Annotated in this window: 52 protein-coding genes, 1 tRNA gene and 5 pseudogenes (2 of these 58 cut by a window edge); 30 read left to right on the top strand and 28 right to left on the bottom strand. The window is 66.9% G+C overall.

What is annotated here, in order from left to right:
• On the bottom strand, window positions 1-1,107 hold the 5' portion of the coding sequence (locus ACZK2V_RS20770; protein WP_071227868.1) for an NAD(P)/FAD-dependent oxidoreductase. Its footprint begins 174 nt before the window's first position; the window shows 1,107 of its 1,281 coding nt (coding positions 1-1,107); it begins with the start codon at window positions 1,105-1,107; its stop codon lies beyond the left edge, outside the window.
• A gap of 123 nt (window positions 1,108-1,230) precedes the next feature.
• On the opposite strand from ACZK2V_RS20770, the gene ACZK2V_RS20765 reads away from it, so the two are divergent.
• Window positions 1,231-2,160: an NYN domain-containing protein gene (locus tag ACZK2V_RS20765; protein ID WP_486322749.1), complete on the top strand. Its 930-nt coding sequence runs from the start codon at window positions 1,231-1,233 to the stop codon at window positions 2,158-2,160.
• Window positions 2,154-2,774: a glutathione S-transferase family protein gene (locus tag ACZK2V_RS20760; protein WP_107433218.1), complete on the top strand. Its 621-nt coding sequence runs from the start codon at window positions 2,154-2,156 to the stop codon at window positions 2,772-2,774. Before ACZK2V_RS20765 ends, ACZK2V_RS20760 begins: the two co-directional genes overlap by 7 nt.
• Window positions 2,775-2,968: 194 nt before the next feature.
• Here ACZK2V_RS20760 and ACZK2V_RS20755 read toward each other — a convergent pair whose 3' ends face one another.
• Window positions 2,969-5,146, bottom strand: coding sequence for a primosomal protein N' (locus ACZK2V_RS20755; RefSeq protein ID WP_189720105.1), 2,178 nt, complete (start codon window positions 5,144-5,146; stop codon window positions 2,969-2,971).
• 412 nt (window positions 5,147-5,558) lie between these two features.
• Between ACZK2V_RS20755 and ACZK2V_RS20750 the strand changes: the two genes are divergently transcribed.
• The 4 genes from ACZK2V_RS20750 to sppA all read left to right on the top strand — a co-directional run bounded on the left by ACZK2V_RS20750 (window position 5,559) and on the right by sppA (window position 10,774).
• Window positions 5,559-6,563: a hypothetical protein gene (locus ACZK2V_RS20750; RefSeq protein WP_032129681.1), complete on the top strand. Its 1,005-nt coding sequence runs from the start codon at window positions 5,559-5,561 to the stop codon at window positions 6,561-6,563.
• Window positions 6,556-7,134 carry a DUF3106 domain-containing protein gene (locus ACZK2V_RS20745; protein WP_107433221.1) on the top strand — a complete coding sequence of 193 codons (579 nt, stop codon included), beginning with the start codon at window positions 6,556-6,558 and terminating at the stop codon, window positions 7,132-7,134. The genes ACZK2V_RS20750 and ACZK2V_RS20745 overlap by 8 nt, the downstream gene beginning before the upstream one ends.
• A gap of 237 nt (window positions 7,135-7,371) precedes the next feature.
• Window positions 7,372-8,736 (top strand): MATE family efflux transporter, encoded by a 1,365-nt coding sequence (locus ACZK2V_RS20740; RefSeq protein WP_032129679.1) that lies wholly within the window; start codon window positions 7,372-7,374, stop codon window positions 8,734-8,736.
• Between the two features lie 115 nt (window positions 8,737-8,851).
• Window positions 8,852-10,774, top strand: a complete 1,923-nt coding sequence (gene sppA / locus ACZK2V_RS20735) for a signal peptide peptidase SppA (RefSeq protein WP_049400998.1) — start codon at window positions 8,852-8,854, stop codon at window positions 10,772-10,774.
• 73 nt (window positions 10,775-10,847) lie between these two features.
• Here the strand turns inward: sppA and ACZK2V_RS20730 are convergent, their stop codons facing one another.
• Window positions 10,848-11,060: a hypothetical protein gene (locus ACZK2V_RS20730; protein ID WP_049400999.1), complete on the bottom strand. Its 213-nt coding sequence runs from the start codon at window positions 11,058-11,060 to the stop codon at window positions 10,848-10,850.
• 111 nt (window positions 11,061-11,171) lie between these two features.
• Here ACZK2V_RS20730 and ACZK2V_RS20725 point away from each other — a divergent pair, with 111 nt between their 5' ends.
• Window positions 11,172-11,948: an SDR family oxidoreductase gene (locus ACZK2V_RS20725; protein WP_010481164.1), complete on the top strand. Its 777-nt coding sequence runs from the start codon at window positions 11,172-11,174 to the stop codon at window positions 11,946-11,948.
• A 93-nt stretch (window positions 11,949-12,041) separates the two neighbouring features.
• Here ACZK2V_RS20725 and ACZK2V_RS20720 read toward each other — a convergent pair whose 3' ends face one another.
• The 9 genes and pseudogenes from ACZK2V_RS20720 to ACZK2V_RS20680 form a co-directional block, all read right to left on the bottom strand.
• The gene (locus ACZK2V_RS20720) at window positions 12,042-12,788 is read right to left on the bottom strand and encodes a hypothetical protein (protein WP_486322748.1); all 747 of its coding nucleotides are present in this window, start codon (window positions 12,786-12,788) and stop codon (window positions 12,042-12,044) included.
• A 35-nt stretch (window positions 12,789-12,823) separates the two neighbouring features.
• Window positions 12,824-13,501 carry a DUF4124 domain-containing protein gene (locus ACZK2V_RS20715; protein WP_486322747.1) on the bottom strand — a complete coding sequence of 226 codons (678 nt, stop codon included), beginning with the start codon at window positions 13,499-13,501 and terminating at the stop codon, window positions 12,824-12,826.
• A 43-nt stretch (window positions 13,502-13,544) separates the two neighbouring features.
• Window positions 13,545-14,135, bottom strand: a complete 591-nt coding sequence (gene tsaC, locus ACZK2V_RS20710; RefSeq protein ID WP_019338925.1) for an L-threonylcarbamoyladenylate synthase type 1 TsaC — start codon at window positions 14,133-14,135, stop codon at window positions 13,545-13,547.
• Window positions 14,136-14,264: 129 nt separating this feature from the next.
• Window positions 14,265-16,762 (bottom strand): annotated as a pseudogene (locus ACZK2V_RS20705) (DNA topoisomerase I).
• A gap of 193 nt (window positions 16,763-16,955) precedes the next feature.
• Window positions 16,956-17,888 (bottom strand): RDD family protein, encoded by a 933-nt coding sequence (locus ACZK2V_RS20700; protein WP_486322746.1) that lies wholly within the window; start codon window positions 17,886-17,888, stop codon window positions 16,956-16,958.
• Window positions 17,889-17,937: 49 nt separating this feature from the next.
• The gene (locus ACZK2V_RS20695) at window positions 17,938-18,696 is read right to left on the bottom strand and encodes a pilin (protein WP_486322745.1); all 759 of its coding nucleotides are present in this window, start codon (window positions 18,694-18,696) and stop codon (window positions 17,938-17,940) included.
• A 39-nt stretch (window positions 18,697-18,735) separates the two neighbouring features.
• On the bottom strand, window positions 18,736-19,209 hold the full coding sequence (locus tag ACZK2V_RS20690; protein ID WP_005411195.1) for a DUF494 family protein: 474 nt from the start codon (window positions 19,207-19,209) through the stop codon (window positions 18,736-18,738).
• 43 nt (window positions 19,210-19,252) lie between these two features.
• Window positions 19,253-20,378, bottom strand: a pseudogene (gene dprA / locus ACZK2V_RS20685) (DNA-processing protein DprA).
• A gap of 130 nt (window positions 20,379-20,508) precedes the next feature.
• Window positions 20,509-21,642, bottom strand: a complete 1,134-nt coding sequence (locus ACZK2V_RS20680) for a LysM peptidoglycan-binding domain-containing protein (RefSeq protein WP_032128553.1) — start codon at window positions 21,640-21,642, stop codon at window positions 20,509-20,511.
• A 126-nt stretch (window positions 21,643-21,768) separates the two neighbouring features.
• Here ACZK2V_RS20680 and def point away from each other — a divergent pair, with 126 nt between their 5' ends.
• The 4 genes from def (at window position 21,769) to ACZK2V_RS20660 (ending at window position 26,406) form a co-directional block, all read left to right on the top strand.
• Window positions 21,769-22,281, top strand: coding sequence for a peptide deformylase (def, locus tag ACZK2V_RS20675; protein ID WP_107433226.1), 513 nt, complete (start codon window positions 21,769-21,771; stop codon window positions 22,279-22,281).
• Between the two features lie 121 nt (window positions 22,282-22,402).
• Window positions 22,403-23,326 carry a methionyl-tRNA formyltransferase gene (gene fmt, locus ACZK2V_RS20670; RefSeq protein WP_049423383.1) on the top strand — a complete coding sequence of 308 codons (924 nt, stop codon included), beginning with the start codon at window positions 22,403-22,405 and terminating at the stop codon, window positions 23,324-23,326.
• A gap of 3 nt (window positions 23,327-23,329) precedes the next feature.
• The gene (rsmB, locus tag ACZK2V_RS20665) at window positions 23,330-24,661 is read left to right on the top strand and encodes a 16S rRNA (cytosine(967)-C(5))-methyltransferase RsmB (protein ID WP_107433227.1); all 1,332 of its coding nucleotides are present in this window, start codon (window positions 23,330-23,332) and stop codon (window positions 24,659-24,661) included.
• Between the two features lie 23 nt (window positions 24,662-24,684).
• Window positions 24,685-26,406 carry an ArnT family glycosyltransferase gene (locus ACZK2V_RS20660; RefSeq protein ID WP_071227858.1) on the top strand — a complete coding sequence of 574 codons (1,722 nt, stop codon included), beginning with the start codon at window positions 24,685-24,687 and terminating at the stop codon, window positions 26,404-26,406.
• An 18-nt stretch (window positions 26,407-26,424) separates the two neighbouring features.
• Here the strand turns inward: ACZK2V_RS20660 and ACZK2V_RS20655 are convergent, their stop codons facing one another.
• From ACZK2V_RS20655 to ACZK2V_RS20645, 3 genes are read right to left on the bottom strand one after another with little or no spacing between them, the layout of a single operon-like run.
• Window positions 26,425-27,306, bottom strand: coding sequence for a glycosyltransferase family 4 protein (locus ACZK2V_RS20655; RefSeq protein WP_486322744.1), 882 nt, complete (start codon window positions 27,304-27,306; stop codon window positions 26,425-26,427).
• A complete protein-coding gene (locus tag ACZK2V_RS20650) occupies window positions 27,296-27,544 on the bottom strand; it encodes a hypothetical protein (RefSeq protein WP_486322743.1) in 249 nt (82 codons plus the stop codon). Before ACZK2V_RS20650 ends, ACZK2V_RS20655 begins: the two co-directional genes overlap by 11 nt.
• Before the next feature lie 43 nt (window positions 27,545-27,587).
• Complete coding sequence (locus ACZK2V_RS20645; protein ID WP_486322742.1) at window positions 27,588-28,406, bottom strand: glycosyltransferase family 2 protein; 819 nt, start codon at window positions 28,404-28,406, stop codon at window positions 27,588-27,590.
• Between ACZK2V_RS20645 and ACZK2V_RS20640 the strand changes: the two are divergent.
• Window positions 28,405-29,461, top strand: a pseudogene (locus ACZK2V_RS20640) (CDP-glycerol glycerophosphotransferase family protein). The gene ACZK2V_RS20645 and the pseudogene ACZK2V_RS20640 sit on opposite strands and share 2 nt — an antisense overlap.
• Before the next feature lie 97 nt (window positions 29,462-29,558).
• Here ACZK2V_RS20640 and ACZK2V_RS20635 read toward each other — a convergent pair.
• From ACZK2V_RS20635 to ACZK2V_RS20620, 4 genes and pseudogenes are all read right to left on the bottom strand, one after another.
• Window positions 29,559-31,101: pseudogene (locus tag ACZK2V_RS20635) on the bottom strand (PH domain-containing protein).
• Window positions 31,098-31,598 (bottom strand): PH domain-containing protein, encoded by a 501-nt coding sequence (locus ACZK2V_RS20630; protein WP_125892202.1) that lies wholly within the window; start codon window positions 31,596-31,598, stop codon window positions 31,098-31,100. Before ACZK2V_RS20630 ends, ACZK2V_RS20635 begins: the two are co-directional and overlap by 4 nt.
• A gap of 75 nt (window positions 31,599-31,673) precedes the next feature.
• Complete coding sequence (gene ribA / locus ACZK2V_RS20625) at window positions 31,674-32,810, bottom strand: GTP cyclohydrolase II RibA (RefSeq protein WP_201117433.1); 1,137 nt, start codon at window positions 32,808-32,810, stop codon at window positions 31,674-31,676.
• A gap of 87 nt (window positions 32,811-32,897) precedes the next feature.
• Window positions 32,898-33,818: a lauroyl acyltransferase gene (locus ACZK2V_RS20620; protein WP_486322741.1), complete on the bottom strand. Its 921-nt coding sequence runs from the start codon at window positions 33,816-33,818 to the stop codon at window positions 32,898-32,900.
• Between the two features lie 60 nt (window positions 33,819-33,878).
• Between ACZK2V_RS20620 and dtd the strand changes: the two genes are divergently transcribed.
• The 7 genes from dtd to ACZK2V_RS20585 all read left to right on the top strand — a co-directional run bounded on the left by dtd (window position 33,879) and on the right by ACZK2V_RS20585 (window position 40,619).
• Entirely contained in the window at window positions 33,879-34,319 is a 441-nt protein-coding gene (gene dtd / locus ACZK2V_RS20615; RefSeq protein WP_049401012.1) for a D-aminoacyl-tRNA deacylase, read from the top strand.
• A gap of 90 nt (window positions 34,320-34,409) precedes the next feature.
• Entirely contained in the window at window positions 34,410-36,263 is a 1,854-nt protein-coding gene (rpoD, locus tag ACZK2V_RS20610) for an RNA polymerase sigma factor RpoD (protein ID WP_486322740.1), read from the top strand.
• 258 nt (window positions 36,264-36,521) lie between these two features.
• The gene (yjjJ, locus tag ACZK2V_RS20605) at window positions 36,522-37,922 is read left to right on the top strand and encodes a type II toxin-antitoxin system HipA family toxin YjjJ (RefSeq protein ID WP_239509216.1); all 1,401 of its coding nucleotides are present in this window, start codon (window positions 36,522-36,524) and stop codon (window positions 37,920-37,922) included.
• 124 nt (window positions 37,923-38,046) lie between these two features.
• Window positions 38,047-38,122: transfer RNA gene (locus ACZK2V_RS20600), tRNA-Ile, on the top strand.
• 179 nt (window positions 38,123-38,301) lie between these two features.
• On the top strand, window positions 38,302-39,480 hold the full coding sequence (locus ACZK2V_RS20595) for a tyrosine-type recombinase/integrase (RefSeq protein ID WP_153854613.1): 1,179 nt from the start codon (window positions 38,302-38,304) through the stop codon (window positions 39,478-39,480).
• A gap of 14 nt (window positions 39,481-39,494) precedes the next feature.
• On the top strand, window positions 39,495-39,665 hold the full coding sequence (locus tag ACZK2V_RS20590) for a hypothetical protein (protein ID WP_153854612.1): 171 nt from the start codon (window positions 39,495-39,497) through the stop codon (window positions 39,663-39,665).
• Between the two features lie 183 nt (window positions 39,666-39,848).
• Window positions 39,849-40,619, top strand: coding sequence for a hypothetical protein (locus ACZK2V_RS20585; protein ID WP_153854611.1), 771 nt, complete (start codon window positions 39,849-39,851; stop codon window positions 40,617-40,619).
• 278 nt (window positions 40,620-40,897) lie between these two features.
• Here the strand turns inward: ACZK2V_RS20585 and ACZK2V_RS20580 are convergent, their stop codons facing one another.
• Genes ACZK2V_RS20580 through ACZK2V_RS20555 form a run of 6 tightly spaced genes read right to left on the bottom strand, consistent with a single transcriptional unit; the run spans window position 40,898 to window position 43,592 of the window.
• Entirely contained in the window at window positions 40,898-41,092 is a 195-nt protein-coding gene (locus tag ACZK2V_RS20580) for a hypothetical protein (RefSeq protein WP_198551474.1), read from the bottom strand.
• Window positions 41,093-41,120: 28 nt separating this feature from the next.
• Window positions 41,121-41,315, bottom strand: coding sequence for an isochorismatase family protein (locus tag ACZK2V_RS20575; RefSeq protein WP_052338391.1), 195 nt, complete (start codon window positions 41,313-41,315; stop codon window positions 41,121-41,123).
• Window positions 41,316-41,341: 26 nt separating this feature from the next.
• A complete protein-coding gene (locus ACZK2V_RS20570) occupies window positions 41,342-41,881 on the bottom strand; it encodes a protein tyrosine phosphatase family protein (RefSeq protein WP_100441027.1) in 540 nt (179 codons plus the stop codon).
• Between the two features lie 9 nt (window positions 41,882-41,890).
• Window positions 41,891-42,307 (bottom strand): DUF6691 family protein, encoded by a 417-nt coding sequence (locus tag ACZK2V_RS20565; protein WP_024890249.1) that lies wholly within the window; start codon window positions 42,305-42,307, stop codon window positions 41,891-41,893.
• Window positions 42,307-42,723 carry a YeeE/YedE family protein gene (locus ACZK2V_RS20560; protein ID WP_024890248.1) on the bottom strand — a complete coding sequence of 139 codons (417 nt, stop codon included), beginning with the start codon at window positions 42,721-42,723 and terminating at the stop codon, window positions 42,307-42,309. The genes ACZK2V_RS20565 and ACZK2V_RS20560 overlap by 1 nt, the downstream gene beginning before the upstream one ends.
• Window positions 42,720-43,592, bottom strand: a complete 873-nt coding sequence (locus tag ACZK2V_RS20555; protein ID WP_486322739.1) for an MBL fold metallo-hydrolase — start codon at window positions 43,590-43,592, stop codon at window positions 42,720-42,722. The genes ACZK2V_RS20560 and ACZK2V_RS20555 overlap by 4 nt, the downstream gene beginning before the upstream one ends.
• 117 nt (window positions 43,593-43,709) lie before the next feature.
• Between ACZK2V_RS20555 and ACZK2V_RS20550 the strand changes: the two genes are divergently transcribed.
• Genes ACZK2V_RS20550 through ACZK2V_RS20535 form a run of 4 tightly spaced genes read left to right on the top strand, consistent with a single transcriptional unit; the run spans window position 43,710 to window position 46,044 of the window.
• Window positions 43,710-44,024 (top strand): ArsR/SmtB family transcription factor, encoded by a 315-nt coding sequence (locus ACZK2V_RS20550; RefSeq protein ID WP_043689608.1) that lies wholly within the window; start codon window positions 43,710-43,712, stop codon window positions 44,022-44,024.
• Window positions 44,021-44,806 carry a sulfite exporter TauE/SafE family protein gene (locus ACZK2V_RS20545; protein ID WP_024890245.1) on the top strand — a complete coding sequence of 262 codons (786 nt, stop codon included), beginning with the start codon at window positions 44,021-44,023 and terminating at the stop codon, window positions 44,804-44,806. Before ACZK2V_RS20550 ends, ACZK2V_RS20545 begins: the two co-directional genes overlap by 4 nt.
• A gap of 36 nt (window positions 44,807-44,842) precedes the next feature.
• The gene (locus tag ACZK2V_RS20540; RefSeq protein WP_486322738.1) at window positions 44,843-45,283 is read left to right on the top strand and encodes a protein tyrosine phosphatase family protein; all 441 of its coding nucleotides are present in this window, start codon (window positions 44,843-44,845) and stop codon (window positions 45,281-45,283) included.
• Window positions 45,280-46,044 (top strand): MBL fold metallo-hydrolase, encoded by a 765-nt coding sequence (locus ACZK2V_RS20535; RefSeq protein WP_100441023.1) that lies wholly within the window; start codon window positions 45,280-45,282, stop codon window positions 46,042-46,044. The genes ACZK2V_RS20540 and ACZK2V_RS20535 overlap by 4 nt, the downstream gene beginning before the upstream one ends.
• Window positions 46,045-46,083: 39 nt before the next feature.
• Here the strand turns inward: ACZK2V_RS20535 and ACZK2V_RS20530 are convergent, their stop codons facing one another.
• The 3 genes and pseudogenes from ACZK2V_RS20530 to ACZK2V_RS20520 form a co-directional block, all read right to left on the bottom strand.
• A complete protein-coding gene (locus ACZK2V_RS20530; protein WP_100441022.1) occupies window positions 46,084-47,412 on the bottom strand; it encodes an ATP-binding protein in 1,329 nt (442 codons plus the stop codon).
• Window positions 47,409-47,825 (bottom strand): winged helix-turn-helix domain-containing protein, encoded by a 417-nt coding sequence (locus tag ACZK2V_RS20525; RefSeq protein ID WP_486323348.1) that lies wholly within the window; start codon window positions 47,823-47,825, stop codon window positions 47,409-47,411. The genes ACZK2V_RS20530 and ACZK2V_RS20525 overlap by 4 nt, the downstream gene beginning before the upstream one ends.
• A 64-nt stretch (window positions 47,826-47,889) precedes the next feature.
• Window positions 47,890-48,072 (bottom strand): annotated as a pseudogene (locus tag ACZK2V_RS20520) (response regulator); the annotation flags it as partial.
• Between the two features lie 153 nt (window positions 48,073-48,225).
• Here ACZK2V_RS20520 and dsbD point away from each other — a divergent pair.
• The 7 genes from dsbD to ACZK2V_RS20485 form a co-directional block, all read left to right on the top strand.
• Window positions 48,226-50,181, top strand: coding sequence for a protein-disulfide reductase DsbD (gene dsbD / locus ACZK2V_RS20515; protein ID WP_228756295.1), 1,956 nt, complete (start codon window positions 48,226-48,228; stop codon window positions 50,179-50,181).
• Entirely contained in the window at window positions 50,181-51,032 is an 852-nt protein-coding gene (locus ACZK2V_RS20510) for a TlpA disulfide reductase family protein (RefSeq protein ID WP_052101377.1), read from the top strand. Before dsbD ends, ACZK2V_RS20510 begins: the two co-directional genes overlap by 1 nt.
• Window positions 51,032-51,862, top strand: coding sequence for a thiol:disulfide interchange protein DsbG (dsbG, locus tag ACZK2V_RS20505; protein ID WP_153854610.1), 831 nt, complete (start codon window positions 51,032-51,034; stop codon window positions 51,860-51,862). The genes ACZK2V_RS20510 and dsbG overlap by 1 nt, the downstream gene beginning before the upstream one ends.
• Window positions 51,863-52,123: 261 nt before the next feature.
• Window positions 52,124-52,408: a DsrE family protein gene (locus tag ACZK2V_RS20500; RefSeq protein WP_486322737.1), complete on the top strand. Its 285-nt coding sequence runs from the start codon at window positions 52,124-52,126 to the stop codon at window positions 52,406-52,408.
• Window positions 52,409-53,046: 638 nt separating this feature from the next.
• Window positions 53,047-54,003 (top strand): DUF932 domain-containing protein, encoded by a 957-nt coding sequence (locus tag ACZK2V_RS20495; protein WP_153854608.1) that lies wholly within the window; start codon window positions 53,047-53,049, stop codon window positions 54,001-54,003.
• Between the two features lie 3 nt (window positions 54,004-54,006).
• A complete protein-coding gene (locus tag ACZK2V_RS20490) occupies window positions 54,007-54,324 on the top strand; it encodes a hypothetical protein (RefSeq protein WP_101101290.1) in 318 nt (105 codons plus the stop codon).
• Window positions 54,325-54,400: 76 nt separating this feature from the next.
• On the top strand, window positions 54,401-55,127 hold the 5' portion of the coding sequence (locus tag ACZK2V_RS20485) for a YqaJ viral recombinase family nuclease (RefSeq protein WP_101101288.1). Its footprint extends 251 nt past the window's final position; 727 of the gene's 978 nt are visible here — the first part of the coding sequence; it begins with the start codon at window positions 54,401-54,403; the stop codon falls past the right edge of the window.

Below are 55,127 nucleotides of genomic sequence, written 5' to 3'. Positions count from 1 at the left end.
TTGCAGCCGGCCCAGGTGCACGATCGCGGCCATGCGGCCGATGGTGGCGAGGTTGCCGAAGTCGGCGTACTTGAACGGCCCCGGTGCGGCCTTGCCATGCAGACGCGCGCGGATCACCTCGGCCACGTACTTGCCCATCTGCTTGGCGGCGGGCGCAACGCCGGGTACCGGCTTGCCATTGGCCTGGTTCAGTGCGGCCAGGTCACCGGCCACGAACAGCTCGGGGTGCCCAGGCAGGGTGAGGTCGGGTTGCACCTGCACGCGTCCAGCGCGGTCCAGTGGCACCTCCAGGGTGCGCGCCAGCGGTGAAGCGGCCACACCGGCGGCCCACACCACAGTGCGGGCCGGTACGAACTGATCGCCGAGCTTGAAGCCCTGGCTGTCGATGTCGCTCACCGGGGTGCCGGTCAGCACTTCCACGCCCAGCTTTTCCAGCTGACGGCGCGCCTTCAGCGAAAGCACTTCCGGGAACGAAGACAACACGCGTGGGCCGGCCTCGACCAGCCGTACCTTGGCGCTGGCAGGATCGATGTGGCGGAACTCGTTGCGCAGCGTATGCCGCGCGATTTCTGCCAGAGTGCCGGCCAGCTCAACACCGGTAGGTCCACCGCCGACCACGGCGAAGCTCAGCCACGCCGCCTTCTTCGCCGGGTCCGGTTCGGCCTCGGCGCGCTCGAACGCCAGCAGCAGCTTGCGGCGCAGTGCGATGGCATCGTCCAGCGTCTTCAGCCCGGGCGCATCATCGGCCCATTGGTCGTTGCCGAAGTAGGCGTGGGTGGCGCCGGTAGCCAGCAGCAGGCTGTCGTAGTCCAGCGTGCTGCCATCGGCCATGCGGATCTGCCGGGCCTGCTTGTCGATGGTCACCACTTCGCCGAGGCGGACTTCCACATTGCGCTGGTGGCCGAGGATGTGGCGCAGCGGCGCGGCGATATCCGGCGCGGACAGGCCGGCGGTGGCCACCTGGTACAGCAGTGGCTGGAACAGATGGTGGTTGCGGCGGTCGACCAGGGTGATGCGTATGCGCTCGCGGGCCAGGGCACGGGTGGCCCAGAGGCCGGCAAAACCGCCGCCGACAACAACCAGGTGGGGAACGCGCTCGCGACTCATCGACTCACTCCAGTGGGGGCATTGGGGGAAGCGCCTGGCATCTTCGCACGATGGCGCCCTGTCACGTCAGCGCCCGCATGGATCGGCGATACTCGGGTTCAGGCAACCGCCCGTGAGGAGCCCATGAGCGAACCGGAAAAGCGCATCGCCCTGTTGATCGACGCCGACAATGCGCCGGCCTCGAAGATCGACGAGGTCCTGGCCGAAGTCGCCCGCTACGGTGTGGCCAACGTGCGCCGCGCCTATGGCAACTGGAAGAGCCCGCGGTTGAAGGGTTGGGAGGCCGTGCTGCACGAATATGCGATCCGCCCGATCCAGCAGTTCGCCTACAGCAAGGGCAAGAATGCCTCGGACATGGCGATGGTGATCGATGCCATGGACCTGCTGTACGCGCGCAATCTCGATGGCTTCGCCATCGTGTCCAGCGATGCCGATTTCACCCCGATGGTGATGCGCCTGCTGACCGATGGCGTGAAGGTGTATGGCTTCGGCGAGAAGAAAACCCCGGAGCCGTTCGTCAACGCGTGCTCGAAGTTCACCTATCTGGAAGCGCTGGGCCAGACCCATGCCAGCGTGCCGGATACCGAACAGGCGTCCAGCGAACAGGCATCGAACGAGCCTGTTGCCAACGACGATGCCCGGCCACGCAAGAGCGGTGCGGAAATGCGCAGCGATACGCGGCTGGTGAAGATGCTGCGCCGTGCGGTGTCCTCGGCCGAGGGCGAGGATGGCTGGTCGCACCTTGGCCCGGTCGGCAGCCAGATCGGCAACCAGGCCTCGTTCGATCCACGCAACTACGGTTACGGCAAGCTCAGTGACCTGCTGGCAGCGATCGGGCTGTTCGAGCTGAAGAAGGACGGCAAGTCCTCCTACGTGCGCGCTGCCAAAAAAGAACCGGTAATGCCGGCCGCTGGCCGGAAAGGAACCGGTAGTGCCGGCCGCTGGCCGGCAGCGCGCAGATGCCCGATTCCGCATCCGCCACCCACACACCCACTCCGATCAGGCGTATCGTTGCCGCTCGCATTGCCAGCAAGGAAAAAACCCGCATGTTGAAGATCTGGGGCCGCCGCAATTCCAGCAACGTCCGCAAGGTGCTGTGGTGCGCCGAGGAAATCGGCCTGCCGTACGAATCCATCGAGGTTGGTGGCAGCCATGGCGGCACGCAGACGCCGGAGTACCTGGCGATGAATCCCAACAGCCTGGTGCCGGTGATCGAAGACCATGGCCTGCCGCTGTGGGAATCGAATGCCATCGTGCGCTATCTGAGTGCGCGCTACGCGCTGGGCACGCTGTACGCCGAAGACCCGATGAAACGTGCCCAGGCCGAGAAGTGGATGGACTGGAGCACCTCGCGGATGGCGCCGCTGTACACCGACCTGATCTGGGGCATCATGCGCACCGCCCCAGCTGACCGCGACGAAGCGCGCATCAATGCCGCCATCGTGCGTGCCGGTGACTACCTGGCGATGGCCGATGCCACGTTGTCCAGACAGCCGTGGCTGTCGGGCGAGACGTTCGCGATGGGTGACATCCCGCTGGGCTCGCTGATCTATGCCTGGTTCGAACTGCCCATCCAGCGCCCGGAACTGCCGCACCTGGCCGACTGGTACGCCCGCCTGCGCGAGCGGCCGGCCTACCAGCGCGGCGTGATGTCGCCGCTGACCTGAGGGGTAGCGCCGGGCCATGCCCGGCGAGCGTGGTACGCGGAGGACCGCCGGGCATGGCCCGGCGCTAGCGTTCGTCTGCCTCAATACAGTTCCGTCGGGTCCATACGGACCGACGGTAGAGTCGAGCTTGCTCGACTGTGTCTGGCGCACGGCAGTCGAGCAAGCTCGACTCTACGCAGCATTGGGCAGCGCCCTCAATACAGATCCGTCGGATCCACATCCAGCGACCAGCGCACCTTGCGTGCCTCCGGCAGCGCATACAGCTGCGGCACCAGCTGGGCCAGCACGCCATGCAGCGGTGGCCGCTGCAGCGCGGACAGCAACAGCTGCGTGCGCTGGTAACCGGCACGCCGCGGCATCGGCGCCGGCATCGGCCCGTAGGCCTCGACCACATTCTGTTCCCCCAGCAGTTGCCGCGCCGCCAGCAGGAACGCATTGGCATGCTCGACCTGCTGTGCCTCGGCGCGCATCAGTGCCAGATGCGCGAACGGCGGGAATCCGGCGGCCTGGCGCTGGTTCAACTCGGCCTGCGCGAACGGGTGGTAGCCACCGCTCACCAGGGTTTCCAGCAGCGGATGCCCGGGGTGATGGGTCTGCAGCCAGACCTCGCCGGGATCGCGTGCACGGCCGGCGCGGCCAGCGACCTGGATCAGCTGCTGTGCCAGTTTTTCACTGGCACGGAAGTCGGCCGAGAACAGCCCTTCGTCGATGCCCACCACCACCACCAGTGTCAGCTTCGGCAGGTCGTGGCCCTTGGCCAGGATCTGCGTGCCGACCAGGATGCCGGGTTGGTCGCCCAGCCTCGCCAGCTGCTGTTCCAGTGCGTCGCGTCGTGAGGTGGTGCCGCGGTCGATGCGCACCACCGGAAAATCGGCGAAGGCGGCGGTGAGGTGCTCTTCCAGGCGTTCGGTACCGATGCCCTGTGGCTGCAGCGCCAGGCTGCCGCAGGCCGGGCATGCCAGCGGCGCCGGTTGCCGCGCACCGCAGTGGTGGCACTGCAGCCGGCGGCCGCCACCATGCACGGTCATCGGTGCGTCGCAGCGGTTGCACGGTGCGGTCCAGCCGCAGTCGTGGCACAGCAGCACCGGTGCGTAGCCACGGCGGTTCTTGAACACCAGCACCTGCTGGCCACGCTGCAGGTGCTCGCCGATGCCGGCCAGAACATCGGCCGAGAGGCCATCGTGCAATGGCCGTTTGCGCACATCAAGGATGCGCACGCGCGGTGGTCGTGCATCGCCGGCACGCTGCTTCAGGCGCAGGTGGGTGTAGCGCCCGGCATAGGCGTTGTGCAGTGTTTCCAGCGAGGGCGTGGCACTGCCGAGCAGCACGGGAATGCCGAGCGCCTTGGCGCGCACCAGGGCGAAATCGCGCGCGTGGTAGCGGATGCCGTCCTGCTGCTTGTAGCTGCCGTCATGTTCCTCGTCGATGATCAGCAGACCGGCCTGCGGCAGCGGCGTGAACACTGCCGAGCGGGTGCCGACAATGACCCGTGCTTCACCACGTGAGGCGGCTGCCCAGACGCGAGCGCGCTCGTTATCGTTCAAGCCCGAATGCAGCGCATGCACGGCGATGCCGAGGCGGCCGCGGAAGCGTGCCAGGGTCTGCGGAGTCAGGCCGATTTCCGGCACCAGCACCAGCGCCTGCCTGCCCTGTGCCAGGCAATGGATGATCGCCTGCAGGTAGACCTCGGTCTTGCCGCTGCCGGTCACGCCATCCAGCAGGAAAGGCTGGAAGCCGTCGGCGGCGTTGATCGCAGTCACGGCCTCGGCCTGGTCCGGGTTGAGCGTGGGCCCGGGCAGCGGCTGCGCATGCTGCGGTGCCACCGTCATCGCCACGCGCTCGGCCAGTGCACGCTTGGCCAGACTGCGTGCGGCGGTGCGCCAGTCCTCCATGCGTTCGCCCAGTACGTCTTCATCCACCACGGCCTCGGCCAGCAGTTCGGCCAACTGCCGCGGGCGGCTGCCGGCGCGCAGCTTCCCGCGCTGGGCATGGCCTTCGGGTGTCAGTTGCCAGCCCCAGTGATGGGTGTCGGGCAGGGCCTCGCCGTGGCGCAGCGGGCCGGGCAGGGCGGTGCTGAGTACTTCGCCCAACGGCGCGTGGGTGTAGCGCGCCAGCCACTGCAGGCTCTGCCACAGCTCACCCTGCAGCAGCGGCTGCGGGTCGCACCAGGCCAACGCCTGGCGGAGTCCCTGGCCGTCGTCGGTCTGGCCGTGTCCCACCACCACACCGACCAGCTCACGGTTGCCGAACGGCACCTTCAGGCGGCAGCCGACCGCAACCGTGGGGGCCACGCCCTCCGGCGACAAGTAGTCGAACAGGCGGGGCAGGGGGACGGGCAGGGCGACCTGCAGGGTCGGAATCGGTGAAAGCATCGGGCCAGTGTACCGGGCCATGCGCGCGCGAATGGCGGGGTGGGCGGCGGCGGGACGGCGCCCGTTGAATCATAAATGTCACCTAAATATCGGTGTCCATTGGAGATTCAGTCTTATCCACATGTTCTGTGGATAACGCTGTGCGTTACCGGTCGGCGGGCGCGCAGGAGGCCGATGGCGACGGCCTCACGCTCGGGTTGGTCAAAAAATCGCCATACTTTAAAATCCATCAAAATCAATGATTTAAGTGTGAAACAATGCTGAAACAGAGTGAATTCAGCTGGATGCCACAGTTTCCTGCGCAGGCAGCGTGGTGCTGTGCACAACCTGCAGCACGAAGTGCCTGTGGGCGCAAGTCCTACGGGCGCCGATGGCCTGCCGCTATCATGCGGGCAGACCTTTGGAGTGATCGATGACGGCTGTGCCCGCCCCTGTTTCCTCGACCGCGGCCGGTGCGCTGTCGGCGTTCCTGCGAGGTGTTGAACGCCGCGCCCTGGTGGTGGCTGAACTGCAGTGCGGCGATGCTGCCCGGGCCGAACAGACCCTGGTGGCGGTGATGCGCGCGTTTGCGGCGGTCGCCAGTGACCTGCCGATGGCGCAGTGGCCAACCCGCTTCTGGACCCTGCTGGGCCAGCGCCAGGCGCTGCGTGAGCCGGTGGGCGGCCAGTGGGAGCCGCCGCTTGCCGCCTTGGGCCAGATGGGACCGTTGCCGCGCCTGGCGCTGTTGCTGCGGGTGGGCGGCAGCCTGGATGAAGGTATCGCCACGCGCGTGCTCGACCAGGACGAAGCCGGCTACCAGCAGCTGCTGGCCGATGCCTGCCCGCGTGACGCGCACGGCCAGCCCGACGCCTCGGCCTGGCGCCAGCTGGCCGAACAGGTGCAGCTGCGCATCCGCGATCTGCCCGTCAAACGCCTGCAGCAGCTGCAACAGCCGGCCGCACCGACGAACAGCAGTGAAGCGCCGACCTCCAGCTGGCGCACCCCGCAGCGCGACGAGCGGGCTGCAGCCACTGGCAAGCGCCGCCGCGCCAATGCCAAGCCGCGCTGGCGCGGTCCGTTGATCCTGTTGATAACCGTGGTGGTACTGCTGGCCGCCGCGCTGGGCTGGCGCCATTGGCAGGGACATTCGTTCGGCAGCGACGCACCGCTGCCGGAAGGCGTGGTTGGTGAGGCGGGTCCCGTCACGGTGGAAGCACTGCCGCCGAGCAAGGTCAATGCCACGCCGGACGCGACCCCTGCGCAGGCGACGGACGACGCCACGATGCTGGCCGACCGCGACTATCCGCTGGTGGCCGATGCCGATCTGTATGCATGGACCGCCGCGGGCGGCCCGCTGCCGGTGGACGAGTCGCAGTCCAAGCCGAGCCGGCCGGAGCCGGCCAGCGCCACGCTGGAAACCGCTGCTGCCGATGAATAAGACCGTATTCGCCAGCCTGCTGCTGGCCCTGCCATTGTCGCTGTCCGCCGCGCCGCAGACTTTGAACGTGCCGCTGCCGCCGCCAGTGCCGGGCAGTTCACCGGCGGCCCCGGCCAGCACAGGTACGACGCCCGCTACGTTCGCCCAGCTCGATGCCCAGCAGCAGCGCCAGCGCCGCGCCGACTACGCCGCATGGCGGGCATTGCCGGAGGGCGAGCGTGAGCGGATCCGTCAGGCCGCTGCGCGATTCAATGCGTTGCCGGCCGAGCAGCAACAGCGCCTGCGGCAGCAGTTCCAGGCGCAGGACCAGGCCTTCCGCGAAGGCTGGCGGCTGGGCCCGCAGCTGGGCCTGGAGTTCCCCAAGCTGCACGGCCTGTTCGGCTTCGTGCCGCCGGAACAGCGCGAGGCCGCGCTGGCCGTGCTGCGCCAGCTCAGCCCGGCGCAGCTGGCCCAACTGACCCTGGTGGCACAGCGCACGCCACCGCAGGAGCGCGACAAGGTCCGCGGCGCGTTCCTCGCGGTGCCGCCGGCCGAGCGCGATACCTGGCTCAAGCGCCAGGCCGGGCAGTAGAAAGAAAAGGGGACGGAGGGGATTAAGTCGTATTCAGCACAGTCGGGCTTGAAACGACTTAATCCCCTCCGTCCCCTTTTTCTGTTCGTAACGTGATCGCAACGCGTGATGCCGGGGCCTGCCGGAACCCAGCATTCACGCCATGTCATGGGAATGCGCGCTGCACGCGTAAGATGGCGGCCCGCAACCCGGTGCCTGTGCCCTTCGCGCGCAACCGCAGTTCGCGTCAAGCACCTTATGTCTACTGCAACCTCCACGCCGCGCTTCAGCAAGGAAGTCGGCGCTACCGGTCTGCTCGCCCTGCCGCTTGTGCTCGGGCATGTGTCCACCGGTCTGATCTCCTTCGTCGACAATGTCATTGCCGGCCACCACGCCACGGCGACCCTGGCCGCGGTGACCATCGGCACCGCCCTGCTGTGGCTGCCGATGCTGATCCCGATCGGCACCCTGATCTCACTCACCGCCTCGGTGTCGCAGCTGCATGGCGCTGGCCGCGAGCGCGAGATCGGCCCGCTGTTCCGCCAGGCACTGTGGCTGGCGCTGGGCCTGGGCCTGATCATGTTCACCTTCCTCACCGTGGTGCCGCCGCTGCTGCCTGCGTTCGGCATCGCACCGGACATCGTGCCGGGGGCCACCGCGTTCCTGCACGCGGTGCGCTGGGGCGGACCTGCGCTGACCCTGTACTTCTGCATGCGCTATCTCAGCGAGGGCATGCACTGGACGCTGCCGACCATGCTGCTCGGCTTCGGTGGCCTGCTGGTGCTGGCACCGATGGGCTACGTGCTGGCCAACGGCAAGCTCGGCTTCCCGGAAATGGGCGCCGAGGGCCTGGGCATCGCTTCGGCGGTGATGATGTGGCTGCAGGCGATCGCCTTCGCCACCTACCTGTGGTTCACCAAGCGCTTTGCCCACCTGCAGCTGTTCTCGCACTTCGAAGGACCGCGCTGGAAGGCGATCTGGGACCTGCTGCGCACCGGCCTGCCGATCGGCATCACCGTGCTGATGGAAGGCGGCCTGTTCATCGTCACCGCGCTGCTGATCGGCCGTCTTGGTGCCAATGAAGCGGCCGCGCACCAGATCGCGATCAACGTCGCCCAGCTGTGCTTCATGATCCCGATGGGCGTGGCCGAGGCCACCACCGTGCGCGTCGGCCATGCGGTCGGTCGTGGCGATGGCTTCGGCGTGCGGCGCGCGGCCTGGGCCGGCTACGCGATCATCATGGGTACGCAGACGTTGTCGGCAGCGGTGCTGCTGTTCGGCCATGACGCCATCGTCGGTGTCTACACCAACGACCTGGCGGTGGCCGGCCTGGCCTCCACCCTGCTGCTGTACGCGGCCACCTTCCAGTTCCCGGATGGCATCCAGGTGCTGTCGGCGGGCGCGCTGCGCGGCCTGAAGGACACCCGCGTGCCGATGTTCATCGCCATGTTCGCGTACTGGGGCCTGGGCATGCCGCTCGGCGCCGGGCTCGGCCTGGGCCTGGGCATGGGCCCGCAGGGCATGTGGATCGGCCTGATCGTCGGCCTGACCGCCGCCGCCATCCTGATGGGCTGGCGCCTGCGTCGCAGCAGCCTGCGCATCGGCCAATCGATGTTGTCCTGATCGTCCCGCCCGCCCTGCCGACCCATGGCGGGCGATCCCCTGACTTGTGTCCGATGCCGCATCACACGGCACCGGCTATGCTGGCACCACGGCAAGAAGCCATCCGGAGCGTTCCATGAATCAACCCGTGCCCCCGCTGCCCCCGGCGCGTCGCAACCCCGTCGCCAGTTTCTTCATCGGGCTGTGGGACGTCATGAACTTCACCCGCCGGTTGATCCTCAACCTGGTGTTCTTCGGCCTGCTGTTCCTGCTGCTGGTGATGTTCGTCATCGCCGCCGGCATGGGCGCCGGTGCCAGCAAATCGCTGCAGGACCGCACTACCCTGGTGATCGCGCCGGAGGGCCGCCTGGTCGAGCAGTTCAGCGCTGACCCGGTCAGCCGCGCGCTGGCCAAGGCGGTGGGCGACAACGGTGCCGAAGAGATCCAGCTGCGCGACCTGCTGCGGGTGATCGAGTCGGCCAAGGAAGACAAGAAGATCGAGCGCGTGGTGCTGGAGCTGGACAAGCTGCAGCCGTCGGGCTTCGCTTCGCTGCGTGAAGTGGCCGCGGCACTGCAGGACCTGCGTGCGTCCGGCAAGCAGCTGGTGGCCTACAGCGAGAGCATGGGCCAGTCGCAGTACCTGCTGGCCGCACAGGCCGACGAGGTCTACCTGGACCCGATGGGGTCGGTGGTGCTCGAGGGCCTGGGCCGCTATCGCCAGTACTTCCGCACCGGTCTGCAGGACAAGCTGGGTGTGGACGTGCACCTGTTCAAGGTGGGCGAGTACAAGTCCGCCGCCGAACCCTACGTGCTCGACGCCGCTTCGCCGGCCTCCAAGGAAGCCGACCTGTTCTGGATGAACGACGTGTGGCAGCGCTACCTGGGCGACATCGCCAAGGCCCGCCGCCTGGATCCGGCACAGCTGGCCGCCGGCATCGACACGCTGCCGGAAGGCATCGCCGCTGCCGGTGGTGACCTGGCCAAGTTCGCCCTGCAGCAGAAGCTGGTGACGTCGCTGAAGACCCGCGAGGAATTCGAGGATCTGATGATCGAGCGCGGCGTGGCTGACGACGATGCCGACGGTGGTTTCCGCAACATCGACTTCGGCTCCTACCTGGGCCAGCTCGATGCGCGCCGCAACCCGGTCGACAGCCGTCCGCAGGTGGCGGTGGTGGTGGCCGCCGGCGAGATCAGCGGTGGCGACCTGCCGGCCGGCCGCATCGGTGGCGAATCGACCTCGGCGCTGCTGCGTGCCGCGCGTGACGACGAGAACGTGAAGGCCGTGGTGCTGCGCGTGGATTCGCCGGGTGGTGAAGTGTTCGCCTCCGAGCAGATCCGCCGCGAAGTGGTGGCCCTGCAGGCCGCCGGCAAGCCGGTGGTGGTGTCGATGGGCGACCTGGCCGCCTCCGGTGGCTACTGGATCAGCATGAATGCCGATCGCATCTATGCCGATCCGTCGACCATCACCGGTTCGATCGGCATCTTCGGCATGGTGCCGAACTTCAGCCGCGCGCTGGACAAGATCGGCGTGCACACCGACGGTGTCGGCACCACCCGTTTCGCCGGTGCGTTCGATGTCACCCGCCCGATGGATCCGGCCGTGGGCCAGGTCATCCAGTCGGTGATCAACAAGGGTTACGCCGACTTCACCGGCCGCGTCGCCGACGCCCGCAAGAAGCCGGTCGAGGCCGTCGACGAAGTGGCCCGTGGACGCGTGTGGAGCGGTGCGCAGGCCAAGGAACGTGGCCTGGTCGATGCCTTCGGTGGCCTGAAGGATGCGGTGGCCGATGCCGCCAGCCGCGCCAAGCTGGGCAAGGCTGATGCCTACCGCGTGCGTTACATCGAGAAGGCGGCAACGCCGTTCGCGCAGTTCGTCAGCGGTTTCGCCGGCAGCCGTGCAGGTGCCTGGATGCTGTCCGACTCGGGCATGGCGCGGATGGTGCTGGCGCGCACGATGCCGGAAGTGGATACGCAGCTGCGCTTTGTCGAGAACGCGGCCCGCGAGAAGGGCAACGGCACGCCGGTGAAGGCGCTGGCGTACTGCTTCTGCGGGTTCTGATCGGAAGCCATCCACGCACGGCGTGGATCTACTGGAAACGCCCGGCCTCGGCCGGGCGTTTTCGTCTGCGGGGTTACTGCGTCGCGTCGGCCTCGGCCTTGCGCTCACGTGCGGCGGCATCGTCCACGGTCTTCTGCACGCCCTTGGCGCGGTCCAGCGGTTCGTTGATTGCGCGCGACATCGCCCGGGGCACCGGTGGCTTTTCCGGGTTCGGCGCCGGTGGGCGCTGGCAGCCCGCCAGCAGCGCGGTGGCCAGCAGGGACGTGGACAGGATCAGGATGCGCATGGCGGCACTCCGTGATGGGCGTGCGGGCAGTGTCGCATCCTCGGCAGGAGGCGGCCGTGAGCGCGTATCCTTGCCGCATCGAAACACAGCGGGCGCGGCCCGGGAGAACACATGACCCAGCAACGGTGGCGCCTGGACGGCCAGACCGCCCTGATCACCGGCGCCAGCGCCGGCATCGGCCTGGCCATCGCGCATGAACTGGCTGGCTTCGGCGCCGATCTGATGATCGTCGGCCGTGATATCGACATGCTGGAGACCGCGCGCGACGAACTGCTGGACGTGTATCCGCAGATGCAGGTGCATGCGCTGGCCGCCGATGTCTCCGACGACGAGGACCGCCGCCAGATCCTGGACTGGGTGGAGGACCATAGCGATGGCCTGCACATCCTGGTCAACAACGCCGGCGGCAACGTCACCAAGGCGGCCACGGAGTATTCCGAGGACGAATGGCGGAAGATCTTCGAGACCAACCTGTTCTCGGCCTTCGAGCTGTCGCGCTATGCACATCCGTTGCTGGCACGCCACGCGTCGTCATCCATCGTCAACGTCGGCAGCGTGTCCGGCCTGACCCATGTGCGCAGCGGCGTGGTCTACGGCATGACCAAGGCGGCGATGCATCAGATGACCCGCAACCTGGCCGTCGAGTGGGCCGAGGATGGCATCCGGGTCAACGCGGTGGCGCCGTGGTACATCCGCACGCGGCGCACGTCCGGTCCGTTGGCGGACCCGGACTACTACGAGGAAGTGATCAACCGCACGCCGATGCGTCGTATCGGCGAGCCGGAGGAAGTGGCCGCAGCCGTGGGCTTCCTGTGCCTGCCGGCGGCCAGCTATGTGACCGGCGAGTGCATCGCGGTGGACGGCGGTTTCCTGCGCTACGGGTTCTGATCTTTCAGCAGGTAGTGCCGGCCGCTGGCCGGCAACTGCAACCATCTGCAGATCCTGTGGTTGCCGGCCAGCGGCCGGCACTACCGGTGGGTCTCACCCTGGTACCGGGCAGTTGCTGGCCTCCAGCACGCCCTGCAGCCGTTCGCGTTCACCGCGCACGGTATCGCGGTTCTCCGGCGCGGCGAAGCGCTCACGGCCGCGGGCATCGCGGAAGCGCTGCTGCCAACCACCGCAGCGCTGCGCTTCGGGAAGCGCTTCGCAGTGGTCGCGCACCACTTCACAGCTGGCGGCATTCACCGGCGTCACTCCGCCAAGGCCCTGTACCGTCATCAGCTCGCAGCGGCCGGGCGCGGCTTCGTACTCGTACAGGTAGCCGCCGCCCTGGCTGTCGGTGCACTGGAAGATCGGAGGAAGCGGCGGCTTCGGTGGACCGTCACCTGCGGCGGCGCGGGCCTCGGCATCGCGGCGCAGCGTCGCGCTGTCGAGGATCTGGTCGTCTCCTGCGTGTTCGACCATGCCTGCTTCCATGATCGTGCGTCCTTCGTCCGCGCGTCGTGGTTTTGCTGGGGCCGCAGGGGCAACGCCCGGTCCGGCCGGCACCGGCGCGGGTGTTTCAACGGGCGCGGATGCAGGTTCGGCGGCTACAGGCGCAGCGGCGGCCGGCTGCGAGTTGGCCGGGTCGGGGATGCGCAGCACCTGCTGCTTGCTGCCGGTGGCGCACGGCGTGCGCTGCAGGGTAGGGACGTCACTGCTGCTGGAGGTACAGCGGTAGATCACGCCCTCTTCGGCCAACGCGCTTCCGGGCAGCAGCACCAGGAGCAGCCAGATCACTCGGTTCATGCGCACAGCGTACAGGCTGCGACGGCGTGCTGCGCTCAGCGTTCGCAATCGCGCGACAGGCGCGCATCGATACCGCGCTGTTCGTTGCTGATGGCGGTGCGTTCACTCTGCAGCGCGCTGTTGTAACGGCGATCCAGCTCCCAGCGGCGGTCACTCAGCCGTGCGCAGACTTCCTGTGGTGGCAACGCATGACAGCTGTCGCGGACCAGCACGCTGCCGGCCGGCACCTGCACGTCCATGCCGATCGAGGGGTGGCGATAACCCGTGCCTTCGCCGATCGGCGTGCCGATGGCCGGGCGTGGTCCGGGATAGGCTGGACCACGATGGCCGTGCGGCAGCCAGACACTGGTCCACAGCGGCACCCAGCGCGGATTGCCTTCGTTGTTGTCGCTGGTATAGCGCCGTCCGTCCTCGCTCACGCACTCGTACATCGGCTGCGGCGGCTGGATGTAGACGTGGCGGACTTCGCGCTCGCGGATGACCGGGGTTTCGCTGGGCGGCGGAGGCGTGGCATCACTGCGCACCACCCGTGGAGCGGGATCGCGCGGGCGCTGCAGGTCGCGCACCTGCTGGCGGCCGCTGTTGCACGGCCTGTCCTGCAGGGCGACGGCACCGTTGCTGGCAACGCAGCGGTAGACACGCACGTCCTCGGCCGCGGGTGCCGTCCACGGCAGCAGCAGACACAGGCTCAAGGTGGCGCGCAGCAGGGTCATGGCGGCAGGGTGCGTGATTGTCCGCAGCAGCGCAATCGCCGACTCAGGAGCGCAGCACGTTGCCGCTGAGCGCGTCGCGGATCGGGGTGGGCTGGGCCAGGCCGCCGGTCTGCCCATCGAGGATGCCGTCGAGCAGGCGCAGCAGGCGCGGGTCCAGTTCTTCGCGGCTGCGTGCCGGTGGTTCGCCGGCCAGGTTGGCGCTGGTGGAGACCAGCGGGCCGCCCCAGGCGCGGCAGAGTTCGGCCACCAGCGGGTGCGCGCTGATGCGCACCGCGATACCGCTGTGTTCGCCGGTGACCCAGGGCTGCGCGCGCGGGCCGGCAGGCAGGATCCAGGTGTTGGCACCGGGCCAGCTGGCCAACACCGCGCGCTGGCGGGCGTCGGGCAGCGCCTGCAGCCGCACCCAGCCTTCCAGCTGCGCCAGTTCGGCCGCGACCAGGATCATGCCTTTCTCGATCGGGCGCTGCTTCAGCCGCAGCACCATGTGCACCGCAGCTTCGTGCGAGGGATCACAGCCCAGGCCCCAGACCGCTTCGGTCGGGTAGGCGATCACGCCGCCCGCGCGGAGCGTGGCGACAGCAGAGTCCAGGGTGAGTTCTTTCATGGCGGCGACCGGCCCGGCGTGGGCCTTCATTATCCCCCTGCCGCGTGCAGAAGGGGTGGACCCTGGCACCCGGTAGTGCCGGCCGCTGGCCGGCATCTGATGCATCTGGGGTTGCCGGCCAGCGGCCGGCACTACCCCTCATCCACGCATGGCGTGGATCTACTTCTTTGCAGCGGCCTTCTTCGCCGGGGCCTTCTTCGCCGGGGCCTTCTTCGCGGCCGCCTTCTTTACTGCTTTCTTGGCCGGGGCCTTCTTGGCAGGCGCTTTCTTTGCGGCGGCCTTCTTCGGCGCGGCTTCCTTCTTCACCGCAGCCTTCTTGGCCGGTGCCTTCTTCGCAGCGGCCTTCTTGGCGCCGAAGCCCTTGCGCACCGGCTTGCCGGTTTCTTCCATCAGCTGCTGCACTTCGGCCAGGGTCAGCGAGGCCGGTTCGCGATCCTTGGGGATCTTGCCGTTCATCTTGCCGTCGCTGATATACGGGCCGAAACGGCCGTTCAGCACCTGGATGTCGCTGCCCTCGAACTCCTTGATGATCCGGTTGCGCGCGATCTCTTCCTTCTCTTCGATCAGGAACACGGCGCGGGCCAGGTCGATGGTGTACGGGTCGTCTTCCTTCTTCAGCGAGGCATAGGTGCTGCCGCGCTTGGCGAACGGACCGAAGCGACCGATGCCGACGCTGACCGGTTCGCCCTTGTCCTCACCCAGCGCGCGGCATCAGGAACAGTTCCAGCGCGTCTTCCAGGGAGATGGTGTGCATCGACTGGCCGGGGCGCAGCGAGGCGAACTTCGGCTTCTCCTCGGCGTCCTCGGCGGTGCTGCCGATGGCCGCATAGGGCCCGAAGCGGCCCAGGCGCACGCTGACCGGCTTGCCGGTCTTCGGGTCGGTGCCGAGCTCGCGCGCCACTGGCCTCGGCACGGTCGACCGATTCCTTCTTGTCTTCCACCAGCTCCTTGAACGGCTCCCAGAAGCGGGCCATCAGCGGGATCCACTCTTCTTCGCCACGCGAGACGGCGTCGAGCTCGTCTTCCAGCTTGGCGGTGAAGTCGTAGTCCACGTACCGGGTGAAATGGCTGGACAGGAACTTGGACACCGCGCGGCCCACATCGGATGGGCGGAAGCTGCGGCCTTCCATTTCCACGTACTTGCGGAACAGCAGGGTCTGGATGATCGAGGCGTAGGTCGAGGGACGGCCGATGCCGTACTCTTCCAGCGCCTTCACCAGCGCCGCTTCGGTGTAGCGCGGCGGCGGCTGGGTGAAATGCTGTTCGGCCTGGATGCGTTCCAGCGGCACGCGGTCGCCGGGCTTCATCGCCGGCAGCTTGCGGCCTTCGTCCTCGTCCTCGGCGCTCTTGTTGTCCTTGCCTTCTTCGTACACGGCCAGGAAGCCGGGCACCACCACGGTGGTGCCGCTGGCACGGAACACGTGTTCGCTGCCGGCGGACAGATCGACGCTGACGGTGTTGAGGGTGGCCGGAATCATCTGGCAGGCCACCGCACGCTTCCAGATCAGCTCGTACAGCTTGCGCTCGTCATCGGTCAGGTAGCGCGCCACCTGTGCAGGCGTGCGCAGCGCCGAGGTCGGGCGCACCGCTTCGTGCGCTTCCTGGGCGTTCTTCGACTTGGTCTGGTAGGTGTTCGGCTGGTCCGGCAGCGAGGCGATGCCGTAGTCGCGGGCGATCACGTCGCGGATCTCGGCCAGCGCGTCCTGCGACAGGTTCACCGAGTCGGTACGCATGTACGAGATCAGGCCGACGGTGCCTTCGTCACCGATCGCCACGCCTTCATACAGCTTCTGCGCGACCTGCATGGTCTTGCGGGTGGTGAAGCCGAGCTTGCGCGAGGCTTCCTGCTGCAGGGTGGAGGTGGTGAACGGCGGCGCCGGGCGGCGCTTGCGCTCCTTGCTGGCCACATCGGTGGCATGCAGCGAGCCCTGCGCGGCCTGCTGGATGCGCAGGCGGGCGGCCTCGGCGGTGTCGCCGTCGGTGATGGTGAACTGTTCGAACTTCTGCCCGTCCAGCTTGATCAGCTTGGCGTTGAAGTGCTGCGACGGGTGCGCGCACTCGGCGGCGATCGACCAGTATTCGCGGGCGATGAAGGCTTCGATCTCTTCCTCGCGCTCGACGATCATGCGCAGCGCCGGGCTCTGCACGCGGCCGGCGGACAGGCCGCGCTGGACCTTGCGCCACAGCACCGGCGACAGGTTGAAACCGACCAGGTAATCCAGCGCGCGGCGCGCCTGCTGGGCGTCAACCAGGTCGCTGGCGATCGCGCGCGGCTGGCTGATCGCTTCCTTGATGGCGCGCGGGGTGATCTCGGTGAACACCACGCGCTGCATCGGCTTGTCCTTGACCAGCCCGCGTTCCTTCAGGATCTCGGCGATGTGCCAGCTGATCGCTTCACCCTCGCGATCCGGGTCGGTCGCCAGCAGGATGTCGTCGGCGCCCTTGGCGGCCTTGGCGATCGCATCGACATGCTTTTCGTTCTTGTCGATCACGTCGTAGTGCATGGCGAACCCGTTGTCCGGGTCGACTGCGCCTTCCTTCGGGATCAGGTCGCGCACGTGCCCATACGAGGCCAGGACCGTGTAGTCCTTGCCGAGGTATTTGTTGATCGTCTTGGCCTTGGCCGGCGATTCGACGATGAGCAGGTGCTTGGGCATGTCAGGAAAGGTCTGTGGGCGGACCGGGGGAGAGGGGCCGCTAGGGTGGAGCAAACGGCCGCATTAGTGAAGCGGCCACGGGCAAATCCATAAACTGAACGCCCGGTAATGTGCCGGGCGTTCAGGTTTCACCTTATTAGAGGAATCACGCCCGGCCAGCCCATGTCAAGCAGCCAGGCGTGAGGATGGCCGTTCATGAGGCCATCTTGGCGATGAAGCCAACCGCGAACACCATGAGCGCCAGGCCCACCAGCGACAGCAGGCCGGTCAGTACGAGCACCAGCACGGTCACCGTGCCCAGCTCCCGGCGCTGCAGCTGCGGCTGGTCGGTGTAGGCCCAGCGGTCGACCACCAGGGTGTCGCAGATCATGTCGTGCAGGCCCTGCTTGCGCTCGGTGAAGGCGGCCATCAGGAAACCGATGCCGAGGGTGAAGGTGCTGAGCACCGCGGCCCAGTAGCGACCAAGTGCGCGGGCCTTGGTCAGGCGCTCGCCATTGCTGCGCACGACCTTGATGCCGACCGCCATCTTGCCCAGCGTGGCACCGCCCTGCGAGGCATGGAACCAGGTGTAGTACGCCATGCCGATGGCCAGGTTGATCAGGGCACTGGCCAGCTGGGCCACGATTTCGATGGCCGATTCGCCGCTGCCCACCGCACCCATGCTGGCACCAAGCACCACACCGAGGATGGCGCCGATGATGCCGCCGGGGATGGCCAGCACGAAGTAGTCGATCATGTAGGCCGCCACGCGCTTCCAGAAGCCCGCGTAGACCACTTCGCCGCCCATCACCGGCTGGGCATGGCCGCCGCCGCCGAGCGCCGCAGGGGCGCTGTAGGGCGAACTGCTGAGCGCGCCGGTGCCAGGCAGTGGCGCCGTACCGTTGTCGATGGCGGCATAGTCGCCACGCAGGTCGAAGCCGCCACTGTCGGTGGCCGTGCTGGCGTCGGCCAGTGTCTGCAGTCCCAGTTCGTCGACCACCTGGCGCAGCGCAGCCCACTGCGCCATGCCTTCGCGCCAGACCAGGGTGTCCAGGTTCAGCTGGCCGCGCTGGAAGCGCTGGCGGATCTCCTGGACCGGCAGCGGGCCCTGGCGTTGCTGTCCTTCGGCGTAGTACCACTCAGTCATTGCATGTTCCCTGTTGAATCATCCTTGGAGGTGCTGGCGTGCGCGTGGCTCAGCCGCGGCACGTCGGCGGCAGGTACTTGTCGTTGCTTTCGCCACTGCATTCCCAGCGGCCGCTGTCGCGATCGTATTCCAGCCACAGCAGGTCGCCATCAAGGCTCTTGCCGGGCAACGCCAGGGTGGCTTCGATGCCGCAGTGGCCATTGTTGAAGCGACCGATGTTCACCGCCGACAGCCCTGCATGGGCGAAGTCACCCGGGGCCGGGAAGCCGGCGTCGTTGGCACCGGGGCAACGGCCTTCGTCATCGGCGAAATGCTGCACCTGGTCCTTCAACGGCTGCAGCGCGGTCACTGCGCCGGCGACCTTGGCGCGCACGGTGTAGTCGTTGTAGGCGGGCAGCGCGATGGCGGCCAGGATGGCCACGATCGGGACCAGCACCAGCAGCAGGCCGCCGCCGATGATGGCGGTCAGGGCGCAGCCGGACAGCTTTTTCTTCGGCGCCGGCAGGGCGGTGGCCGATGCACTGGTGGTGTAGGGCGTGGACGGCGGCAGTACCGGCGGCTGCGGCGGAGGCGTTGCCACCGGTTCCGGATCGGGCTCGGGTTCCACCGGCGGTGCGGCAGCGTCCAGCGCCGGCACGATCAGGCCGAGTTCGTCGACCACGGTGCGCAACGGCTGCCATTGCGGCAGGCCGTCGCGCCAGACCAGGGTGTCCAGGGAGATCTGGTTGTTGCGGAACAACTCGACCAATTGTTCCGCCGGCAGCGGACCCTGCTGCCGGTTGCCTTCTGCATGGAACCACTCGCTCACGGGGACGCTCCTGAATGCGCTATGCCCCCAAGTGTACGGTCAGTGCAGGGGTTCTGGCTCGTCCATGAACATCTGCGTCTCCATCCAGGCGTACGCCGCCTCGGAGCCGGGCTGGTTGAACAGCACCATCAGCACGACCCACTTCAGGTCGTCCAGGTCCAGTTCGTCCTGGTCCAGGGCCATGGCCCGGTCCAGCACCAGCTCGCGCTGGTCGGCGTCGAGGATGCCGTGCTGTTCCAGGTACAGCAGGAAACCACGGCATTCCACGTCCAGCTTGTCCAGCTCGGGGCCGTGGTAGACGCGCACGGGGCCATCGACCCGCGCCTGGGCCACGCTCGGCCGCTGCGCGGCCAGGGCATCGAGCCAGTCGAATGCCTTGTTGATCTCGGTTGGGCTGAAACCGGCCTGGATCAGGCCGTTCTGGAGCGAATCGCGGTCACGGATCAGGTCCGCATCTTCGCTGAAATAGTGTTCAAACAGGTACAGCAGTACGTCCAGGATGCTCTCTTTCATTGCCCCTCGGCCTGCGTCGCGCGACGCTGTGGAGGTGAAGAAACTAGGGAGTTCGACAGTAGCGGCCGTGTACGCACACCACGATTCCCGCCAGTTCCATGGCCAGCAGCATGGAGGACACCTGGGGCGCCGTCAATCCACAGCGCGTGATCAGTGAATCCATACCGCTTGGGTTGTGGTCCAGGGCCCGCCACAAGCACTGGTAGTCAGGGTCGTCGGCCCAGCGCGCCGGCAGGAGTACCGGCGGTGCCTGTTCAGTGGGGGTGGCGAGCCGTGATTGCAAGCCCGGCAGCTGCTGGCGAAGGGCGGGCGCCAGCAGTTCAAGGACCTCCTCCGGGCGCTCGACCAGTGCGGCACCCTCGCGGATCAACCGGTGGCAGCCCGCGGCGCGTGGGTTGAGTACCGAACCGGGCAGGGCACAGACCTCGCGGCCGGCCTCGGCGGCCAGGCGTGCGGTGATCAATGCGCCGGAGCGCTGGGCGGCCTCGACCACCACCGTCGCCAGCGCCAGCCCGGCCACCAGGCGGTTGCGGGCTGGAAAGTGACCGGGGCATGCCGGCGTGCCCGGCAGGTACTCGCTGAGCACCGCGCCTTCGGCGGCGATGCGGGCCTGCAGCCTGGCGTGGCTGTCCGGGTAAGCCCGGTCCGGGCCGGTGCCGATCACCGCCACGGTGCAGCCACCGGCGTCCAGCGTGGCCTGGTGGGCGGCCGCGTCGATGCCTGCCGCCAGGCCGCTGGTCACCGCCAGCCCGGCTTCGACGAAGCAGCCGGCAAACCGGGCGGCCAGGGCGCGTCCGCCCGGCGTCGGCGAGCGGCTGCCGACCAGCGCCACCGACGGGCGCCAGGCCAGGCTGGGGTCGCCGGCGATGAACAGCGCCAGGGGTGGGTTGGGGACATCCAGCAGGGGCGGGGGGAATGCCGGATCGGTGAAGGCCAGCAGGTGCTGGTTGTCGTCTTCCAGCCAGCGCCGTGCCTCGGCCCAGGCCCGGGTGTCCGGGCATTCCAGCGCGGCGCACTGCTCGGGCGTGCAGCCGTGCGCGCCAGTTCGCGGCGCCCTGCGCGATCGCAATCTCCGCGCTGCCTGCGGCCTGCAGCAGGGCCCGCCGTGGCGCCAGCGCGCCGCCTGCCATCAACAGGCGCAGCAGCGCCTCGTCAGCTTGGTTGGTCATCCCCCCACTATCGAGCGCATACAACAAAGGCGCCCTAGGGCGCCTTCGCATGTGGCTGTCAGGTTTTGCCGGAGGTGCCTGCCGGCCAGCGGCCGGCACTACCTGCAGTGGCCGGGCAACCCGGGACTGGTTACTTCGCGTCCGGGTGCAGTGCGTTGAACCCCACGCGTACCGGCTTCACGCCCTGCATCACCAGCGCGTAGCTGACGTTGTCGAAGGTACGGAACACCATGGCGTGCGCGGCGTATTCGTCCGGCAGCGAAACCCGGCCGGCGCCGGTGCTGAGCGAATCGTCCATGCGCGACGAGGTGGGGTACTTCATGCGGTGCGCCACGTGGCGGCCCGGGCGCCACAGCGAGAACACGGTGCCGTTGTCCACGCCCTGGGCGCGACCTGCGGAAATCGCGATCACATCGCGCGGGCCAGCGGCGGTGAACATGTCGGTGACGGCCAGCACGCGCACATCGACGCCCTCGACACCGGCGGCCGGGACATGGGGGACGAACTGCAGGTCGTACGGCTTGGCCTCGACCGGGACCAGGCGGTCGCCGGCACGCACCTCGCGGCCGCCTTCGTTCTTGTCCAGCACCAGGGTGGACGCCTCGACCTTGCCGCCGGCGACATGGGTGATGGTGCCGGTGGCGACCTGGGCCAGCTCATAGCCGAGTATGCCGCGGCGGTGGTTGGGGGCGTTGTAGGCCCGCCACAGGTTGCCGCTGCCGGGGGTGACGTCGCCGTTGGCGGTCAGGTCCTCGGTCGGCTTGGGCTGGGCGTAGCGCACGGTCGGGCGGACCACGGCCCAGCGCTGGCCCAGCTGGGCGTCGGCCAGGCGCACGTAGACCGCACTGCCGCTGGTGACGCGCAGGCGTTCTTCTTCCAGGCCGGCCACGTAGGGTAGCTGCTCGATGCTGTCGACCACGCTCAGCTGCTTCAGGAACGGCTCGACCTGGGCCAGCGGAATGGCATCGATCGGGGCTTCCTGGCGCGGGCCGGGCTTGGCAGCGACGGTCACCCGGTCCAGATAGGCCAGGCTGAGCACGTCACCGGGATAGATCAGGTGCGGATTGGCGATCTGCGGATTGGCCTGCCAGATCTCCGGCCACAGCCACGGCTTCTGCAGGAAACGTGCGGCGATATCCCACAACGTATCCCCTTTTCGGACCACATAGGTGTCCGGGTGCCCGCCATTCACTTCCACGGCGGTAGCATAGGCAGCCACGGTCAGCATCGCCGCGGCGACGACCGTACGAAAACGAAGCAACATAGGTGTGAAGCCCTGATTCCCCAACAGGTCCGCGCACTATAGTCCAGAAACCGGGGCGCAAGGCAAGCGTTGGAGCTAGAATCTGCGACGTATGCCGGCGTGCCGGCCCCCTATCCGGAAACAGCCATGGCCCTTCTCCCCATTCTCGAGTTCCCCGATCCGCGCCTGCGTACCAAGGCTGCGTTGATCGAAGCCGCCGAAGTCACCACGCCGGCCTTCCAGGAACTGATCGACAACATGTTCCTGACCATGTACGACGCCCCGGGCATCGGCCTGGCCGCCACCCAGGTGGACGTGCACAAGCGCTTCATGGTCATCGACGTCAGCGAAGAAAAGAATGAACCGTATGTGTTCATCAACCCGGAAATCGTCGCCAAGGACGGAGGCCGGGTGTACCAGGAGGGCTGCCTGTCGGTTCCGGGCATCTTCGCCGACGTGACCCGCGCCGATACCATCACCGTGAAGTACCTGGACCGCAACGGCCAGGAACAGCAGCTGGAAGCCGGCGAAGTGCTGGCCACCTGCATCCAGCACGAGATGGATCACCTGGACGGCAAGCTGTTCATCGACTATCTGTCGCCGCTCAAGCGCGAGATGGTGCGCAAGAAGCTGGCCAAGCAGCGCAAGCACGTGGCGTGATCGCCAATCCGGGCCGCCCATCGGGTGGCCCGTGCCTGCGCGACAGCGCGCGGGTTGTACGGCGCCGGCCGACGGCGCCGTTTTCTTTCCTGCACGAATCCATCCTGCAAGTGGGGTAGCCATGAGGATTGTCTTTGCCGGTACGCCGGAATTCGCGGTGTCGTCGCTGCGCGCGGCTGCGCGCCACCATGAGGTCGTGGCCGTCTACACCCAGCCTGATCGTCCGGCCGGCCGTGGCCGTGGCCTGGCGCCGTCGCCGGTCAAGCTTGAAGCCGTGGCCCGTGGCATTCCGGTTTACCAGCCCGAATCGCTGAAGGATGAAGCCGCCCAGCAGCAGCTGCGCGACCTGCAGCCGGACCTGATGGTGGTGGTAGCGTACGGCCTGATCCTGCCGAAGGCGGTGCTGGCCATTCCGACCCACGGCTGCTGGAACGTGCATGCCTCGCTGCTGCCGCGCTGGCGCGGCGCCGCGCCGATCCAGCGTGCGATCCAGGCCGGCGATGCGAAGACCGGCGTCTGCCTGATGCAGATGGAGGCCGGCCTGGATACCGGCCCGGTGCTGCTGCACCAGGAGCTGCCGATCGCGGCCACCGATACCGGTGGCCAGCTGCATGACAAGCTGGCGGAACTGGGCGCGCAGGTGCTGTCCGACGGCCTGGGCCTGCTGCGGGCCGGCATCAAGCCGATCGCGCGGCCGCAGCCGGAGCAGGGCGTGACCTATGCGCACAAGCTGGACAAGGCCGAGGCCCGTCTGGACTGGGCGCTGGATGCAGGGGCGCTGGCACGCACCGTGCGCGCCTTCAATCCGTGGCCGATCGCCGAGGCGACGCTGGCTGGCGAGCGGGTGCGCATCCATGGCGCGGTGGCGCTGGATGAGGCCCACGACCAGGCGCCGGGCACGGTGCTGGCGGCCAGCCGCGATGGCATCGATATCGCCTGTGGCCAGGGCGCACTGCGCCTGCGCGTGCTGCAGCGGGAAGGTGGCAAGGCGATTACTGCGGCCGACTACCTCAACGCCCGCCGCGATCTGCGCGTGGGGGCATAAGCGGTGTCGAAGCAGAACGATTTCTCCGTCGCCAAGGCGGCGCCGGGCGCGGCCACGCGCATGCTGGCCGCACGTGTGCTGGCACAGGTGTTCACCCGTGGCCGTTCGCTGAAGGCCGAACTGGCCTGGGCGCTGCCGAAGCTGGCCGACAGCCGCGACCGTGCGCTGCTGGAAGCCCTGTGTTTCGCCGTCCTGCGCCGCCGCAGCACTTATGACGCGGCGCTGCAGTCGTGGATGCAGAAGCCGCTGTCGGCGCGTGATGCCGATCTGCGCACGCTGCTGATGGTCGGGTTCGCCCAGCTGGACGTGCTGGAGCTGCCGGCGCACGCGGCGCTGTCGGCCACCGTCGATGCCGCGCGTGCACTGGGCCGTGAGCGCCAGGCGGGCCTGGTCAATGCGATCCTGCGCCGCGCGCAGCGCGAAGGTTTCCCGGAGCAGCCAGCGCGCGATGCCTTCCCGGAATGGCTGGCCGATGCGGTGGAACGCGATTGGCCGGCACAGGCCGACGCGATCTTCAGCGCCAGCCTGCAACCGGCGCCACTGTGGCTGCGCGCCAACCGCCAGCAGGGCGGTCGTGACAAGGCACTGGCCGCGCTGGCCGAAGTCGGCATTGCCGCAGAAGCCAGTCCGCTCAGTGCCGACGCGTTGCGCCTGGCCTCTCCGGTTGCCGTGAATCAGCTGCCCGGCTTCGCCGAGGGCGCGATCTCGGTGCAGGACCTGTCGGCGCAGTGTGCCGCCGATGCGCTGGCCCCGGTGGCCGGTGCCCGCGTGCTGGACGCTTGTGCGGCACCCGGCGGCAAGTCGGCGCATCTGCTCGAGCGCGACCCCAGCTTGCGCCTGCTGGCGCTGGATATCGACGCGCGCCGCCTGGCCCGTGCACGCGATACCTACACCCGTACCGGCGTGGGCGAGCATGCGCAGACCCTGGCGGCAGATGCCAGTGATCCGGGCGCCTGGTGGGATGGCGTGCCGTTCGACGCGATCCTGCTTGATGCGCCGTGCTCGGCGACCGGCGTGATCCGCCGCCAGCCGGATGTGATGTTCCACCGTCGCGCCGAAGACATCGATGCACTGGTCGGCGTGCAGGCGCGCCTGCTGGAAGCCTGCTGGTCGATGCTGCGCCCGGGCGGCGTGCTGTTGTATGCCACCTGTTCGATCCTGCGCGCCGAGAACATCGATCAGGTGCGCGCGTTCCTGAAGTGGCATCCGGATGCCGTGGCGCAGCCGCTGGGCGATGCATTCGGCGTGGATTGCGAAGGGGTGGCGCGCCAGCGGCTGCCGGGTGAAAACGATGCTGACGGTTTCTTCTACGCGCGTCTGTTAAAAGCAGCCTGACCCCCGCTGCCGTTTCGAGTCCCATGCTGAAAGCCCACGCGTCGCGCCAGACGTGGTTGTTGGTGGTGATGGCCCTGCTGGTGCTGGGGGCCGGCCTGGGCCTCCGTGATCCGTGGCCCTCGGACGAGCCACGTTTCGCGCTGGTGGCCAAGCAGATGGTCGACAGTGGCTACTGGTTGTTCCCGCATCGCGGCCCCGAGCTCTATTCGGACAAGCCGCCGATGCTGATGTGGTTGCAGGCGGCGATGTACAGCCTGGTCGGCCACTGGCGGGTGGCGTTCCTGCTGCCCTCGCTGCTGGCCGCGCTGGGCACGCTGTGGTGCGTGGTCGATCTCGGCCGCCGCCTGTGGACGCGGCAGGTGGGGCTGTACGCGGGCTGGGCACTGCTGTTCGCGCTGCACTTCACCTTCCAGGCGAAGAAGGCGCAGATCGATCCGCTGGTGGTGCTGTTCATCACCCTGGCCAACTACGGCCTGCTGCGCCATCTGCTGCTGGGTCCGGCCTGGCGCTGGTGGTGGCTGGGCTGGTTCTTTGCCGGCATCGGTGTGATCACCAAGGGCGTAGGCGTGCTGGCGCTGATGATGATCGCGCCGGCGGCAGTCGCATCCGTGCTGCACTGGCCGCGGGTACGCCTGCACGTGCGCGACCTGCGTTTCTGGCTGGCACCGTTGGCCTTCCTGCTGGCGGTGTCGTTGTGGCTGGCGCCGATGCTGCTGGCAGGCTTCGCCACCGGTTCGGAACCGTACCGCGCCTACATGGACGACATCCTGTTCCGGCAGACCGCGCGGCGCTATACGCAGTCCTGGGACCATCACCAGCCGTGGTGGTACTTCCTGGCGATCATGCCGTCGATGTGGGTTCCCGCGTTCCTGCTCCTGCCCTGGGCGCTTCCGGCCTGGTTCCGGCGGCTGCGCCGGCGCGATGCGCGCTACCTGCTGCCGTTGGCCTGGTGGCTGCTGGTCGTGCTGTTCTTCTCCCTTCCGCACGGCAAGCGCGACGTCTACATCCTGCCGGCATTGCCGATGTTCTGCCTGGCGCTGGCGCCGTTGCTGCCCGGGTTGCTGAGGCGGCGCGATGTGCAGCGCGTGCTGGGCGCATTCACCGCGTTGCTGGCACTGGCGCTGGGGCTGGTCGGTGCGCTGGCGCTGCTGGGTGATCCGGATTTCGAAGTGCGCCTTACCCATGGCCGCGGGTTGCTTCCCGGTGCCACCGATGCGCTGGCCTGGGCGGCGCTGGCGATGGCGGTCTGGTCGGCCTTGAGCCTGTGGGTGTGCGGGCGCCAGCGTCGGCACGTTGCCCTGGTCTCTACCCTGGCAGGAGTCTGGGTGCTGTACAGCCTGGTCGGTTATCCGGTGTTGAACGACTCCAGCTCGGCCCGTGGCCTGATGCGTGAAGTGAGTGCACGCATCGGCCCGCAGGCCGAGCTGGGACTGGTGGCATGGAAAGAGCAGAACCTGCTGATGGCCGATCGCCCGGCGGCCACCTTTGGATTCGAAGCACGTTGGCATCAACAGCTGCAGGCGGCCGTGCGCTGGCAGCGGCTGGTTCCGCAGCGACGCTGGCTGCTGGTGAACGAGGATGCGATGCAGGCCTGCATCGATCGCGCGCGGGCCGAGATGGCGGGCATTTCCAATCGTCGCCGCTGGTGGCTGGTGCCTGCCGATGCGGTCGCCGGCGACTGCCGGCCGTCAGTGGCGGAACTCGAGCACGAGCGCCGCCTGCAGGGGCCCGGCATCACCGATTGAGCGTTCGGGGAGCGTGGCTCAGGTGCTGGCCAGGGCGGCGTGATAGCTGGCCAGCGTGGCGTCGGCAAATGTCTGCAGGCCGAACTCCCGCTGTGCATGGCGGCGTGCTGCGCGGCCCTGTTCCGGCAGCGCATCGCGCTGTGCGTACAGCGCCTGTACCTGGGCGGCGATGGCGTCGATGTCGCGTGTGGCAACCACCCAGCCATCGACGCCTTGTTCGATGTTCTCCGGCAGGCCTGCGTAGTCGCTGACCAGCATCGGCTTGGCGCTGGCCATCATCTCGCGGCAGGCAAAGGAGATCGTCTCGACGTCATGGGACAGTACGAAACCAGCATCGCCGGCCGCGATCAGGACGCGGGTATCGGCCAGCAGGCCGGTGAAGTGCACCTGCGCGGCCACCTCGCCCAGCGCCTGCACCTGTTCGCGCTGCTGCGCGCTGGGCAGGTGGCCGGCCACGGCCATGTGCACATGCGGACGCACCGCATCGGGCAGCCGTGCGATGGCCCGGGCCAGGTCGATCCAGCCCTTGTAATCGTCGGTGCCGGCGTTGCTGACCAGCACCAGCGCCTGTGGATCCTGCGTCCATTGCTGGCGCAGCGCGCTGCCGGTGCCGGCCGCCTGCGGTGAGTAGCGCTCCAGGTCAACGCCATTGCGGACCACGTCGATCGGGCAGCGACGGTACGGGCCCTGTTCCAGCAGGCGCTTGGTGTCGGCCGAGACCGCGATCAGCCGATCGGTGGCCCAGCGTGCGCGCAGCGCATTGCCAAAGGTATTGGTGGGTTTGCTGTTGTGCTTGGTCAGCACGATCGGCGGGCGGCGCATGCCCAGCAGCCCCTGCATCACGAAGCGGTGGTCGCGTGCACCGTTGACATGGATCAGGTCGATGCCTTCATCGTGCACCAGCCTGCGCAGCGCGCTGTTCGGCCAGCTGCCGGGGCAGCGTTGGCAGGCCGCTGCCGAACGCAATCGGCAGTGTGCGGGCAATGCCTTCAGCGGCCATGGTCCGCAGCAGGCGGCTGTCGGCCGGCGCGGCGACGTGGAGCGTGTGCTGGCCGTGCAGCGCACGCGCCAGCGAGACGATGTACGTGGTGTGGCCGCCACCGTCGCCGTAGTGGAAGTTGGTGTACAGGATTTTCATGGGGGGTCTTCAGGCAACGCCCACGCAGTGTGACACAGCGTGGTCAAGGCTGGTCCGCGGAAGGTGCCGGGTCGGCCACCGCCTGTCCATTGCCCAGCATCCACAGCATGATGGTCTTCTGCCGCACGTAGTTGGCGCGGACGTAGGCGTAGACCAGACCATGCCAGCCGTCGCGGAAGCCGCCACGGAACAGGAAGCCGCGCCAGAACCGCCAGGCCGGCGCCAGCACCAGCTTGCCCAGCGTGGCCCGCTTGCCGCGTGCGAACTCGTGCTCGGCCATCATCCGCGCGTACTTCTCGGTCTTGGCCAGCTGCTGCTGCAATGACCGGTACGGATAGTGGATCAGGTCGCCGCGCAGGGTGCCCACACTGCCGTCGACACTGGCCGCCTCGTGGATCTCGCGCTTGCCGCGCCAGCCGCCGAGGCGGCGGTCGAACAGGCGCATCACCCGGTCCGGGTAGGCATTGCCATGGCGCAGGAACTTCCCGAAGTACTCCGAGAGGCGGGCGAAGCGATAGCCGGCCTGGCCGCCGAAGCCGCCGTCGCGGGCCTGCTCGATGGCCGTGCGCAGTTCGGGGCTGATGCGCTCGTCGGCGTCCAGGCACAGCACCCAGTCGTGGCTGGCCTGCTCGACGCAGAACGCCTTCTGGCTGCGGAAGCCCTCGAACCGGCGCTGCAGCACGCGGGCACCGGCGGACTCGGCGATGGCTACGGTGGCATCGGTGGACTGCGAGTCCACCACCACGATCTCATCGCAGAAGGCCAGCGAGGCCAGGCAGTCGCCGATGCGCCCGGCCTCGTTGAACGCGATAATGCACGCCGAGATGCGAGGCCGTTCGATGGGAGCGGTCGTGGAGGACATGATGGCCGGGTACCTGTTGTTTGCGACGGAGCGCTATGCGCTGCCTATTCTCGCCCCGTTGGCGCAGGCCTTGCACGCGTCAGGGCAGGAGGTGGCGGCCTGGTTCGAGGACGGCGCGGCCGGCAGCAGCCTGCCGGGGGTGCCCAACGTGGGCCTGAAGCAGGCCCTGGCAATGCGTCCGCGGGCGGTGTTCAGCGCGGCCAACTGGGTGCCGACCTTCCTTTCGGGGGCCAAGGTGCAGCTGTTCCATGGCTTCAACGTGGAGAAGCGGGACAGTGCGCGCGGCCACTTCCGGGTGCGCGGCATGTTCGACCTGTACTGCACGCAGGGGCCGGCCACGACCGCACCGTTCCGCGAGATCGCCAGCCTGCAGGGCCACTTCGCCGTGGCCGAGACTGGCTGGCCGAAGCTGGACCCGCTGTTCCGCGATGACGGAGGCGAGAGTTCCGCGCTGCGCGCACCGGCCGGTGACCGCCCGGTGATCCTGTTCGGTTCCACCTTCACCGAGCGGCTCAGCGCGGCCCCGCGCCTGCATGCGCAGATCGCCGCTGATATCGCCGCCGGTGACCACTACTGGCTGCTGACCCTGCACCCGAAGTGCCCACCGGAACTGTTCGAACGCTACCGCGCGCTGGCCGGTGCCAATGCCCGCTTCATCGAGCCGGAGCAGGTGATGGCCGCGCAGCGTGCCGCCGATGTGCTGGTGTCGGACACCTCATCGATCGTTTCGGAGTTCATCGTGCAGCACAAGCCGGTGGTGACCTTCCGCAACCGCGTGCCGAAGCCGCACATGATCGACTTCGATGATCCTGCGCAGCTGCAGGCGATGCTGCAGCGCGCTGCACCCGGACGCCGCGCTGCAGGCGGAAATCGTGCGCTACGCCGATGCCATCCACCCTTACCGCGATGGCCGCTCCAGTGAACGGGTGATCGCGGCCACCGAGGATTTCCTGTCCGGTGAAATGGGGGCGTTGCGGCGCAAGCCATTCGGCGGCTGGGTGCGCGATCTGCAGATCCGCAAGGACCTGGGGTATTGGGGCCCGTCGCAGCGCTGATGCCTCGCTGACCCCGCTCGCGGTAGTGCCGGCCGCTGGCCGGCAACCTTGGGAATGGCGGCAGTTGCCGGCCGGCGATCGGCACGACCTGTAGTGCTTACCAGCGCAGCTTGCGCCGCGCCAGCGCCGCGGCCAGTTGATCCATCACCTGTTGGGCCTGTGCCTGCGGCAGATGATGCAGCGTCAGCGCCACATCACCATGCGCGCCGGCGGTATCCAGCTGCAGGCTGCTGGTGCCCAGCAGTTTGTCCAGCGGCGAGCGTTGCAGGCGCAGGCCCTGCACCTTGTCCAGCTCGGCCCAGCGCCACCAGCGCTTCCACCAGCCGCCGCGCACCGCCACATAGTGTTCGTCCAGGTACCAGCCCATGCGTGCCATCTGCCGGTGCGCGACCAGCAGCGCCACCGGTAGCCACGCCAGCACCAGCAGGCCCCATGGGCCCCAGCGCCAGTACGCGGCCGCAGCCAGCAGCGGCACCAGCACCAGTGCGCCCAGGCACAGCCGCCACCAGCCGCGCTGCGGAATGGACTGCCATTGCAGCGGAGGCCACTGCAGCTGCGGCAGCAGGTGCTGCACCAGCTGCTCACAACGTGTACTGGACGCCAGCGGCGCGAGTTCGCGCAGGGCGCGGTCCTCATCGCGCGGGGCCACCGGCGGCACTGTCGATGCGCAGCTGACGCAGCCCGAACCAGCGCTGCAAAGTACCTTCGCGCAGCGTCCAGGCCTGGATGCGCCGGCGCGCCACGCTGCTGCGGGTGCGGCTGAGCAGACCGGCCGATACGGTCAGGCGTCGGTCCTGCTCGCTGAGGGTGAAGCCGTGGTAGCGCAGCAGGGTCAGCACCACCGACAGCACGCGCAGCGCCAGCCAGCCCAGCAGCAGCGCGGCAGCCAGCAGCAGAAACGCGCCGGTCACGCCGGGGTGCAGATGGCTGGCGTAGCCAAAGGCTTCGCGTCCACCGCGCTGGAGGGCATCGTCCATCACCGGCCGTGGCACGGTCTGGAACAGCACGCCGAACGCGGCGATCGCCAGCGCCCAGCCGCGGTTGGAGAGCAGGCCCATGCGTACCACGTCCCAACTCGACAGGCGCAGCAGTACCTGCTCGTTCTCAGTCGCGGTGCTGGCAACCGGGTCGGGCTCGGTGATGCCGGCGGCCTGCGGCGCCTGCCCGCGCTGGCGGACCAGCCGTTCCAGCGCCAGCGCCTGGTCCAGCTTCAGCACCCGCATCTCCGCTTCCGGGCGCACGCCACCGGCTGATTCCAGGCGCAGCTCGGCCACACCAAACAGACGGTGCAGCGGGTTCTGTCGCACCTCCACGTTGTGGATGCGCGCGAACGGAATCTCGCGCCGGTTGCGCGCGAGCAGACCGCTGCGCACGGTGATCGCATCACTGCCGATACGGTAGCGGTAGCTGAGGTACTGCAGCACCGACACCAGTACCAGTGCGGCAATTGCCGTCAGCGGAATCAGCTGCGCCCACATCGGGTCGCGGTCGCCGCGCTGGCCGAACACCAGCAGTGCGACCAGTGGCAGGAAGTAATGGCGCAACTGCATCAACAGTACGAACAACCACGACCACGGATGCAGGCGGTGGTCCTCGCCACCGGCGGGCAGTGCTGCAGGCAGAGGCGGTGGCAGGCTCACAGGGCGTCGGCGTCCTGGTCGAGCTGGTGGGACAGGGTATCGCGCAGGCGCTCGGCATCCGCCTCGTCCAGGCCGCTGACGGTCACCGCGCTCATGCGGGTGCCGGCGGTGTGCACGATCAGCGTGGCCAGGCCAGCACGGCGTTCCAGTGGTCCACGGCGCAGGTCCAGGTGCTGCACGCGCGACAGGGGAATGCGGGTTTCCAGCTGCCACATCAGGTCACGGCGCAGGCCCAGGCCCTGTGCGTCCAGCCGCCAACGGGTGCGGACCAGGCGGCGGTGGCCGAGCCACGCGCCACATGCAGCCCCCACCAGCAGCCCAAGGGCGGCCGTCCACAGGCCGCCGGGCAGGTCGAAGAACCACGCGGCTGCGGCCAGCGGCAGGCCCGGCACAAACAGGCCGCCGAAGGCACCTTCCAGTGCGGCCAGCCGCGCGGCGCGGCGCGGCAGCGACTGCCAGGCATCGGTGGTCGGAGCAGTAAGGGGAACGTCGGTCACGCGGGCTCCGTCAGGTGGCAGGGCGGGCGGTGGCGGCCGTGGCCGCACCGCGCAGACGGTAGCAGGTCGGCTGCGTTACTGGGCAGCCTGGATCAGCGCGTCCACATCCAGCATGTGGCCGGCACGATCAGCCTTGGTGCGCAGGTAGTGCTCGTTCTCGGCGGTGATCTCGCCGGTGACCGGAATGCAGTCCAGCACCTCGATGCCAGCGTTGCGCAGGCGCTGCGCCTTGGTCGGGTTGTTGCTGAGCAGGGCCACGCGCGAAATGCCCAGGCCGCGCAGCATCGCCACCGCGCTGCCGTAGCGCCGTTCGTCGGCGCCGAAGCCGAGCTGTGCATCGGCATCGATGGTGTCCAGGCCGTCATGCTGGTAGCCGTAGGCACGCATCTTGGCCGCGATGCCGGTACCGCGGCCTTCCTGGTCCAGGTACAGCAGCACGCCGCCGCCCAGTTCCTTCAGCTTGCGCAGGCCGCGCCGCAGCTGGTCGCCGCAGTCGCACTTGAGCGAACCGAACAGGTCGCCGGTCAGGCACGAGGAGTGCACGCGTACCGGTACCACCGCCGACAGATCCGGTTCGCCGACGATGATCGCGACCTGGTCACGCTGGGCGACGCCACCACGGAACACCGCGAACGTGGTCATGCCGACATCGCGCAGCGGTACCGGCGAACGCGCCACCAGTTCGTAGTCATGCGCGGCATGTGCTGCGCCCTCGGCCAGGTCGCACAGCGCAACCTCGGCCGCGCCATCGAAGGTGCGGTCTTCGGCGTCCAGGCGCACCGCCACCATCGCCGGCAGCAACAGGCCGAGGCGGGCCAGTTCCACCGCGCCTGCATCGAAGGCGTCACCGGCGCTCCAGCCGTCCGGCATCGGGCCCGGTTCACGCAGGTAGCCCAGCGAGGGCAGGGCATCGAAGGCAACACCGGCCAGCGGCAGGCGCGCACCCTGCGTGGCCTCCACGCCAAGCACGCGGGCGCGGGTGGCGGTCAGGAACAGGTAGTGCCGCTCGCGGGCGGCATTGGCGAAGGCAGCGAAGCTGCTGGCCGTGGCGCTGTCCAGCGCGATCACCGCCAGGCGCTGGCCCTGGCCATCGTGGAGCAGCACCGGGCGACCGGCACGCAGTTCGGCCACCGCGCGCTCGCAGCGGATCGCGGCCGGATCGCCGAACAGGGAAGAAGCAGCAGACATGGCAGGACCGGGGGAGTCGGACATCGCAGTCTCTATGGGGGCGCCGGCGTCGTATTCAACGTGGTGCGGCCGCCGGTCGCAGGGGCCGGATGGGCCTGGGTGCGGCGGCCGTCAGTGCGGATGCTCTTCGGTCGCGTACGGGTCTTCCTCGCCGCTGCCCGGTGGCCGCAGCGTATAGCGCTTGTAGGTCCACTGGTACTGCGCCGGATCGCGGCGGGCAATGCGCTCGATGCCGGCATTGAGCGCGGTGGCGGCCACCTGCGGGTCGGGGTCGGCCACGGCGGCGTCGGTCGGTTCGATGTGCAGGGCGAATTCCATGTCCGGGCCGATGCGCTCGCACCAGCCATACAGCACGGTGGCGCCGGTGCGCTCGGCCAGCCGGTTGACCAGGGTCATGGTCAGCGCCTGCACGCCGAAGAACGGCACGAACACGCCATCGCCGGCCTTGGGCTGCTGGTCGGGCAGGATGCCGGTGGCACCGCCGTCCTTGAGCACCTTGAACAGCTGGCGCACGGCCGGGCCTTCGGCGCGCACCTGCTGTACGTTCTGGCCGCCCCGCACCAGCTGCAGGAAGGCATCGCTGGCCTCGTCCTCCGGTGGCTTGTAGACGATGGCGATCTGCCCGCGCGAGGCCAGCCACTGGTTCAGCAGCTCCCAGTTGCCGAAGTGCGGTGCGGCCACGATCACGCCCTTGCCGCTGGCCAGGGCCGCGTCGTACAGGGCCTCGCCGTGGCGCTGCTTCAGGTGCAGGCGCAGGTTGTCGGCCGGCGCCTGGCTCCACAGGCGCAGGGTCTCGATGGCCTGCAGGGCGGTGGAGCGCAGCAGATCGCGGTGCAGGCGGTCGCGCGTGGCGCGGTCCAGGTCCGGGTAGGCCAGCTCCAGGTTGCGTCGGGTGACGCGGCTCTCACGGGCGTTGAGACTGATCCAGGTCCAGGACAGGGCACGGGCGATTCCCCGTAGCAGCGGCCAGAGCAGGCGGGCGAACAGGGTGGTGGCGCGGTAGACCAGCCGGGCTTTGCGTTGCGGATTCATCTGCGCCAGTTTAGCCAAGGGCGCTGCTATCGTGGCCGGCCCCGTTCATTGGAGCCCACGATGCTCGTCCTTATCCAGCGTGTCAGCCAGGCTGCCGTCCACGTCGATGACGAAGCGGTCGGCCAGATTGGTCCGGGCCTGCTGGCGCTGGTGGGCATGGAACCGGGCGATACCGAGGCCCAGCTGCGGCGCATGGCCGAGCGCCTGCTGGGCTACCGGGTGTTCGCCGACGAGGCCGGGAAGATGAACCGGTCGCTGCGCGATACCGGCGGCGGCCTGCTGCTGGTCAGCCAGTTCACCCTGGCGGCCGATACCCGCTCGGGCATGCGGCCCAGCTTCACCAGCGCCGCACCGCCGGACGAGGCTGAACGCGGGTTCAATCGATTTGTCGAGATCTGTCGTGAAAATCACGCGCCAGGGGTGGAAACGGGCCGATTTGGTGCCCATATGGTCGTCAGCCTGGTCAATGACGGTCCCGTGACCTTCCTTCTCAGGCCCTGAGCCTGCGGGACCACCGCCCGGCAGGCGGGGCCCCGGGCTGGTATAATGCTACGTTCCCTATTTCTCCCTAGCCGGTGGCGCGAGCACTACATGGCCAACGAACGTCCTGCCCAATCCGAAATCAAGCAACTGATCAGCAAGGGCCTGGAACAGGGCTACCTGACCTACGCCGAAGTCAATGACCATCTGCCGGACGACATGGTCGACCCGGAACAGATCGAAGACATCATCGGCATGATCAACGGCATGGGCATCGATGTCCATGAAGTTGCGCCGGATGTGGAAACCCTGCTTCTCAACGATGGCAACACCGGTAACCGCGAAGTCGATGACACCGCGGCCGAAGAAGCTGCCGCCGCGCTGAGCGCTCTCGACACCGAAGGTGGCCGTACCACCGACCCGGTGCGCATGTACATGCGCGAAATGGGCACCGTCGAGCTGCTGACCCGCGAAGGCGAAATCGCCATCGCCAAGCGCATCGAGGAAGGCCTTTCGCAGGTCCAGGCCGCCCTGGGCCAGTTCCCGGTCTCGGTCGAGTCGCTGCTGACCGACTACGAAGCCCACAAGGAAGGCAAGAAGCGCCTGGCCGAAGTGATCGTTGGCTTCAACGACCTGGTCGACGAAGAGCCGGCGCCGCCGGCGGCTGCTGCCGATGACAGCAGCGATGCCGACGCCGAAGGCGACGAGGACGAGGACGATGATGTCGAGGGTGGCGAGGAAGAAGCCGCACCGACCGGTCCGGACCCGGAGGAAGTCGCTGCGCGCATGCAGGCGCTGAGCGATGCCTTCAACGCCTTCAAGAAGGCGGCGACCAAGGGCGACAAGAAGAACCTGCCGCGCCTGCGCGAAGAGATGTCGGCGGTGTTCGTCACCCTGAAGCTGCCGCTGCCGCTGACCGACGTGCTGACCAAGCAGCTGCGCGACACCATGGCGTCGATCAAGGCCCACGAGCGCCGCGTGCTGAACCTGGCCACTGTCACCGCCCGCATGCCGCGCAAGGACTTCATCCGTTCCTGGGAAGGCAACCAGACCAACCTGGAGTGGGTGGAAGACGCACTGAAGCGCAAGCAGAAGTGGTCGTCGGCCCTGCGTGAAGTGAAGGACCAGATCATCGCGGAACAGCAGGCGACGATCGACATCGAGACGCTGACCCAGCTGGACCTGGAAGAGCTGAAGGAAATCAGCCGTGCCATGGCCTACGGTGAAGCCAAGGCGCGCAAGGCCAAGAAGGAAATGGTCGAGGCCAACCTGCGCCTGGTGATCTCGATCGCCAAGAAGTACACCAATCGCGGCCTGCAGTTCCTCGACCTGATCCAGGAAGGCAACATCGGCCTGATGAAGGCCGTGGACAAGTTCGAGTACCGCCGCGGTTACAAGTTCTCGACCTACGCCACCTGGTGGATCCGCCAGGCGATCACCCGCTCGATCGCCGACCAGGCGCGCACCATCCGTATTCCGGTGCACATGATCGAGACGATCAACAAGTTGAACCGCATTTCCCGCCAGATGCTCCAGCAGTACGGCCGCGAGGCTACGCCGGAGGAGCTGGCCAAGGAAATGGACATGCCGGAAGACAAGATCCGCAAGGTGATGAAGATCGCCAAGGAGCCGATCTCGATGGAAACCCCGATCGGCGACGACGAGGATTCCCATCTGGGCGACTTCATCGAGGACACCAACGTGGAGTCCCCGATCGAGAACACCACCAACATCAATCTGTCTGAAACCGTGCGCGACGTGCTGGCCGGCCTCACCCCGAGGGAAGCCAAGGTGCTGCGCATGCGCTTCGGCATCGACATGAACACCGACCACACGCTGGAAGAAGTCGGCAAGCAGTTCGATGTGACCCGCGAGCGCATCCGCCAGATCGAAGCGAAGGCGCTGCGCAAGCTGCGTCACCCGAGCCGCTCGGAGCAGCTGCGCAGCTTCCTGGATATCGATTGATTTCCAGCGGCTGTTGAAGCGTTGAGAGAAACCCCGCTTCGGCGGGGTTTTTCTTTGCCCACCATATCTCTGCAAAGCCCAGCCCATGCTCGGCTGAGGCTTATGATTACGTAACAAGTAATGTAACGAAAGACCCGCGTCGAAGCTGGCTCTTCGTGAATATATCCATTATTTTCAAGCTCATAGGTGCATGGCCGCGCTTGCAGTCCCGCTTTTTTGATGCTAATTACGTAACAAATTTCGTATTACGTAATGCACATGCCACGCGCTCAACGCCCACAGGTACTGGATCTGATCGCTCAGCTGGCCCCCGGCCAGCCGCTACCTGCCGCGGCGCTGGCCGAGCGTCTGGGGGTGGACCGGATGGCGCTCAGCCGGCTGGTGGCCGCCAGTGGCCCGCAGGTGGTGCGCATGGGCAGCACCCGGGCAACCGCCTATGCGCTGCGGCGGCCCACCCGGGCCGGCAGCGAATGGCCGCTGTACCGGCTGCGCGAAGATGCGACACTGGAGGAGCTGGGGCGGGTAATTGCGCTGGTGGGAGGCGGCTTCCACGTCGATGCCGGGCCTGACTGCCCGAACCTGCGACGCGCGCCCGAAGGTGACGTTGCCGCCTTCTTTCCTGACTTGCCGTGGTACCTGGATGACCTGCGACCGCAGGGATTTCTTGGTCGCAGCTTCGCCCATGGCCGAGCGCAGGCGCTCGGCCTGCCGAAGGACCTCAAGAGCTGGCAACCGGACGATGTGTTGATGGCCCTGGTAACCGCTGGCGGGACTGAAGCGGGCGATCTGCTGCTCGGTACCGCCGCCGTGGAGGCGGCGATGAAGACGTTGCAGGCGCCGATCGATCGGGTTGCGGCCGACGATCGTCTTGCACAGTATCGCGAGCGTGCGCGTGCTGCGCTGGACGGAGAGGACGTGGGCTCCTCGCCGGGTGGCGAGCAACCCAAGTTCACCGCCACCGTAGAGGCCTACGGCAGGCGCCGCTCGGTCCTGGTCAAGTTCGCGCAGCCCGATGAAGGCGCCGCCGCCCAGCGCTGGAGCGATCTGCTGGTCTGCGAACATCTGGCGCTTGAGGCCCTGCGCGAGTCCGGGCAAGCCGCGGCGTCCAGCGAACTGCTGCAGTCGCCCACGCACACCTTCCTGGAAATCGAGCGCTTCGACCGCACGCCCGATCTGCTGGGGCGGCGAGGCCTGGTCTCGCTGCTGTCGCTATCGTCTGCGTTCACCGGCGAGGTCACCCCAGCGTGGCCGGTTGCAGGCGCCGAACTGCGTGATCAAGGCTGGCTGACGGCCGACACCGTGCAGGCGATGGGCCGACGCCATGCGTTCGGGCGGCTGATCGGCAACAGCGACATGCACCACGGCAACATCGCCTTCCACTTCATTGATCGCGGCCCGCTGCCGCTGGCGCCGGTCTACGACATGCTGCCGATGTCGCTGGCGCCGTCAAAGCTGGGCGTGTTGCGCGCGGACGAGCCGCTGTCGCCGGTCGCGCCGCTGGGCAGTGGTGATCTGCAGCATCTGCGCTGGGCGGCACCGGTGGCTGAAGCATTCTGGCAGTGCGTGGCTGTTGACGGGCGGATCCAGTCGCCGGCAATGCGGTCGTTGGCGGGGGCGAACGCCGAGCGGGTGCGGGAGATGGGCGCGCGGTTTGGGTGAGCCAGCTGTTGCGCAAGCCTGGGCGCGTGGCGTTGCGCAGCGATGGCTGAGGGTTTTTCAGTGTGTCTTGGCGCCGGCGGGTAGCCGGTTGAGCGCAGGCTCCACTACACTGTAAAGCTGCGCAGGGCCTATAGCTCAACGGTTAGAGCAGGGGACTCATAATCCCTTGGTTCCAGGTTCGAATCCTGGTGGGCCCACCATCTACTGATCCGGCAACGTCCAGGTCAGTCCGAATATCCTAGAAAAACGACCTCATTCTCGGCTTTCATGTCCAGCCAGGTCCGGTCGCGTGCGCCTTCATCCAGCTGGAACGTGAGTAACGGTGCGAGTAAGATGACCGGAAGGTCTTCGCTTACTCACATACCGGTTACTCACAGCCATGTTGACGGACACCAAGCTGCGCAGCCTCAAGCCCCAGGGCAAGGTCTATCGCCTAGCCGACGCCAATGGGCTGTGCGTCGAGGTGAGGCCTTCGGGGGCCAGGATCTGGCGCTATCGGTACCGGTTCGCCGGCAAGGCGAACATGCTGACCATCGGCGATTACCCGGCGGTTTCCCTTGCAGAAGCTCGCGCCGAGCGGGACAAGGCCCGGGCCCAGCTCAAGAAGGGCATGGACCCGGCTCTCGTGGTGAAGATCGAGCGGGCGGCACAGGAGGAAGAGGCCGGCAATACCTTTGGCTCTCTTGCTGAAGAACTAGTGGCGCAACGGGCCAAGAAGCTGACCCCCGGGTCAGTCGTTCGGGAGCGCCGGATGCTGGAGCGCGACCTAGGGAGCATCGCTGATCTGCCCGTTCGGAGCGTGACTGCGCCAATCCTGCTGAAGGCCCTGCGGAAGATCGAGGCCCGTGGAGCGCTTGAGACGGCGCATCGGGCTCGCGCCGCTGCGGGCATGGTCTTTCGCTATGCCATCGCCACCGGCCGTGCAGAGAACAACCCCGCCCTGAGTCTTGCCGGTGCGTTGACCCCTACGAAAACCAAGCACTTCTCAAGCCTGACTGAGCCAGAGGAGGTGGCAAAGCTTCTCAAGGCGATCTACGGCTACCAAGGGTCGCCCATCGTCTCCGCTGCGCTCAAGCTTTCGGCGCTCCTGTTCGTCAGGCCGGGCGAGCTCCGTGCGGCGCGCTGGGAGGATATCGACCTGGATGCGGCTGAGTGGCGTTACATCACCAGCAAGACTCAGACCCAGCACATCGTTCCCTTGGCGGGGCAGGTCGTCGAGCTCCTGGAGGATGTCCGGCCCTACGCAAGGAAAAGCCAGTACGTCTTTCCGAGCGTGCGCAGCATCCAGAAGCCAATCAGTGAGAACACGATCAACGCTGCTCTGCGCAACCTCGGGTTCGACGGCGAGATGATGACTGCCCATGGCTTTCGGGCCATGGCGAGAACCCTGCTGGACGAGGTGCTTGGATTCAGGCCGGACTTCATCGAGCATCAACTCGCCCATGCGGTACGGGATCCGCTGGGGCGGGCGTATAACCGGACTACCCACCTAGAAGAGCGCAGAAGGATGATGCGGGCTTGGGCAAACTACCTAGACGAGTTGAGACGTCGCGCATAGGCTTCGAGTCACAGATGAGTTCGCGCATCGTCGCTCAATTGACGACAATGCGCGTGGAGCAACTCGTGGTAGGGGTGCCGCTTGGCGTCGAAGAACGCGTACTGCGTCGCCAGCTACTTGGGCTCATTCGAGTTGAGGCACGCGCCGATGTGTTCGGCTTGATGCTGATGATGGTGCGGTCCTGACCTGACTGAAATGGCGTGAATGAGCCAGCGTTGTTGTTGCATTCGACTGGACGAAGTCGTGCTTTTCGCTGAGTCAGCAGCTCCGGGGAGTGCGTCTGCTGTGGTTCGAAGGCTTGACCACACAGCCCATCGCGCGACGTAGACCCCGGGGAGCAGGTTTAATTTTCCGGCAAGGTGACAATCATGCGAATGACGGACACAAGGCGCTTTGCTGAAGCGCTAGGCAGTTGGATGCACTTCGAAACCTGCTGTTTCAGGGCAGGTCTGTTTTCCGAGAGCTCGTTCAAGAGCGCAATTGGTAATGTCGCCAGCTCTCTGCATGGGGACCACAAAGCAGCCCGGGTCCATGCGGACTACCCTCTGGCCGCGCTCCAGCGCGTCCCAGATGCCGAGCGCAAGATTGGCGGTGGTCGAAAGCGTAGCGTCGACTTCGCACTGATCTATGATGACGGAAGACAGCCTGCATCAGATCCACAAGTTCTTATTGAGGCAAAATGGGCCGGATCGTCGCACTGCTCGGTGACGAATTTGATGGCGGATTTCATCCGTCTCTGCCTCATGAAGCGAGCGCACCCGAACGCAACATGTCTGCTAGTACTTGCTGGTCATTCGAGAGATATCAACAAAGTTCTCTCGCGCAGACCCTTTGTGGGGGGAGCCCGTGATGTTATGCCCTCCAAAGACAACGCCAGCAAGAGCTTTAAGTTTCTGCATAGGGACGCCGCCCACCAGAGCGCTTTTGCTGCAGCCATCGCTGCGTTTCATCAAGCGAACCTGAAAGTGCCAATTCGATTTTCTGTTTCTGGCGGCGCTCCCTATCCGACAGGAGCAGCGAAATTTCAGGCAGTGGCGTGGGAAGTTGGTAGTGTTGACGTTAGAGATTTAAGTCGCGACGAGTGGCCGAGTCCGACGAAAAGCCGTGCTACGCAGCTAGTCGAGGATGCGATTATCTAGGCCGGCCCGCCGCCAATGCGCGTTTCAGTCGGCACAACGGTGCATGGCGGTTACGGCTAGCAAGATTGCTCTGACCTGCTGGACCAGACGGTAGGGTTCCGTGGAAAGAATGCGTCCACAGACAAGATAAACGCATGCGCGTCCGCCTTGGGTCGTAAGCCGCCCCTCAAGCGACGACCGCTTCCGGACAAGAGCGGACATCACGTAGCAACGCCAGGGATGAGAGAGCGGCCGATGACTTACCGCCAAGCAAATCGCGCTGCACGCCCCAACAGATGTCATTTGGCCAGATAGGTGTCGGCTGAAATGACTTCCGCATACCCGAATGCGAGCGTTGACATCAGGGCCGTATGCACTTGCTCGGCGGGCACGCTCTTCCCATCGAACTCGAGCTCGCGGGTTGCGCAGGCGTCGTGCACGACCGTTGTCTTGTAACCAAAATAGCCGCGGCGCAAGTTGTCGCGTCGATGCACATGTGGCTCATCGGCCAATAACCGTGACTTATTCGATGCCGTCGGAATCGAGTGTCTCCTTGAGGTCCGTCTTGTGGAACGAGTTCGGATAGTTCTTTGTGATGACGTGCTCGTCGTCTTGGGGGGCTACCTTCGGATGTATCAGCACGCCCTCGGTGCCGGGTACGAAGAACGGCAGGTCGCCGGCGCGAACGCTTACCGGATCATGGACGCAGTCCGGCACTGACCGGACCCGGCACGCAGCGGTCGTTAGCCCGGGACCTTGCTCCTGGCCTGGGAAGCGTCGGCCTCGATCCTGCGGCGCACCTCTTCCTCAAGACCCTTGAGCCCCCAGGTTCTTCCGATCGCGATCGCTTCATCGGCCTCCTTTCCGTCCACCCATGCGGCCCGGAGCGCTGCCATCGCACCGACACGGTTGCCGCTGGCACAGTGCACGAGCACCGGACGTTTCGCGTCTCGAACAATGGCATCAAACGCCATCACGTTCTCACGGGTGAGATCCACTGCACCGCGTAATGGCAGGTTGGAGTACAGAAGGCCGGCCGCGCGGACGGCTGCCGCCTCGTCGAAATCTGGCGTCTCCGCATCCAAGGTGAGGTCGATGACGTGGCGGATGCCAGCATCACGCACGCGTGAGATGTCGTCGGCATCCAGCCGCCCCGCCGACACGATGCCCGGCGCAGGTGACACCGCATCCGCAACGGTCGGCAGTGCAGTCGGGTACGTGGCGGAGGCGCAGCCGGGGCCTGCGAGCGCAACGACAAGGAAGAGCAATGGAATAGGCTTCATGGCATAACCTCAGGCGCGGTTGACGACACGGTGCAACAGGATGCCAGCCAGCATGGCCGGGATGAACCACAGCGCTTCGACCGAGCCGATCCCCAGGCCCGCGAGTGCAGGACCTGGACAGTAGCCGGCGATACCCCAGCCGATTCCGAACAGTGCCGCACCGCCGAGCAGCTTGCGGTCGACCTGCTTCAGGTTCGACAGCTGGAACGTATCGGCGAGCACCGGGCTGCCACGGCGCAGCACCAAGCGGAACAGCAGCCCGGTGGTGGTGACGGCGCCGCCGAGGACGAACGCCAGCGTCGGATCGAAATCTCCGAACACGTCGAGGAAGCCGAGCACGATGCGGGGGTCGGTCATGCCCGACATTGCCAGCCCCAGACCAAACAGCGCACCCGACAGCAGCGCGGCAATCGAGAACTTCATCATCAACTCCAGACGTGGCGCACAAGGAAGGTGGTTGCAATGGCCGTGGCCATGAAGGTCAGGACGGCCGCCAGCGAGCGCATGGACAGTCGGCCGAGCCCACACACGCCGTGGCCGCTCGTGCAGCCGTTGCCCATGCGCGTGCCGAAGCCCACCAGCAGCCCGGCGACCACCAGCCCGACTCGCGAATAGTCCGTCCGCGGCAGTGGTGCACCGGGCACCAGTGCCATGTATAGGCCCGCGGCGACGATCAAGCCCAGCAAAAACATGGCGCGCCACGACACATCACCTGCCTTCGGGAACAGAACGCCGTTGAGGATGCCGCTGACGCCCGCGACCCGTCCGTTGAGCCACAGCAACAACGTCGCGGACAGTCCAATCAGCACCCCGCCTGCCAGGGCGATCATCCACGTGGTCATGCCTCACCTCCCAATTGGTTCAGGGGCAGCCGCAGGTAGCGGATGCCGTTCGCGTCCGTCGGCGGCAGCTCGCCAGCGCGAATGTTCACCTGCAACGCCGGCAGAATCAGCTTGGGCGCCGCCAGTCTTGCATCCCGTTCGGTCCTCAACTTCACGAACGTCTCCTCATCTGCCTCGCCGCCCACATGCACATTGCGCTGCTTCTGCTCGTCGAGCGAGCTCTGCGGATGCGCCTCGCGCTCGGCCGGCGGGTAGTCGTGGCACAGGAACAGGCGGGTGTCGGCGGGCAGATCGAACAAGGTGCGGATCGATCGGTAGAGCTTGCGCGCGTCGCCCCCTGGGAAGTCCACTCTCGCGGTGCCCGTTTCAGGGGCAAACACCGTATCGCCCACGAACGCGGCGTCACCAACGAGATAGGTCAGACTATCGTCGGTGTGACCGGGCGTCGCGATCGCACGCGCTTCGAGCTCGCCGATGGCGAACGTGTCTCCATCGACGAACAGCCGATCGAACTGGCGGCCGTCGGTGGCGAACTCCGGCTCCATCCCGAACAGCGCCTTGAAGCGCTCCTGCACCTGGGTGATACCGCGACCGATCGCGACCTTCGCGCCGGTTTCGCGTTTGAGGTATGCCGCCGACGTCAGGTGGTCGGCATGCGCATGGGTTTCAAGGATCCAGTCCACGATCAGCGAATGATCGCGCACGAACGCGAGCACGCGGTCGGCCGAGGCGGTCGAGGTTCGGGCACAGGCGGGATCGTAGTCGAGCACCGGGTCGACGATGGCGGCATGGCCACCGTCACGATCGTAGACCACGTAGGTGAAGGTGAACGTGGCCGGGTCGTAAAAGCTCTGCACCTGCGGATTCATTTGACAGCTTCTTGCTCTGTACTTTAGGTACTGCTACATTACATTCGTCACCTGTCCTTGTCAAGAACTTACTAAACTACATCCGCCATGGCCCGTTCATCAAAGAAGATACGTCCGATGCCCTCGACCGAGCAGATGGCGCAGCATGCCAATGAAGCGGCCGCACTGTTGAAGGCACTGGCCCATCCGGCACGCCTGCTCGTGCTGTGCCAGCTGGTCGAGGGCGAGGCTTCGGTAGGAGAGTTGCAGCCGATTACCGGGCTCAGCATGTCCGCCCTGTCGCAGCACCTGGCCGTACTGCGCGAGATGCAGCTCGTCACGACGCGTCGCGAGGCGCAGACCATCTACTACGCGCTAGCCGAGGGCCCTGCTGCAAGCGTGCTCGATACGCTATACGCCGCCTACTGTGGCAGCCAGGAGGCTGTCCAATGACCACGTTCCAGTTAGTGATGGGGGTCATTTCCGGCGGCGTCGTCGGCTTCACGCTCGGGCTGGTCGGTGGCGGCGGCTCCATTCTCGCGGTCCCGCTCATGGTCTACCTCGTCGGGGTGCGCGACCCGCATGTGGCGATCGGCACCAGCGCGCTTGCGGTTGCGGCCAACGCACTTATCGGCCTGACCAACCATGCCCGCAAGCGCAACGTGAAGTGGCGTTGCGCCGCGGCGTTCGCTATCGCCGGCGTGCTGGGCGCGTGGTTCGGGGCGATGCTCGGCAAGGCCATGGACGGGCAGCAGCTGCTTGCATTGTTCGCGCTCCTGATGCTCGTGGTCGCCGGCATGATGTTCCGCTCGCGCGGAAGTGAAGGGGATCCGGCGGTGGTGCTCAATCGGGGCAACGCGCCGAAGCTGCTGGGTTCGGGCGCGGTCACCGGGCTCCTGTCGGGTTTCTTCGGTATTGGAGGGGGCTTTCTGGTAGTACCGGGCCTGATCGCCTCGACCGGCATGCCGATCCTGTTCGCGGTCGGTTCATCGCTGCTCGCCGTTACCGCCTTCGGACTGACCACCGCATTGAGCTACGCGAGCTCCGGACTGGTCGCCTGGTCGCTTGCGGTGGCGTTCATCGGCGGCGGCGCGGTCGGCAGTCTGTTTGGCGCCCGCCTCGCCACACGCCTGGGCGACCGCAAGGGCGTGCTCAACACGGTGCTTGCCGGCCTGATCGTCGTCGTCGCGGTGTACATGCTGTACCGCACCGCGAGTGAACTCGGCTGGATCTGAATTTCGTTCTTCCCCGCAAACGTTCCGGAGGCTCCCATGAACACACCCTGGCGCTTCGCTGAAGATCACTACGCCGGTGGGCAGCCCACGCCTGCGCATCTGGCCGAACTCGTGCGCGAGGGCGTGCGTACGGTTATCAATCTGCGTGCCCCAGAAGAGCCGGCGGAGTACGACGAAGCCGCCGAGGCCGCCCGGCTCGGCGTGCACTACGTATCGCTGCCGATCTCCGGCGCCGCCGATCTCGACCGAGCCCGGGTGCGCGAGTTCGGCCAGACGCTGGACGATGCGCGCCGCGAAGGCGGGGTCCTGATCCATTGCGCGAGTTCCAACCGCGTGGGCGCAATGATCGCGCTTGACGCGACACTCAACCGCGGCTGCTCGCTGGAAGCGGCGCTCAAGCGCGGCCGTGAGGCCGGTCTGGCGACGCTGGAGCCGGCGGTGGTCGCGCTCGCGGAAAATGAAGGAGCCCGGTCATGATCGGTCCCGCCACCATCTTCCGCCAGCTCTTCGAGCCGGTGTCTTCGACCTACACCTATCTGATCGCCTGCCCCGAAACGCGCGAAGCCGCCCTCGTGGATCCGGTGATGCCCGCCTGGCAGCGCGACCTGCAGGTAGTCAACGAGCTCGGTCTGAATCTCGTTATGACGATCGACACGCACATTCATGCGGACCACATCACGTCGGCGTCGATGCTCCGGCGGGAGGTAGGCAGCCGCATCGCTACCCCCGCGCTCGATGCATTGTCCTGTACCGACGTGCCGATGGAAGACGGCGTCCCCCTGCAGGTCGGCGGCGTGCGCATAGACCCGATGCATACGCCCGGCCACACCGACAACCACTTCGCGTTGGTGATGAATGACCGCGTGTTCACCGGCGACGCGCTGCTGATCGACGGCTGCGGCCGTACGGACTTCCAGAGCGGCGACGCGCGTGAACTGTACGAGAGCGTACGCGGTCGGCTGTTCGGCCTCCCGGGCGAGACGCTCGTGTACCCGGCGCATGACTACCAGGGGCGGTGGGTATCGAGCATCGCGCAGGAGAAGCAGCGCAACCCGCGGCTCGGCGCCGAACGCACGCTCGAGGATTTCATCGAGCTGATGGAAAACCTGAACCTGCCATACCCGAAGTTCATCGACTATGCCGTGCCGGGTAACAAGGCGTGCGGGCAGTGTCCTCCGGACCTGCCGGAGCACCTTCGCCAGTACTGTCAGGAAATGGCGGAAAGCCCCCAAGGTTAGCGAGGGTCGGGGGTTGGAGGCATTCCACGGCCGCCGAATCTAACCGTCCTGCCTCGGCAGGACGAGCTCCGCGACCGTCCCACCTCCCTCCCTGGGACGCAAGACCACGTACCCGCCATGACGCTCGGCGATTGCCTCGACGATCGTCAACCCCAACCCGCTGCCTCCTGCGCTGCCGGTCGCGCGTCCTCGCCAGAACCGTTGCGTCGCCTGCCGGTACTCGTCAGGTTCGAGACCAGCGCCACGATCGGTCAGACGGAACCGTACCGTGGTGGCATCGGCATCAGCAACAAGGTCTACGGCACTTCCCGGAGGCGAATAGCGCAACGCGTTGTCGACGAGGTTGCGCAACGCCGCCACGGACAGCGCGGGAGGCACCGCCGGCACCGCCTGACTACCGCTTCCAGCCACGACAACGACCCGGCCATTGGCCGCCGGACTGCTGGCCGCCACCGCCTGCTCCACCACCTGCGCGGCGGTGATCCACTGTCCGTCGTCGAACGGCAGCCGTCCTTCGACCCGCGCCAGCATCAGCAACTGGTCCAGCGTCGCACGCATACGCTGCACGCCTTCACCGGCATCGGCCAGCGCACGTCGTGAGTCCTCGCCACCAGTCAGCCGCGCAACCTGCAGGTGAGTGTCGATCGCAGTCAAGGGTGTGCGCAGTTCGTGCGCAGCATGGTTGGTGAAGCTGCGCTCTCGTGACACCGCGTCGGAAACGCGCTGCAGCAGGTGGTTGAGGGATTCGACCAATGGCCGGAGTTCGCCCGGCATTGGTTGCGCGTCGAGGGGCTCGTCGGCATCGGGCTGGCGTTGCGCAAGCGTGCGACGCAGCCGATCGAGCGGCGCGAGCGCACGGCCCGCGCCCAGCCACAACGCAAGCAAGCCACCCACCGCGGCAATCAGGAACGGCAGCCCGGCCGCCAGCGCGATCTGGCGGCTCAGTTCGGCACGCTCACCGAGACTGTCGGCAGTGGTAATGCTGTAACCGTTCGCCTCCAGCGTGTAGGTACGCCACGCCGTACCCTCGATCTCACGCGTGCGATAGCCCGGCGCGTCGGTCGCCATCAGTGCGCTGGATGCGCCCTGGGTGGTGGCGATCACCTCCCCACGCAGCGAGCGTATCTGGCACGCCATCCCGCGACTGCCGGCAACGGTCACCGCATCAGCCGCCGCTACCGGCGAGGCGCCCACCAACGCGCCCTGCGCCAGCAGTCCGGACACCATGCGTGCCGACATCGCCAGCCGGTCGTCGAGGGTATGCTGCAGGTTGCGATCGAGGTCACGCAGCATCCACGCCGCCGCCACGCTCCACAGCACCGCCAAGGCGATGCCGATTGTCAGCACCAGGCGGAATCGCAGGCTCATGGCTCGGCCCTGCCGAACCGATATCCGAGTCCGCGCACGGTTTGAATGACATCGGCACCGAGTTTCCGGCGCAGGTGATGGATGTGCACGTTGATTGCGTTGCTGCCGACCTCCTGTTCGAAACCGTACAGGCTGTCCTTGAGCTGTTCGCCGGACAGGCAGCGCCCGCCTGCCTGCATCAGGCTGGCGAGCAGTGCGGTCTCGCGACGCGACAGGTCGACGGGTATGCCGTCGAGCCAAGCCTGCCCACTGGCGGGATCCAGCGCCAGTGAACCGGCTTCGATTAGGTTCACGCTGCGGCCAGCGGCACGCCTCGACAAGGCGTGCAGCCGTGCCACGAGCTCGCCGAGATCGAACGGTTTGACCAGATAGTCGTCGGCGCCGCCTTGCAGGCCGGCGATGCGATCTTCCACCGCATCGCGCGGTCAGCAGCAGCACCGGCAATTCATCACCGCTCTGGCGCATGCGCACCAGCAGCTGCATACCGTCCTCGTCGGGCAGCCCAAGGTCCAGCACCATCGCGTCGCAATGGGTCGTCTGTCGCGCGAGTTCGGCGTGCGCGACGCTCTCCACGCGATCGGCTGTCATTCCAAAAGCCCGAAGACCGGAGACTATGCCCCGGGCGATCAATTCGTCGTCCTCAACGACCAGGATCCTCATTGATGCCAACTCCGGAAACCAGATGCGCGCTGCACCCTAGCGCAGGGTACCCGGCGTCGCCACCGCCGGGTCATGGCTCCAGCCTGGGGGGCCTTTAATCGTGACTTAATCGCGCGCCTTCATCGTGGCCGGCCTGGATCTCCGGAGTACTGAATGATGCTGTTGCTGCGCCGGTTGTTGCTAAGCCTGTTGATGTTGCCGATGTTGGCGGTTCCCGTGCCCGCGATGGCGCAAGGCTGGCTCGCACCACCGAGCGGGCAGCAGCAGCCCGAGTTCCTCGAGGTCAGCGAGGTGTTCAGGGTCGAGGCAACGGCCGTGAAGGATGGCGCGACCCGGCTGAGCGGCACTATCGCGCCGGGCTACTACCTCTATCGACACCGCCTGAGCGTTGTTCTCGACGGCGGCAAGGCGTTGCCGCTGCAGTTGTCGAACGGCAGGGCGAAAACCGACGAGTTCTTCGGCCGCACCGAGGTCTATTATGACACTGTCGAAATCATAGTCAATGGTGGCGACGCACGCTCGGCGACGCTGCATTGGCAGGGCTGCGCAGATGCCGGCATCTGCTATCCGCCGCAGACCATGCCGGTCGATCTGCCATCGGTCGAGACGCCACCGGCAACCAATGCCGCTGTGGACACCGCAGCGACGACGCCGCCCTCGGAAAAGGCGACAAGCGACAGCGCCCCGCAGCCGCCCACCTCCCCCTCTGCGGCCTCCGTCGCACAAAACTCGGCAGGCGTCGGCGCATCATCCGTCACGGGCTCGATCAGGGAGGCCGCCCCGGCGCCTTCCGTTGCCGGCGAGGACCAGCGCTTCGCCAGCCGCCTCGCCGATGCCAGCCTGTTCGCGTCGGTCGCGGTGTTCTTCGGCATGGGGCTGCTGCTCGCGTTCACGCCGTGCACGCTGCCGATGATCCCGATCGTTTCCAGCCTGATCGTTGGCGGACAGCCGACCACGCGGCGTGCGCTCGCCTTGTCGGTGGCCTACGTTCTGCCGATGGCGTTGACCTACGCCGCGCTCGGCGTGGCCGCCGGGATCGCCGGTGCCAACCTGCAGGCGGCCTTGCAGAACCCGTGGCTGTTGGGCGCCTTCGCGGCGGTGTTCGTGGTGCTTGCGCTGTCGATGTTCGGTGCGTTCGAGCTGCAGTTGCCGGCGTGGCTCGGCGACCGCCTGGATCGCGCCGGTCGCCAGCAGCGCGGCGGCACGCTCGCTGGCGCCGCCGCGCTCGGGTTCCTGTCCGCGCTGCTGGTGGGACCGTGCATGACTGCGCCACTTGCCGGCGCGCTGCTCTACATCAGCCAGTCCGGCAGCGCGCTGACCGGCGGCCTGGCGCTGTTCGCGCTTGGGCTGGGCATGGGATTGCCCCTGCTCGCGATTGCGGTGTTCGGCGCACGCATCCTGCCGCGCCCCGGCGCGTGGATGGATCGCGTCAAGGCGGTCTTCGGCTACGTCCTGCTGGCGTTGGCGATATCGATGCTGGCGCGGGTGCTGGCACCGGCGACGGCGCTGGTGCTATGGGGCGCCTGGCTGCTCGGCGTGGCGGCGGGTTTCCTGGCCCTGGTCGCACCGCCTGCAAGCGGCCCGCTGCGCCTGTGGCTGCCGCGCTATTTTGCAGCCGCGTCGGCGGTCTGGGCACTGGCACTCATGATTGGCGGTGCCAGCGGCTCCGGCGATCCGTGGCGCCCCCTGGAACGACTCGGTGCCAGCGATGCGAGTGCGCAGACAGCCGCGCCGACGGTCGCCTTCGTCCAAGCCAAGACGGCCGACGACCTGTCACGTCGCATCGCCGAAGCCGGTGCGCGAGGCCAATGGACGCTGGTCGATTTCTACGCCGACTGGTGCGTTTCCTGCCATGTCATCGAACGGGAAGTGTTCGGTGATCCGCAGGTGGCATCGATGCTCGCCGGCATGCAGGTCGTGAGGCCCGACGTCACCGCCAACGATGTGGCCGATCGGGCATTGATGAAGGCATGGCAGGTGGCCGGTCCGCCGACGTTGCTGCTCATCGGACCCGACGGCCAAGAACACCGCGCCGAGCGCACGGTGGGCGAGATCACCCCCGAAGCATTCCTGGCCCGCCTGCAGCGCGTCCAGCAAGGAGCGCAATGATGGTCAGTCTTGGCCCGTTTCCCATGTCCCTGGTGGTGCTGCTGGTCGCACTCGCGATTGCCGCACTGGTCGCCCGGCAGTTCGTTGTGCCCTTGCCCGGGCAACCCGCGATCAAGCCGCTTTCGACGTTCCTCGACATGCTGATGGTCGGCGTGCTCGCGGCGCGGCTAGCCTTCGTGCTCGCATGGTGGCCGCAGTACCTCGCGGATCCGTGGTCAATTGTCCGCATCGGCGACGGCGGCTTCTCGATCTGGGCGGGCGTGCTCGCGGGCCTCGCATTCGGCGCATGGCGAGCGCGAAACGCTCCCGCGCTGCGACGTCCGCTGCTGTTCGGTGCGATCGCAGGGCTGGCTTCCTGGGCCGTTCTCGGTGGCGCGCTGCTGTTGATGCAGCAGTCGGTGATGAAACTGCCGGCAACCGAACTGAGCACGCTCGACGGCGGCAGCACGAAGCTTTCGGCGATGACCGGCGAGCCGATGGTCGTGAACCTGTGGGCGACGTGGTGCCCGCCGTGTCGCCGCGAAATGCCGGTCCTGGCCAAGGCGCAGGAAGAACGCGGCGACGTGACGTTCGTCTTCGTCAATCAGGGGGAATCCGAATCGGAGATCCGTGACTACCTGCGCGAGAGTCACCTGCAACTGAGCAATGTGCTGCTCGATCCATTCTCGTCCGTAATGCAGGAGTCCGGCTCGCGCGGCCTGCCAACGACGCTGTTCTTCGATGCCGACGGCCGGCTTGTGGACACCCACATGGGCGAACTCTCGAATGCGAGCCTTGCCGTAAAGCTGCGGCGCTTCGGTGCTGCGCCCTCATCGAGTCCCCCAACCCTTCCAACCAAGGAGGTGCCGTGATGGCACGAGTGAACCCCACTGCAATACTGCTTTCGTCCGCCCTGCTGCTCGCCACCGGTTGCAGTCAGGCCGCCGAGGAAAAGTCGGTTTCCACCGCACCGGCTGTCCCAACGAACGCCACCAGCAACCCGGAGACTGAAAGGCCCGCCGTGATCGAAGCCATTGAAGCCCAGGGTTTCGAAGTGCTCGGCGAGTTCGACGCCCCATCGGGTCTTCGCGGCTTTGCAGGCGTCGCAGGCCAGCAGCCCGTGGCGGTATACGCGACCAACGACGGCGAACATGCCGTCGTTGGGACGCTGATCAATGCAAAGGGCGAGGACATCGGCGCCGAGGCGCTGCAGCGACTTGTCGCCGGTCCGATGTCGGCCCGCACCTGGGCACTGCTGGAGGCGAGCGAATGGATCGCCGACGGAAAGGCCGATGCGCCCCGCGTGATCTACACGTTCAGCGACCCGAACTGCCCGTTCTGCAACAAGTTCTGGAGTGCAGCGCGGCCGTGGGTGGATTCGGGCAAGGTGCAACTGCGGCACATCATGGTCGGTGTGATCCGTCCGGACAGCGCCAACAAGGTTGCCACGATCATGACCGCCAGCTCGCCGTCGGAGGCGCTCCGTCGCAATGAAACCAGCTACAGCTCAGGCGGCATCAAGCCGGCGGCCTCCGTGCCCGCCAATGTGCGCGCCACCCTCGATGCGAACCAAAGACTGATGGTCCAACTAGGGTTCCAAGGCACGCCGGGCATCCTGTTCCGCGACGACAACGGCACGGTCCAGCGCCGAGCCGGCATGCCGGCACCAGATGACCTGGCCACCGTGCTCGGACCGCGCTGATGCGGGGCACATCCTTGCTATTGGGCCTGGTGCTGGCGGGCATGACCTACTTCGCGCAGGCGGCGACGCCGGCGACGTCTCCCGCCCACACTATCGCCATGCATGGCAAAGCGATCGTCCTGCCGGACGCCGCCCACCAACCCGACCCGAAAATGCGCCAGCGGGCGGTATTCAGCCTGACCGTGGCGCCGGCTTCACCCGCTGCGACGGATCCGGGCTTGGAGCGGGTCGCGCGCCGTCAACCTGCTCAAGGCAAGCGGAGTGACGAAGAAGCAGTTGGACTTCGTCGTGCTGCTCAGCGAAGGAGCAACGGATTCAGCGCTGGCTGATCCCGCGTACCGCGTCCGCCATGGGGTCGCTAACCCGAACCTCGGGCTGATCGCGCAACTGTCGGCGGCGGGAGTGCAAATGTTCGTGTGCGGCCAGGCCTTGCACTCCCGGCAGCTGGACAGCAACTCGCTGGCACCCAGCATCGCAATATCGCTTTCGGCGTTGACCAGCATCATCACGCTGCAGCAGCAAGGCTATGCGCTGGTTCCGCTGTGAACCAGCAGCAGACGCCGCTGGCTGAATCGACTGTGCCCAGCGATGGTCTCCGGACACCGATCTCGGTGCCTTCCGCAATAGGAGTTCGTCGGCAGTCACTGAGGGGGGGGGCTCGCCGGCCCGCTGCTCCAGGGTCGGCTCCTGTACCGCTTCTAGGTATGCGGTCGAAGCGTTGATCACGAGAATCAGTCGACCGCGACGGAGACTTGGAGCCAGCGATGTCCGCTTTGGGTCGGGAGCGGACGTTGGCTGGTCGGTGCCGGCAGAGGCTGACCCGCCACAACTGATCCGTGACGCAGCGGCATCAGCGCACGCACTGTCGGCCGAGGGGTTGAACAACGCATCAATACTCGATTCAAAAATGTTTCATCCACATATCACCCCGTTGAAGCCAGTAGGGTCTGGCTTTGCGCAAGGGCACAGCGCTCCTTGTGCGCCTTCATCATGGATTCTCTATGAGTGACAGGTCGGAGGCGATCTACTGCGTCCTTGTAGTAATCGCAGCAGCTCTGGTGAGTGTTGCCAGATGCGTCCACTGTAAACGCCCGAAGTTCCCCTGTTCCAACCCGTGACAGACCACAAGGCCCGGCAATCGCCGGGCCTTGTGCGTTTATGCCCGAGATTAAGGAGATGAGACGATGCACCTGGTTGAAACAATGGCCTATGCCGGCGAGCAGCCCTGGCACGGCCTCGGTCACAAGCTGGCGCCGCAGCAGCCGATCGATGTCTGGAAGCGAGAGGCCGGGATGGATTGGTCGATCGAAGAGTCCGAAGTCCGCTACGTGGTCGGCAAGAACGGGATCGGGGCCATCAACGCCTTCCCAGACCAGAAGGTCCTGTACCGGTCCGACACGCACGCGCCGTTGTCGGTCGTGTCCAAGCGGTACAAAGTGGTCCAGCCGGGCGAGATCCTGGAGTTTTACCGCGATCTGACCGAAGTCGGTGGCTTCGAGCTGGAATCGGCCGGTGTCCTGCGCGAAGGCCGCAAGTTCTGGGCCTTGGCCAAGACCGGCCAGAGCACCGTCCTGAAGAGGAAGGATCGCGTTGACGGCTACCTGCTGCTGGCCACGGCCTGTGATGGGACACTGGCGACCACCGCCCAATTTACTTCGGTGCGGGTCGTGTGCAACAACACCTTGGCCATCGCGCTCGGCAGCAACGCGGGAGCCGTCAAGATGCCGCATCGCAGCCACTTCGATCCCGACGTGGTGAAGCGCCAGTTGGGGATCACCGTGTCGAGCTGGGACTCGTTCGTGGCCCGGATGAAGGCGCTTGTCGAGTGCCCGGTGGATCCCGACTCGGTGGATGGGCTCCTGCGCCGGGTGCTGACCTACCCCAACCCGGACGGGCAAGGGGTGGCGGTCAACGAACAGGCGTTCACGGTGGCCCGGGCCTTGTACGACGGAGCAGGCAAGGGCTCGGATCTGGCGAGTGCCAAGGGAACGGCCTGGGGTGTTCTGAGCAGCGTGACCGAGTTCGTCGATCACCACCGGCGGGCCAGGAGCGACGACCATCGCAGGGAGGCGGCATGGTTCGGGGCGGGTGCCCAGATCAAGCGGCGGGCGTGGGACGAAGCCATGAAGCTGGTGACCTGACCAATGGAAGTCGATCAGCTCGACGTTGCGTACATCGCGATAGGCGCCAAACAGGCGCTGGACAAAAGCGGGGCCCCGTACGCGAAGGTTCCGTTCCAGGGGGAGTTGGGCTACGTCCAGGTATGTATCGACCAGGCCGAGCTTCTGACTCGCGCCTGGCGCGCATGCAGTGAGGTGTTCCCCGGTGTCTGGTGCTACGAGGTGGCCGAGCCCTTCGGCGTGGCCTTCGGCAAGCACCTCTTGGCCGGAGGGGGTCCTGAGAGCGCTCAGAGCATCCTCAACGGCGTGGTGGCCGCAGCGATGGCGACATCGCCGGCCTAAGTTTCGACGTTGTCAGGCAACCCCATAAGCCCGGCCTCCCCACGGAGGCCGGGCTTCTTCTATTGGAGAATCGGAAATGAGCAGATCAGCGGCGATTCGCCTGGTCGATACACGCTCCCTGGAGCGAGAGCAGTGGTTGGAAGTTCGCAAGCAAGGCATCGGCAGCTCAGACGCGGCGGCCGCGGTGGGCTTGTGTCCGTACAAGAGCCAGCTGGAACTCTGGATGGAGAAGACCGGCAGGGCCGTTCGTGGCGAAGAGCCGGGTCAGGACAGTCCCATGTATTGGGGCACCCTGTTGGAGCCGCTTGTCGCCGCGGCCTACACCGAGCGGACCGAGCGAAAGGTGCGCCGCGTCAATGCGGTGCTTCAGCATCCGACCTACAGCTTCATGCTGGCCAACATCGATCGGGAAGTGGTCGGTGTGCCGGATGTCCAGATTCTCGAGTGCAAGACAGCTGGGGAGTTCGGGTCACGGCTCTGGCGCGACGGTGTGCCGGAGTACGTCCAGCTCCAGGTCCAGCACCAGCTGGCCGTGACCGGCAAGCAGGCCGCAGATGTGGCGGTCCTCCTGTGCGGCCAGAAGCTTGAGGTCCATCGGATCGAACGGGACGAGGAGGTGATCTCCCGCCTGATCGTGCTGGAGGCCAGGTTCTGGGAGCACGTGACCCAGGACACCCCGCCGCCGGCCGATGGAAGCGAGTCTGCCGCTCGGGCGCTACGCAGCCTCTACACCGGCAACGACACCAGCATCGACTTCAGCGAAGACGCCGAGTTGTCGGCCACCTTCGACGGGCTGGTGCTGC

The sequence above is a fragment of the Stenotrophomonas sp. 93052_Sma genome (genome assembly GCF_056481145.1).
Note: the sequence above shows the minus strand (reverse complement) of the source record. Positions and strands in the feature narration are given on the sequence as shown.

Coding starts and splice junctions, on each gene's coding strand:
- ACZK2V_RS20765 (WP_486322749.1), top strand. CDS start 1,231: ATGAGCGAACCGGAAAAGCGCATCGCCCTGTTGATCGACGCCGACAAT.
- ACZK2V_RS20760 (WP_107433218.1), top strand. CDS start 2,154: ATGTTGAAGATCTGGGGCCGCCGCAATTCCAGCAACGTCCGCAAGGTG.
- ACZK2V_RS20755 (WP_189720105.1), bottom strand. CDS start 5,146: ATGCTTTCACCGATTCCGACCCTGCAGGTCGCCCTGCCCGTCCCCCTG.
- ACZK2V_RS20750 (WP_032129681.1), top strand. CDS start 5,559: ATGACGGCTGTGCCCGCCCCTGTTTCCTCGACCGCGGCCGGTGCGCTG.
- ACZK2V_RS20745 (WP_107433221.1), top strand. CDS start 6,556: ATGAATAAGACCGTATTCGCCAGCCTGCTGCTGGCCCTGCCATTGTCG.
- ACZK2V_RS20740 (WP_032129679.1), top strand. CDS start 7,372: ATGTCTACTGCAACCTCCACGCCGCGCTTCAGCAAGGAAGTCGGCGCT.
- sppA (WP_049400998.1), top strand. CDS start 8,852: ATGAATCAACCCGTGCCCCCGCTGCCCCCGGCGCGTCGCAACCCCGTC.
- ACZK2V_RS20730 (WP_049400999.1), bottom strand. CDS start 11,060: ATGCGCATCCTGATCCTGTCCACGTCCCTGCTGGCCACCGCGCTGCTG.
- ACZK2V_RS20725 (WP_010481164.1), top strand. CDS start 11,172: ATGACCCAGCAACGGTGGCGCCTGGACGGCCAGACCGCCCTGATCACC.
- ACZK2V_RS20720 (WP_486322748.1), bottom strand. CDS start 12,788: ATGAACCGAGTGATCTGGCTGCTCCTGGTGCTGCTGCCCGGAAGCGCG.
- ACZK2V_RS20715 (WP_486322747.1), bottom strand. CDS start 13,501: ATGACCCTGCTGCGCGCCACCTTGAGCCTGTGTCTGCTGCTGCCGTGG.
- tsaC (WP_019338925.1), bottom strand. CDS start 14,135: ATGAAGGCCCACGCCGGGCCGGTCGCCGCCATGAAAGAACTCACCCTG.
- ACZK2V_RS20700 (WP_486322746.1), bottom strand. CDS start 17,888: ATGACTGAGTGGTACTACGCCGAAGGACAGCAACGCCAGGGCCCGCTG.
- ACZK2V_RS20690 (WP_005411195.1), bottom strand. CDS start 19,209: ATGAAAGAGAGCATCCTGGACGTACTGCTGTACCTGTTTGAACACTAT.
- ACZK2V_RS20680 (WP_032128553.1), bottom strand. CDS start 21,642: ATGTTGCTTCGTTTTCGTACGGTCGTCGCCGCGGCGATGCTGACCGTG.
- def (WP_107433226.1), top strand. CDS start 21,769: ATGGCCCTTCTCCCCATTCTCGAGTTCCCCGATCCGCGCCTGCGTACC.
- fmt (WP_049423383.1), top strand. CDS start 22,403: ATGAGGATTGTCTTTGCCGGTACGCCGGAATTCGCGGTGTCGTCGCTG.
- ACZK2V_RS20660 (WP_071227858.1), top strand. CDS start 24,685: ATGCTGAAAGCCCACGCGTCGCGCCAGACGTGGTTGTTGGTGGTGATG.
- ACZK2V_RS20650 (WP_486322743.1), bottom strand. CDS start 27,544: ATGAAAATCCTGTACACCAACTTCCACTACGGCGACGGTGGCGGCCAC.
- ACZK2V_RS20645 (WP_486322742.1), bottom strand. CDS start 28,406: ATGTCCTCCACGACCGCTCCCATCGAACGGCCTCGCATCTCGGCGTGC.
- ribA (WP_201117433.1), bottom strand. CDS start 32,810: ATGTCCGACTCCCCCGGTCCTGCCATGTCTGCTGCTTCTTCCCTGTTC.
- ACZK2V_RS20620 (WP_486322741.1), bottom strand. CDS start 33,818: ATGAATCCGCAACGCAAAGCCCGGCTGGTCTACCGCGCCACCACCCTG.
- dtd (WP_049401012.1), top strand. CDS start 33,879: ATGCTCGTCCTTATCCAGCGTGTCAGCCAGGCTGCCGTCCACGTCGAT.
- rpoD (WP_486322740.1), top strand. CDS start 34,410: ATGGCCAACGAACGTCCTGCCCAATCCGAAATCAAGCAACTGATCAGC.
- yjjJ (WP_239509216.1), top strand. CDS start 36,522: ATGCCACGCGCTCAACGCCCACAGGTACTGGATCTGATCGCTCAGCTG.
- ACZK2V_RS20595 (WP_153854613.1), top strand. CDS start 38,302: ATGTTGACGGACACCAAGCTGCGCAGCCTCAAGCCCCAGGGCAAGGTC.
- ACZK2V_RS20590 (WP_153854612.1), top strand. CDS start 39,495: ATGAGTTCGCGCATCGTCGCTCAATTGACGACAATGCGCGTGGAGCAA.
- ACZK2V_RS20585 (WP_153854611.1), top strand. CDS start 39,849: ATGCGAATGACGGACACAAGGCGCTTTGCTGAAGCGCTAGGCAGTTGG.
- ACZK2V_RS20570 (WP_100441027.1), bottom strand. CDS start 41,881: ATGAAGCCTATTCCATTGCTCTTCCTTGTCGTTGCGCTCGCAGGCCCC.
- ACZK2V_RS20565 (WP_024890249.1), bottom strand. CDS start 42,307: ATGATGAAGTTCTCGATTGCCGCGCTGCTGTCGGGTGCGCTGTTTGGT.
- ACZK2V_RS20560 (WP_024890248.1), bottom strand. CDS start 42,723: ATGACCACGTGGATGATCGCCCTGGCAGGCGGGGTGCTGATTGGACTG.
- ACZK2V_RS20555 (WP_486322739.1), bottom strand. CDS start 43,592: ATGAATCCGCAGGTGCAGAGCTTTTACGACCCGGCCACGTTCACCTTC.
- ACZK2V_RS20550 (WP_043689608.1), top strand. CDS start 43,710: ATGCCCTCGACCGAGCAGATGGCGCAGCATGCCAATGAAGCGGCCGCA.
- ACZK2V_RS20545 (WP_024890245.1), top strand. CDS start 44,021: ATGACCACGTTCCAGTTAGTGATGGGGGTCATTTCCGGCGGCGTCGTC.
- ACZK2V_RS20540 (WP_486322738.1), top strand. CDS start 44,843: ATGAACACACCCTGGCGCTTCGCTGAAGATCACTACGCCGGTGGGCAG.
- ACZK2V_RS20535 (WP_100441023.1), top strand. CDS start 45,280: ATGATCGGTCCCGCCACCATCTTCCGCCAGCTCTTCGAGCCGGTGTCT.
- ACZK2V_RS20530 (WP_100441022.1), bottom strand. CDS start 47,412: ATGAGCCTGCGATTCCGCCTGGTGCTGACAATCGGCATCGCCTTGGCG.
- dsbD (WP_228756295.1), top strand. CDS start 48,226: ATGATGCTGTTGCTGCGCCGGTTGTTGCTAAGCCTGTTGATGTTGCCG.
- ACZK2V_RS20510 (WP_052101377.1), top strand. CDS start 50,181: ATGGTCAGTCTTGGCCCGTTTCCCATGTCCCTGGTGGTGCTGCTGGTC.
- dsbG (WP_153854610.1), top strand. CDS start 51,032: ATGGCACGAGTGAACCCCACTGCAATACTGCTTTCGTCCGCCCTGCTG.
- ACZK2V_RS20495 (WP_153854608.1), top strand. CDS start 53,047: ATGCACCTGGTTGAAACAATGGCCTATGCCGGCGAGCAGCCCTGGCAC.
- ACZK2V_RS20490 (WP_101101290.1), top strand. CDS start 54,007: ATGGAAGTCGATCAGCTCGACGTTGCGTACATCGCGATAGGCGCCAAA.